Origin of the sequence: Microcystis sp. M049S2, assembly GCF_020245625.1 — a bacterium.
GTDB classification, from domain to species: Bacteria; Cyanobacteriota; Cyanobacteriia; order Cyanobacteriales; family Microcystaceae; genus Microcystis; species Microcystis ichthyoblabe_A.
Genome location: NZ_JADBUN010000168.1, coordinates 1 through 47,796, shown reverse-complemented (window position 1 = coordinate 47,796; position 47,796 = coordinate 1). Strand labels below are relative to the sequence as shown.

The following is a 47,796-nucleotide window of genomic DNA, read 5'->3' as shown; positions in this document are numbered from 1 at the left end:
TGAGGTGGCCAATTACCTAATTTTTAGGGAAAAAGTCCCGGAATTTTCCCCCTGATCACTCCCATACCTGGTACTTTTTGATTGACAAAAAGTCTAAAAGTCTTACCCAACAAGGTTTTTAGATTTATTCAGCAAACCCTATCTAGGGAAAATACCGGGATAGAGGCGTTTTTTTTACGTCTCTATTGCTGTTTTTAGGCAATTTTAGCGATAAAAAAACTCTCGATCGAGCGATCGAGGGTTAACCATGAACAGAAAATTTACCTAGACTACAGTAGCAGCTTTACGGGCAGCGGCGGCCTCATCGGGATGAATACCGAGACGGGTGAGATTGAGACGACCTTTACTATCGATCTCGCGTACCTTGACTAACACCTCATCCCCCACGGCCACTTCATCTTCGACCTTACCGACGCGTCCCTCGGCCAATTGGGAAATATGGATCATTCCCTCTTTCCCCGGCAAAACTTCCACAAAAGCACCGATTTGGATAATGCGAGTCACGCGACCGAGATAAACCTCCCCCTCATTGAGTTTGCGGGTCATATTGTAAATCAGTCGTTTAGCTTTTTCGGCCTGTTCCCCATCGGTAGAGGAAATGGTGACAGTCCCATCGTCATCGATATCGATTTTCGTGCCGGTCTGTTCAGTAATCCCTTTAACCGTCTTACCACCCGGCCCGATGACTAACCCGATCAGATCCGGATCGATCTTGATCGTCAATAACCGGGGTGCGTGGGGAGATAATTCTGTGCGGGGTTTTTCTAGGGTTGCTAACATCTTCTCTAGGATATGTTTGCGGGCCGGTAAAGCTTGTTCGATCGCCTTGGCCACCACTTCCATGCTTAAACCGGGGATTTTCATATCCATCTGGAGAGCGGTGATGCCGGAATCAGTGCCAGCCACCTTAAAGTCCATATCTCCCAGAAAATCCTCGATACCTTGGATATCGGTCAAAATACGCACTTCTTCCCCTTCTTTAATTAAACCCATGGCCGCACCGCTAACGGGTTTTTTCAGGGGAACACCGGCATCCATCAGCGCTAGGGTAGAACCGCACACGGAACCCATGGAGGTGGAACCATTAGAAGAGAGGACTTCCGACACCACCCGCAGCACATAGGGAAATTCCTCCTGGGGGGGGAGGACAGGCACGATCGCCCTTTCCGCTAAAGCACCGTGACCGATTTCTCGACGGCCGGGAGAGCGCATGGGACGGGTTTCACCGACGGAAAAGGGTGGGAAATTGTAGTGATGAAGATAGCGTTTTTCATCTTCGGGATGGAGATCGTCCCCTAAATCCTGAGCATCCCCGGGGGTGCCAAGGGTGGCGATCGAAAGCACTTGGGTTAAACCGCGATTAAACAAACCGCTACCGTGAACCCGACGGGGTAAAACTCCTACCCGGCAAGAAATCGGCCGTACTTCGTCCAGTTGGCGACCATCAACCCGCACCCCATCCTCGATAATTTGGGCGCGCATCAGTTTTTTGGTCAGATCCTTAAAGAGATTACCGATTAACTTCGGTTCTTCCAGCGTTGGAGATTTTAAGGGATCTTCATCGGGGAGAGCGGTTATAGTTTCCTTGATCCGATTTTCGATCGCCTCTAATTTCTCATCCCGTTCGGTTTTGCTGAGGGTAAACTGGCAGAGAATCTGTTTAATTTCCTCTTTAGCTTGCTCTTTCAGGAAATTCTGCACGGTTTCGTTTACTACCGGCGCTTCTCGGGTGACGAGGGGAATACCCAACTGATCGATCAATTCCCGTTGAGCGGTGATCAGGTCGCGCACTGCTTCATAACCAAAATCGATCGCCTCAATAATATCCCGTTCCGGTAACTGATTGGCTCCCGCTTCGATCATCACCACCCCTTCAGGACTACCCGCCACCACTAAATCCAATTCTCCGTTATGGATTTCCTTGTAGGTGGGATTGATGATAAATTCATCCCCCAGTAAACCGACGCGCACCGCTGCCATCGGTCCTTGGAAGGGAATACCTGCCAACAAAACCGCCACAGAAGCCCCGGTAACGGCCAAAACATCCGGGGGTACCTCCTCATCCATTGAGAGGGTCGTAGCGACCACCTGAATATCATCCCGCATCCAATTGGGGAAGAGGGGCCGCAGGGGGCGATCAATCAAACGACCGGTCAGAATTGCTTTTTCCGGGGGACGACCTTCACGACGCAAAAATCCTCCCGGGATGCGCCCGGCGGCGTATAATCTTTCTTCGTAATCAACGGTTAAGGGCAGGAAATCTACTCCTTCTCTGGCTTTGGCTGTGGTTGCTGTCACTAAAACCGCCGTTTCTCCCGATTGGATCAGAACACTACCGCCAGCTTGGGGGGCTAAAAGCCCTATTTTTAGTCGAATATCCCTGCCATCAAAGGATATTGACTTGTCAAACTCTTCCATGTAAAGCTATATTCCTTTCTTTCACTTTTCTCTGTGCTGTCGCCATCCTAGCATTTTTTGTCCCCCTTTCCGACAGGTTTAGTATTCAGTGATCAGTTATCAGTGATCAGTTATCAGTGATCAGTGATCAGTTATCAGCTATCAGCTTTTTTCTCCCTGCTTCCATCTCCGATCTCCCCACTTCCCCAATTTCCCACACCCCACACCCCACTACCCCACTTCCCCAATTTCCCACACCCCACACCCCTGCTTTTAAACAGGATTTAACATGACTTGCTCAAACCAGCCAAAAAATGATAGCTTCAGATATAGGAATAATCTGGTTAAGAAAAAAATGTCTTCCCTTGCCGCTTGCTGGCCCAAAAATATTTCTAAGTATTAGCAAAACTGACTTACTGTCAGCAGTTGAGCGGGATTTTTCCTAGCTCGCAGAACTCCAGACAAAGAAAATTAAGAAAATTAAAAGGATTGCGTCTCTATTATCTGTTAGACGCTTCTAATCCAGAGAATTTGCGGGTTATCTTCCAATTAACCCCGTTTAACCCTATTTATTATCGATCATGGCTGAAAGTTATTTACTAGACAAACTGCAATCTGTTGAACAGACCTACAAAGAATTAACCCGTCGTCTAGCGGATCCCGATGTCACCAGTAATCCGGGTGAATTGCATCGTCTGGCCAAATCCCGCGCTTCCCTAGAGGAAACGGTCAACACCTACGAAATTTGGCAAAAAAGTCAAGAGGATTTAATCGGTGCGAAACAAATCTTCAAAGAATCCGCCAGCGATCCCGAACTACGGGAAATCGCCGCCCTAGAAGTGGCAGAATTAGAGGCAAAAATCGCCTCTTTGGAAGACCAATTAACCATTCTGCTGCTGCCCCGGGATCCCCTCGATGAAAAGAATATCATGCTGGAAATTCGCGCCGGGACCGGAGGTGATGAGGCCAGTATTTGGGCGGGGGATTTAGTGCGTTTGTACTCAAAATATGCCGAAACTCAAAACTGGAAAGTTAGCCTTTTGAGTGAATCTCCGGCGGATATGGGGGGATTTAAAGAGGCAATTTTAGAGATTAAAGGCGATAACGTCTATAGTAAGCTGAAATTTGAGGCGGGAGTCCATCGGGTGCAGCGGGTTCCTCTGACGGAAGCGAGTGGTCGCGTCCACACTTCCACCGCTACCGTGGCGATTATGCCGGAAGTGGACGATGTGGAAGTGCATATCGATCCCAAGGATATTGAGTTAACCACGGCTAGATCTGGGGGAGCAGGCGGTCAAAATGTCAATAAAGTGGAAACTGCCGTCGATTTAATCCATAAACCCACGGGAATCCGGGTTTTCTGCACCGAGGAGCGATCGCAATTGCAAAACCGGGAACGAGCTATGCAGATTCTCCGGGCGAAACTGTACGATATGAAGTTACAGGAACAACAGGAAGCGGTCAGTTCCATGCGACGCTCTCAGGTGGGAACCGGTTCGCGTTCGGAAAAAATTCGCACCTATAACTATAAGGATAATCGTCTCACCGATCATCGCTTAAATCAGAATTTTTCCCTCGATCGCATTTTAGACGGCGCCATCGAAGAGGTGATCCAATCCTGTATCGCCAAGGATCAACAGGGAAAACTGGCCGAATTAGCCGCTGCCCAAGAGACAGCTTAATCAGGAGACAGGAGGCAGGGGATAGGGTTATAGGGTTATAGGGTTATAGGGTTTTGGGGTGATAGGGTGATGGGACAGCTTCCCCACTTCCCCACTCCCCCACACCCCACTTCCCCACTGGTGGGGGTGAGTGCGGGTGGGGACTGATGCTGGTTAGTTCAACGCACGACTAATTCTATGCTTCCACTAAACGAAAAGCCGCACCCAAACCGACAGCGATCTCATCGGGAGAAATTTTACCATCATGGTTAATATCGATCGCATCGAATACCGCATCGGTTCCCGCCCATTCTTCCCGGGTGATGAAACCATCCCCATCATGATCATAGACTCGGAAAATATCTTCGGCGGCGTGTTCTAGGGTTGACTGACCTTCCAACTGGGTTAAACGTTGAATCAGCAATTGTTCCAATAATTCTAAAGCTTTGGTAAAACCTTGAATACCTTCCGCTAGTTTTTCAGAAGCCATGGCATCTTCGGCGTGCATTTTCTCAAAAGTCACTTGATCCATGGCAATTTTGACAATATCAAGGGTTGCGGCCTGATCTGGATCGAGCTTACGGGGTAAATCGGCTTCTGTCTCTTGCAATTGTTCGAGAAGTTTCGGAGAAATGGTTAAAAGATCACAGCCGGCTAACTCGCAAATTTCGCCGATATTGCGGAAACTTGCCCCCATAACTTCGGTTTTATAGCCAAACTTTTTATAGTAGTTATAGATCTGGGTAACGGATTGGACACCGGGATCTTCAGCGCCAACGTAGTCTTTACCAGTTTCTTTTTTATACCAATCGAGAATGCGACCGACAAAGGGAGAAATTAAGGTGACTCCCGCCTCCGCACAGGCGATCGCCTGATGGAAACCGAATAATAGGGTTAAATTACAGTGAATTCCCTCTTTTTCGAGGACTTCTGCGGCTTTAATCCCTTCCCACGTCGAGGCAATTTTAATTAAGACTCTTTCTCTAGAGATACCCGCTTGTTCATACTGGGAAATGAGATAACGGGCCTTGTCGATGGTAGCTTGGGTATCGTAGGAAAGACGGGCATCTACTTCGGTGGAGACGCGGCCGGGGACGATTTGCAGGATTTGTAGGCCAAAACCGATCGCTAGGCGATCAAAAGCTAATGTGGCCACATCTTCTGGGGTGGCCTGCTGCCCTAATTCTTTTCTGGCCGCTTGCAGGGTTTGATCGACAATCGGCTGATATTGGGGCATTTGGGCCGCAGCCGTAATCAGGGAGGGGTTAGTGGTGGTATCTTGGGGGGTAAAAGCTTCGATCGCTTGGATATCGCCGGTATCGGCAACAACCACTGTAAATTGGCGTAATTGTTCTAGTAGGGTTTTAGCCATAACTTCTCCAGATGCGTGTTAACGCAAGACTTTATCTGGATCTTAGCGATTCGATCGAGAGGAAGGGGAAAATTCCCGATTGATTTAATTCCCAAGCACAGACCTGGCCAAAGTAAGGATGAGCCGGGGAATCTTTTGGCGACTCCTTGCCCAAAGTCCTTTATTTGTGATAGTATTAGTGATTGTGTCGATTTAATAAAACGGAGTTTATGCCCAAGCTAAAAACGCGAAAGGCGGCGGCCAAACGATTCGAGGCCACGGGAAGCGGCAAAAAAATCAAACGTCGCAAAGCCTTCAAAAATCACCTACTCGATCATAAAAGTGCCGAACGCAAACGCCGTCGTTTGTCCCAGATTACCCTGGTACACGAGCGCGACGAGAAGGAAGTGCGCTTAATGTTGCCCTATTTGTAAATTTTCCAGAAAAATCGTCTAAAGGATTATCATGTCTAGAGTAAAACGGGGGAATGTCGCCCGCAAGCGACGCAAAAAAATTCTCAAATTAGCCAAAGGTTTTCGCGGTTCTCACTCGCGCTTATTCCGTACAGCTAACCAACAGGTAATGAAGGCGTTGCGGAATGCCTATAGAGACCGTCGCAAACGGAAACGCGATTTTCGTCGTCTTTGGATTACCCGCATTAACGCCGCTGCTCGTCAACAGGGCATCAGTTATAGCCAACTGACCGGACAATTAAAGAAAGCTAATATCCTCCTCAATCGGAAAATGTTGGCCCAATTAGCCGTCCTCGATCCCGTCGCTTTTGCTAAAGTGGTAGAAACAGCCAAAGGATAATTTAGCCCCAAGCATGACGGAAACTTGGCAAACGATTCAATTCCCCAGTTCAGAAAGTGCGATCGCTTTAGCGGGTCATCAAGAAGCTAACCTCAAATTGATAGCCAGGCAAACTGGGGCGAATTTAGTCCTCAGAGGCATGGAATTGCGGATTGCGGGGCAACCGACCCCGGTGGAGCGTGCCACAGCGATTGTGCGCTCCTTAAGTATTTTATGGCAAGAGGCCAAGTTAATCGCCGAAGCCGATATTATGACCGCTATCCATGCCCTCGATACGGGGCGTTCTAGCGAGTATAAAGAACTACAGCAGGATATTCTCGCTCGTACCCGTCGCGGGGAGCTAATTCGGGCGAAAACCTTCCGTCAGCGTCAATATATCCAAGCGATTCAAAGTCACGATATCACCTTTTGTATTGGACCTGCTGGCACGGGGAAAACCTTTTTAGCCGCCGTTTTAGCAGTACAAGCTCTATTAGAAGATAAAGTAGAACGGATTATCCTCACCCGGCCGGCCGTGGAAGCGGGGGAAAAATTAGGCTTTCTCCCGGGGGATTTACAGCAAAAAGTCGATCCTTTTTTGCGTCCCCTCTACGATGCTTTATACGAATTTATCGAAGCGGCCAAAATTCCCGACCTGATGGAACGGGGTAAAATCGAAATCGCTCCCTTAGCTTATATGCGGGGACGAACCCTAGCTAATGCTTTTGTTATCGTTGATGAGGCCCAAAATACCACCCCAGCACAGTTAAAAATGGTCTTAACTCGCTTGGGATTCGGTTCGCGCATGGTAGTAACCGGAGATGTCACCCAAACCGATTTACCGCAACAACAGGAATCGGGGTTAATTGCCGCTCAAAAAATCCTCAAATCAGTAGAAGGGATTGCTTTTTGTTACCTATCCCGGGCCGATGTGGTGCGTCATCCCTTAGTACAAAAAATCGTCTCAGCCTACGAACAGCACGAAAAATAACAGATTGTTGAGATAGTCCCACATCTACCATTGGGTTAGAAGTCATTATTGAGGAGACAGAATTCAGGAGTCAGCTTTTTTCTCCCCTCTCCCCACTACCCCACCCCCTGCTCATAGACAGTCTTAACAAGTAATTTAGATACACCAACAGCCGCTCAGTTATTAGTATTCTCCCCCATCATTTTTTTTCTGGTCTAAAAGATGATTATAGATCACACTTTTGAGAGATTGCCAAAAAGGAACTAATAAAATACTCAGAAGTAAGAAAATAGTAATCAGACCATAGGAAAACATCGCCATTTGTCGGAAAAAAAGAGGATTTTCCGTGAGCGTTTGCCAGTCCTCCGAAGAATTGAACCAAAAGGGAATTGAAGCCAAAGCTACTGACAGAATATAAGCTGGAATAATTAATAAACTGGCAATAAATATCACTCCCACAATTCTCCAAGCCGAGTTTTTAGTTAAATGCCAACCTCTCTTGATTGCTTGCCAACTGCCTAAATTATCTTCAATTATTAAGGGCAATTCGGCAATGCAAATGCGAGCAGATAACCAAAGGAAGAAAACAGGAAGACAGAAAGAAGCCAGTAAAATAAGCAATACACCAAGGATGGGGATAAAACTGACTAGCACCAGAGACAGCGTTATCGGCAAGATTATTGCCGCTCCCAACAAACCGATCAAAACCTGCATCCACCACAAGCGCCACATTTTCGGCTTAACTTTTTTTTCCGCTTGTCCGGCAGTTTCCGGCTGATAAATAATGTCTTGAAAAGCTAATCGTGAGATAACCGCACTATTGAAAAGATACTTAGCGGCCGAGAAAATTTGTACTGGGAAAAGAAATAAACGTAAACCGATATCGCTGCCTTGTTCGGGGGTAATTGTTTGATAAAGTAATTGACTGAGAATTAATTGCAAAACTAAGGGGAGAAGCGACCACAAACAGGCGCGGACAGCAAAGAATACATAAGTTTGGAAGCGATCACGATAAAGACGGAAGGCAGTATTAATCGTATTGCCAATATTCAAAGGCTCGATGGAATTGTTAGTCACGGCGGGACTCCTTACAGAACGCCACCACTATATTAGGTTAAGTAACTAATAACAGCTAAAAACTTCCAATTTAATCAATATTTCCAGCTAAGACAACAATTTTGCTAAAGTGGTAGAAATTGGCCAACGATTCAATTCCCCAGTGGAGAAAGTGCGATCGCATTGATGATCTTAACTCCCTTCGGATTCAGTTCGCGCATGGTAGTAACCGGAGATGTCACCCAAACCGATTTAACGCAACCACAGGAATCGGGGTTAATTGCCGCTCAAAAAATCCTAAAATCAGTAGAAGGGATCGCTTTTTCTTACCTATCGCGGGCCGATGTGGTACGTCATCCCTTAGTACAAAAAATCGTCTCAGCCTACGAACAGCACGAAAAATAACAGATTATGGATATTAAAAATGGTTTCGTCGATGCGGTGGGTAATACTCCCCTAATTCGTCTCAATAGTTTTAGCGAGGAAACCGGCTGCGAGATTCTCGGTAAGGCCGAATTTCTTAACCCCGGTGGTTCGGTCAAGGATCGGGCCGCTTTATATATTATTCAAGAAGCGGAAAAAGCTGGTACTCTCCAACCGGGGGGGACCGTTGTCGAAGGAACCGCCGGCAATACTGGCATCGGTTTGGCCCATATCTGCAATGCTAAGGGTTATAAATGCCTGATTATCATTCCCGATACCCAATCCCAAGAGAAAATCGACCTATTGAGAACCCTTGGCGCGGAAGTGCGTACTGTTCCCGCCGTTCCCTACCGAGATGCCAATAATTACGTTAAATTATCGGGGAGATTGGCTGGCGAGATGGAAAATGCTATCTGGGCTAATCAATTCGATAATCTGGCTAATCGTCGCGCTCACTACGAAACCACTGGCCGGGAAATCTGGGAACAAACCGACGGTAAAATTGATGCTTGGGTGGCTGCCACGGGAACCGGGGGAACCTACGCGGGGGTGGCGATGTTTTTAAAAGACCAAAATCCCCAGGTGCGTTGCGTGGTGGCGGATCCGATGGGTAGCGGTTTATATAGTTATGTGAAAACCGGGACAATTACCCTGGAAGGTAGTTCAATTACGGAAGGGATTGGTAATAGTCGTATTACCGCTAATATGGAAGGCGCACCCATAGATGATGCCATTCAAATTGATGATCCCACTGCCATTAAAGTTGTTTATCAACTATTACAAAAAGATGGTTTATTTATGGGGGGTTCTGTGGGTATTAATGTCGGTGCTGCGGTAGCTTTAGCTAAACAAATGGGACCAGGCCACACCATAGTTACTGTTCTTTGTGATGGTGGGTCCCGTTATCAATCTCGTTTATATAATCCTCAATGGTTGGCTGAGAAAGGATTGGCTTAATCAGGAATTATCGGCTCATAAATTAGTGGAGATAATGGGAGGGGGAGGGCAACAATGAGGGAAGGCAGCAAGGGAAAATGAGGCGCTTCGGTTGGGCAAACACTTAAGATAAGATAGATAACAATGCTGATAACTATCATTATTAAGTAGGTAGGCACAATTATTTGTAGGATGGGTTAGCGGTAGCGTAACATAATCGGGCGTTGGGTTTCATGCTTCAACCCAACCTACGTTCATTTTATATTTAATTCCACCCACCTACTTATGAGAATCATCAGATGTCAGTTACTATTGAACAGGATCTCAAAGAAATTTTAGGTTCAATTTATCAGAAGTTTGATAATCTACAAAAAGATTTTATGGATATTAAAATAGTACAGGCAAGATTAGAGGAAAAAGTCGATAGTTTAGAAAAAGATATTGAAGGGGTAAAAGAAGATACAAAAGAATTAAAAGGCTCTCAGAAAGCCCAGATTTGGACGTTAATCGGCATCTTGGGAACAGCTTTACTAGGAACAGTGATTCGCTATATTATTCTCCCTTTTCCTCAATCATAATTAAGACAATGAATTTTGAACCGCCTTCTGCAACAGTGATTCCTCAAATTGCAGAAAATCACTGTAGGGGTGAAGCATTTGGGCAATAACTTATCGCTGAAATCCTAGATTTTTTATCCCAATGCTTCGCCCCTACCCCGACCAATGTTTAGGCCATGCTAGAATGGTGATAAAAGCATAGAATCCTATGTAGTTTAATTAATGGATGAAGATTCTACAGCGTTCAAAAGGCTTTAGATAATCCGGCTTGTTTCAAAACTGCATTGGCAGTATGGCGTGATTTAATAGTATTATCAACTACAAATCTTCTTTCTGTCAGAGGACTATACCAAATTTCATGATCTCCTTTACCTTGACGTTCAAAATAACATCCAGCTGCTGAGAGCAGTTTTTTTAATGCAGGTGTTAAAGAAGTAGCCATCTAAACAGCGCACTCAATTGATTCTTGACGATGACTAATTAGTTCAAAAGTTATCGGTGCTTGAGGTTCAAGAGTAATTAGATGATTGAGTTGTAATAATTCTGGAATCATCTGTCGTAATTTAGCTGTTAAAGCTTCGATGGTATCAGCTTCGGTGACTAATCCCGGAATATCTTCACTCTCTGCTACCCAAACTTGCGCCTCTCGATCCCAAAATGCTTCTACTTGGTACGGTTTTTGATTCATGATGATTTAGTTCAAGTGAGTAGAATTAGCTTATCTATCAATCAAGATTATACAGTGCGATCGCTTTTCTGACAATCTTACCACCAATCCCCAACTCTTGATGATTGCCGATGAATCGCTTATCACTGAATTTACCACGCTATGAATGAACAACGCACCCAATACCGTCTAAACTATGATTTTTTTTGATTGTTTGATTGACTAGGATTTTTTTCGGCTATCGTCCCTGTGATAGAATTCTGATAATCTCCCCATTCAATCCCCTACCCCGACCAATGCTTGGGCTATGCTAGAATGGTGATAAAAGCATATAATCCTATGTAGTTTAATTAGTTGAAACTGAATCGAAGAAAGTTATGTTAACAGAGATCAATATTGGCACTTTCATAAAAAGCGATCCCAAAATTCATGGAGGTTGTCCTATTATCACGGGAACTGCTGTTACTGTACGAAGAATAGTGATCTGGTATAAGTTAGGATATAGTCCTGAAGAAATTGCCGATGAAATCCCTCATCTTTCTTTGGCACAAGTTTATGCCGCTCTAACTTACTATCATACTAACAAAGAAACAATAGAAGCAGAAATTATAGCCGAAGCCGCCGAAGCAGATCGCATTGAAGCATTACATTATTCTTCTTCTTATGAGTAGAATTAGCTTATATATGGATGAGGATTCTACATTGCGATCACTTGCTTTTATTTTGAAAAGTAGAGGTGTTGATGTGATTACTGCTTTAGAAGCTAATAGATTGGGATACTCTGATGAAGAACAATTAATCTGGGCAACTTCTCAGGGGTGTAGTCTTTATAGTTCTAATGTTAGAGATTTTTATTATTTACATACACTTTTCTTACAACAAAAAAGAAATCATGCAGGAATCATTCTAGTCCAACAACAAAGATATTCAATGGGGGAAATTATGCGAGGGATTTTACAGCTAATTGCCACTAAATCAGCCGAAGAAATGATCGATCAGGTTGAATTTCTGAGTGCTTGGATTACTCGATGATTGTTATGAGGATTTGATAGACTGTTTTAAAAATTCTAACCACGACCTATTATCATAGCCCCTCATTATTCAGCCTTGATTCAGTGCGATCGCTTTTCTGACAATCTTACCACCAATCCCCAACTCTTGATGATTGCCGATCAATCGCTTATAACTGAATTAACCGCCACCATCCGCCACGCTATGAATGAACAACGCACCCAAACATACCTAAACCTGATTAATCAATTATCATCGTCCTCATTCAATTATGTCCAATTTTTTACGGAATGGCGAATCAAGGTGTTGTAGTTCTGATAAGTTTCGTGGTTTAGAAGTGATAAGGAGTCTAAATTATGTTTGAACGGTTTACAGAGAAAGCGATTAAGGTAATTATGTTAGCGCAGGAGGAAGCGCGTCGCTTGGGGCATAATTTTGTAGGAGCGGAATTTATATTTTTAGGGTTAATCGGTGAAGCGACAGGAATTGCGTCGCAAGTTTTAAGACAGCAGGGAATAACGCTAAAAAATGCTCGGATTGAAGTTGAAAAAATTCTAGGAAGGGGTTCAGGAATTAGTCCAGAAATGAATCCTGTAGATATTCCTTTTACAGAGTCGGCAAAACTCGTTTTAAACAGTGCATTATCATTTGCTGATAAATTAGGGAGTGAATCTATTGATACAGAGCATTTACTGATTGGGATTTTTCAACAAGGGGAAAGTACAGGGATAATTTTACAAAATTTACAGGTTAATCTAAAAGATTTAACTGTTTCTTTGAGTCAGTATTTTCAGCAGCAACCCTCTAATCAGTTACCTCAAACTGTTTATGTTCTGCTTTACAATGTGGGAGCAGATGATGAGGGTATTCATACTATAAGTGTAGATGATAATCACAAAATATTACTGTTTGAGTCTCAAGAAGATGCGGCTACTTTCGCACGACGATTAGGGGAGCAGAATTTTCCTGTACCGAGTGTTGAAGCAATAGAAGCTGAGGAGATTTTATTGTTTTGTAAGAACTCAGGTGATGATTGGGAATTTGTAGCGCAAGGATTAAATATAACTCCTCCTGTTGATAATAAAGATATAGATCAAGAAGATACCGCACAGCAAAAGCGTACTCAAGCCTACCTAAACCTGATTAATCAGCTATTATCCTGCAATGATGGCGATGAACCCCGAATATTACAGGAAAATCAGGAATTGTTGGATCAGGGTTTGGTAACAGAATTATTAAAAGTAGCGGATAATCTAAGGCTACAAAGCGATCTCAATAATGCGAATCAGTTAATGAATATTGCGGGAAATTTGCTACAAAGCTATTCTTCTTCCTCTATAAAGACAGAAACTAACTATCTCAATTTCTTAATCGAGACATTACAAAAAATTTCTGAAAATCCTAATCCTCAAGTTATTTATCCCTTCTGGGCGCAAAATCTGGATAAATTGGATGATAATTTAGCACAAATTCTAGATAGTCGGGAGACAAAAAAATTAACACAAGTCACACGGGAACAACCCTATTTTATCGCTGGTGTTATTGTCAATTTCAGTAACTTAATCTGTCAATTTCCCCTCGGTGACGTCGCCGTCAATAAAGAAATTGCTATCACGGGTTATGAAATAGCCTTAACTATCTTCACTTTTGACGCATCTCCCCAACAATGGGCAAGAACACAGTGTAATCTCGCTGCTGCTTACCGTAATAGAATCAAAGGGGAGAAAGCTGAGAATTTAGAAAGCGAGATCGCCGCTTGCCATGAAGCCTTGAAAGTGTTCACTTTTGACGCATTTCCCCAGGATTGGGCAGGTACACATAATAATCTCGCTGCTGCTTACTTTAACAGAATCAGAGGGGAGAAAGCTGAGAATTTAGAACTGGCGATCGCCGCTTACCAAGAAGCCTTGAAAGTTTATACTTTTGAAACATCTTCCGAAAAATGGGCCAATATTAAAACCTCTCTGGCTAATGCTTACTCCGAGAGAATCAAAGGCGATAAAGCTGAAAACTTAGAAATGATAGTCAAGCATTATACAGAAGTCTCCTCAGTTATAACTTTTGAGGCATTTCCCCAAGAATGGGCAAAGCTACAACTGAATATTGCAATGGCTTATTTACAAAGAATCAGAGGAGATAAAGCTGAAAATATGGAAATAGCTATATCCTCTTGTCAAAAAGTCTTGAAAGCAAGATTTTTTAATGATTTGTCTCAAGATTGGGCAACAATACAATTAATTCTTGGTCATGCTTACTTTCAAAGAATTAGAGGAGACAAAGCTGACAATTTGGAACTCGCGATTACCTATTACCAAGAAACTCTAAAAGTAAGAACTTTTGACACATTTCCAAGCGATTGGGCCGCAACAAATATTTGTCTGTCTATTGTTTATTCAGAGAGAATAAAAGGTGATAAAGCCGAAAATTTAGAACGAGCGATCTTTTGTGGACGAGAGGCCTTAAGAGTTTATACTCGTGAGATTTTTCTTCAAGATTGGGCATATAGCCGAACAGTTCTCGCTGCTGCTTACGTTGACAGAATCAGAGGGGAGAAAGCTGAGAATTTAGAAAGGGCGATCACCTATTATCAAGAAGCTCTGAAAGTTTTCACTTTTGAAGCATCTCCTAAACAATGGGCAATAACGCAAAACAATCTAGCTAATGCTTACCATAAGAGAATCAGAGGAAATAAAGCTGAGAATTTAGAAGCCGCGATCACCCATTGTCAAGAAGCTCTAAAAGTGACCACATTTGAAGCATTTCCTGAAGAATGGGCGAACACACAAAGTGAGCTTGCTAATGCTTATTCTGAAAGAATCAGAGGTAATCAATCTGAGAATTTAGAACTAGCGATTGTTCATAATCAAGAAACGCTAAAAGTTTTTACTTTTCAAGCATCTCCTAAACAATGGGCAATAACGCAAAACAATCTAGCTAATGCTTACCGTGAAAGAATCAGAGGTAATCAAGCTGAGAATTTAGAAACAGCGATCACCTATTATCAAGAAGCCCTAAAAGTGACAACTTTTGAAGCATTTCCTGAATATTGGGCAAGGACAAAAAGTAATATTGCTCGTGTTTACCTTCTTAGGGAGATCATGGGTTATGAGACTGAAAATTTAGAACTAGCGATTACCCATTGTCAACAGGCTCTGAAAGTTTTTACTTTTGAAGCATTTCCTGAAGATTGGATATTGATACACAATTTGCTCGGTTCTATTTACCATAGAATCGGAGGGGATAAAGCTGAGAATTTAGAAAAAGCGATCGCCGCTTACCAGGAAGCCTTGAAAGTGAGGACTTTTGAGGCATTTCCCGAAGATTGGGCAATGACACAGAATAATCTCGCTATTGCTTACAGTGACAGAATCAGAGGGGATAAAGCTGACAATTTAGAAAGAGCGATCAAGTCTTATCACAATGCCTTAACAATCTACACAAAAAAAAATTATCCCCTTCAATGTTCACGAACTGCCGGTTATTTAGCAAACCTACACTACGATGAAAAACAATGGGAACCTGCAACAGAAGCCTATAATACTGCCATTGAAGCGGTAGAGAATGCCCGCTTAGAAGCCCTTAACCCCCAAAGTCGCCAAGAGGTTTTATCCAATGCTATTGATGTTTTTTATCGCATCGTACAAGCCCATCTTAACCTCAATCAGCCTGAGAAGGCATTAGAATATATCGAACGCAGTAAAGGGCGTAATCTGGTGGAATTAATCACCCAGAAAAACCTACACCCCCAAGGCGTTAGTCAAGAAATTATCGCCCAATTAAATGAATTAAAGCAAAGAGTTGTTAATGAACAAATCCGCTTACAACATCAAAGCATTAACCAGAATTTAATGAGTCGTGATAACTTAACTCCCTACGTTCAAGATCATAGTTATCTGAAAGAATATCAACAAGACTTAGATAATTTTATTGCAAGAGAAATTAAAGATCCTCTCTTTAGCCTCACTCAAAAAGTTGAGCCGATCGTATTTACAGAGATTCAGGCTTTAACTGATGCCGAAACTTGTCTGCTGCAATGGTACATTACAAGGGAGAAAATACTCACTTTTGTCGTGTCTGCTGAGGGAGAGGTTAAAGTTTGGCAATCTTCCGAAGATGATATAAATCAATTATTTGATACAATCAACAATTATCTACAGCTTTACTACTCCGAAAATGGCAAGCAAGAATGGAAAAATCAACTATCTAACCTCTTACAGACTTTTGCTGATATTCTGCATATTAATGATATTCTTGCCCTCATTCCCGATACTTGTCAACGCTTAATTATTATCCCCCATTGGTTTCTGCATATTTTACCCTTACACGCCTTACCTGTTGATCCCCCCCAACCCTCCTTAAAAAGGGGGGAGTCGGCAACGGGGGGATCAGAATTACAAGATTTATTTCCGAAGGGTGTACAATATGCCCCCAGTTGTCAAATCTTGCAAAAAATCACCCAAACTTTTCACCATTCCGACTTTAATAAACTGTTCGCCATTCAAAACCCCACCAAAGACTTATTTTACACTGACTTAGAAGTTAATATCCTCTCAACTTTCTTTACTGAACCTCAAGTTATCGCCCAAGATAACGCCACTAAAAACGCTGTTCTTCCCCATCTCAAATCCTCAGATAACCACTGTTATCATTTCTCCTGTCATGGAAGCTTTAACCCAGCTAATCCCCTTCAATCCGCCTTATTATTAGCCAATAAAGAACCCTTAACATTAGGCGAAATCTTTGAACTGCGCTTGAATAAATGCCGCCTTATCACCCTTTCCGCTTGCGAAACTGGCTTAATTGATTTAAACTCTATCAGCGATGAATATATCGGTTTACCCAGTGGTTTTCTGTTTGCAGGAAGTCCCAGTGTTGTCAGTAGTTTATGGACAGTTGATGACCTATCAACCTCCTTCTTGATGATTAAATTATATGAGATTTTATTTGATGAGAATCAGCAAGTTTCTGTACCAGTTGCTTTAAAACAAGCTCAAAACTGGTTACAGAATTTAACTATTGAGTCATTAGACAAATTTCTGGAGCAATATCAGCCGCAAATAGACAAACATCTTGCCCAACTGCGACCAGGACAACGCCTACGATATGAACAATCATTGAAACAAATAAAACAACGCCAACCCCATCCTTTTATAAGTCCTTATTACTGGGCAGGTTTTATCGCTACAGGGATTTAAGTTTCAGAATTAGCACAAACCTTTTTCATACCCAACTTAAAAGCACAAATACCGATAGCTGTCGCTACACCAACAGGAATACCAGCACTCACAGAAATCGGTTCTATAAAAGGTGCAATCATACCCGATTGTAAGCCTTCTCTAACTTCTTCTTGACAGATAAATTGGCGGCATTTTTTCAGTAAATCACCGATAGATCTATCTGGTTCTGTACCAGTTTCTCGCATTAGCAGTAAAGGTACAGCATCCTCAAGATAACCTTCGCATTCTTCAATCGCATCCAAAGCAGCGATCACACTTAGATTATCTGCCAATTCAGCGCGAAACTGGGCAATTTCTTCAGGAGTAACTTTAGTTGATTCAATATCCATAGGTTATTCTTATTTACAGACAATACTAATTGTATAGTTTCTATTTTGCTATCTATCGATAGTTTTTAATAGAAAGTGTTAATCTAACTGGTTACTGATAACTGAAAAGGTTCTTAATTTCCTACCATTGTGATAATTGCTGTCATTTAAACCACGACAAAATTAACTAATTTGCCTGGGACAACAATCACTTTTTTGATTTCCTTGCCCTCTAAATAACGTTGGGCGATTTCTGATTCCAGGGCGAGGGTTTCTAGGGTGCTTTTATCGGCACTAGCGGGAACTTGTATCGTGCCTCTGGTTTTTCCCAAAATTTGGATGACAAGGGTAATCTCGTCCACAATCAGGGCAGTGGGATCAACTTTTGGCCAGGGTTGCAGGTGAATTGATTGGCTATGGCCTAAAGCTTGCCATAATTCTTCGCTAAGATGGGGAGCAAAAAGGGAAAGTAAGATTAATAGGGTTTCGATTCCTTCCCGATAAATGGGGGATGCAAAACACTTATTATCCCCTAAAGCGTTACTGAGTTTCATCAATTCGGAAATGGCGGTATTAAATTGATAATCTCCTTCTAAATCCTCGGAGATTTCTTTAATAGCGGTGTGAATTGCCCGTCTTAAATCCTTGTCAGTTTTCGAGAAAGTCTCTATTTTTTTGACTTGCTTGGGTTTATTTTCAATATATTCGCTGACTAAACGCCACACCCGATTAAGAAAGCGAAATTGTCCTTCTACCCCCGCATCTTCCCACTGTAAATCTTTTTCTGGGGGTGCAGTAAAAAGTATAAACATTCGGGCAGTATCGGCCCCATATTTTTCGAGGACTTTCAGAGGATCAACGCCGTTATATTTCGACTTAGACATTTTTTCAAAGAAGAAAGATAGAACTTCTCCCGTGTCTTTATCGCAATATTTATCCTCTTTATAGATAACATTTTCTGCGGGGACATATTTGCCAGTTTCGGGATTTTTGTAGGTCAATCCCTGTACCATTCCCTGGGTTAACAGACGGTTAAAAGGTTCATCGACATTAACTAAACCTCGGTCCCTTAAAACTTTGGTAAAGAAACGAGAATAGAGTAAATGTAGGATAGCGTGTTCGATTCCTCCGACGTATTGATCCACGGGCATCCAATCATTAACCTTCTCGAATTGAAAGGGTATATCTTCATTTTTAGCATCGGTATAACGGAGGAAATACCAACTAGAATCGATGAAAGTATCCATAGTGTCCGTTTCCCGTTTTGCGGGAGTTCCACAGCGAGGACAATCCACATTTACCCAGTCTTCTAATTTGGCTAAAGGGGAAGCACCTCGACCGCTAAATTCGACATTTTCCGGTAAAGTAACGGGTAAATTATCGATAGGTACTGGCACGGTTCCACAGTTAGGACAGTGGATAACTGGAATCGGACAACCCCAATATCTTTGACGGGAAATTAACCAATCCCGGAGACGATATTGTATTCTAGCTTTGCCGTAACCTTGGGCAGTGGCATAATCAATAATAGCGGTTTTTCCTGCTGTAGAATGCAGCCCATTAAATTGAGCGGAATTAATCATAATTCCCGCTTCTGTGTAAGCCTCTTTTAACTCAATTTCGCCACTTTCTGGAGTAATAACTATCTTAATTGGCAGGTTATTTTCCCGAGCAAATTTAAAATCGCGACTGTCGTGAGCCGGGACTCCCATCACTGCCCCCGTCCCGTATTCGTAGAGGACATAATCAGCAATTAAAATCGGAATTTCTTCACCAGTAAAAGGATTAATTGCCATTCCTCCGGTTTTAATACCGCGTTTGGGTTTATCTTCGGCAGTTCTTTCTAATTCGCTTTCGCTGGCTATCTCTTGAATAAAAGTTTCTACGGCCGATTTTTGTTCGGGAGTGGTAACTTGTAAAGTTAAGGGATGTTCGGGAGCAAGTACCACATAAGTGACTCCATAAACCGTATCGGGACGAGTGGTAAAAACAGCAATTTTTTCTGTGGAGTTAACAAGAGGAAATTCTAAATAAGCACCTACCGATTTACCAATCCAGTTGGCCTGCATGGTTTTAACCCGTTCCGGCCAACCGGTAAGTTTATCTAAATCAGTGAGTAATTGTTCGGCATAATCGGTGATTTTTAGGAACCATTGCCGGAGTAATTTTCTTTCTACTTTAGCACCCGATCGCCAAGATTTTCCTTCACTATCTACCTGTTCATTGGCCAAGACAGTTTGATCGATAGGATCCCAATTCACTGCCGCTTCTTTTTGGTAGGCTAATCCCGATTCAAAAAACTGTAAAAATAGCCATTGGGTCCAACGATAATATTCCGGGGAACAGGTGGCAACTTCTCTTTCCCAATCGATAGATAATCCTAACTGTTGTAATTGCCGTTTCATCTGGGCAATATTTTGATCAGTCCATTTTGCCGGAGGAACTCCCCTTTCAATAGCGGCATTTTCTGCGGGTAATCCGAAAGCATCCCACCCCATGGGATGCAGGACGCGATAACCCTGCATTCTTTTCAGACGGGCAATCACATCGGTGATAGTATAGTTACGAACGTGACCCATGTGCAGGTTGCCTGATGGATAGGGGAACATGGAGAGGGCGTAAAATTTCGGTTTATCGGCGTTTTCTGGGGTTTTGTCCAATCCCATTTGCTGCCAAATCTTCTGCCATTTCTGTTCGATTTCTGCGGGGTTGTACGGCACTGGGGTCTTTTCTCCTGAGTTTTATCTATCCTTCCTATTTTACAGCAGCCGGCTGGGGGCGATTGCCAGTCTTGGGGTTATCTACCCTAGCAAAAACCCTCTGGGTTTTAAGTAAGTGGTTCTAATTAAATATGAAGATAGATTTTGGGTTCGATCCCCCCTATCGATTAGTCAGATCTTTCTTAACAAAAAGAGAAGAAACTTAAAAAAAGGGGAAACGATTGATAGGTATAGTTTTGAAAGAAGGAATCAAGGTCGAGGTCAGCAAAAAAATGGAGAAATGGGCAGCCCAAGAATTACAGTATGGTGGAAAACTTGGCTGGATAATTTAGTACAAGTGTTCCGTAAGCTTCGGAAAATCTAGCCGCGATGAATGGCAATCTTTGTGTGACACTATTTATAAAAAGGTTCCGCTCAATTTATTCTTGATCAATATGCTATTAAAATTACCTCAAAAGCTAAAAATTCAGCGACTAATATTATTAGTATTCTGCCTAGTGATAGGGATATTTGTCTGGTGGTTATCGTGGCAATCCACCGGGATGAGCCAAATTCAACGCCCCGAAACAGTTGCTCAACAAATTTACCAAGCAATGCCAGATTTACCGAAAGAAAACAACTATACCCGTCGAGAGACAGGAGCGATCGATCCGAATAATACTTTAATCAGTCGCTTCCTTCGTTATCATCAAGATACCAAAAAAAGATTTACTCTCATCCGTTTTGATTGGCAATTAACCCTAGGGGATTACCTAGGAGTGAACGAGAAAATCAGCGAAGAAAACTATCCCGGACAAGCAACCCTTACCGTTAATCCTATGGCTGCCGATATCAAAGCGATGAACAGTCTTAATCGTCGTCAACGGCAGCAGTTAGTAACTCTTTTAGTCGAAATTTATAACCCCGCTATTCTCCCCCAAGAAACCCCCACTCCTAACCCTTCTCCTAGTCCCTCTCCCCCTCGTCCCTCCTTATCAAAACCGGGAGATGCTGACCTATTAAAATTCTAGAAAATTATGGAAAAAATTCTCAAATATGGTTCGGGTTGGCGACTGGGTTGGAATCCTACGGCAGCCGTTTATAAAGGATTAATTGGTGGTGATGATTGGGCGATGGAATTAACCGAGGCCGAGTGGCAAGATTTGCGTCGGTTACTATCACAATTGACCGCAACTATGGCGGCCATGGCCACAGAATTAATGGATGAAGAAAGTATTGCTTGTGAAGCGGAAAGCGAGCTTTTATGGTTAGAAGCGACAGGATTTCCCGATAATTATTCCCTGCGATTTATTCTCTATCAAGGTCGCGGTTGTGAGGGCAATTGGTCGGCCACTGCCCTGCCAGAGTTGCTCGCTGCTTGGGACAATTTGCTTTACAATTTTTAAGAAAGCGGTGGACATAAGTTAATTTTTGTTTCCCTCTCTTGACTTTTTGATTCCCCTGTGCTGCCATGATTGCCCATCCGAGGACGAAGACCGATAATCTCACCTACACCCCGCCCCCATTGCTGAAAAACGGTTTTGCCATGACTCTCTATGTGTCCCTAAAAGCGCGAGAAACCTGGCAAAATACGATCGCTATTCCCGAACCAGTCTATCAAGAAACCATTTTCACCGGGGCCAATGCCGTCCCCATCTACGGGATTGTTTCCATTCCCCCGCAAGCGAAAGGAACAATTATCGGGACCTACGGCATCACGGGAGACTTAGATAATCAATGGTTTTTAAGGATTTTAGGCAGAAAAGCCGTAGCGAGAAACTACGCAGTCGTCCTCTTCGATTGGCGGGCCCACGGTAAGACAGCCGAATTATCCCCGACTCTCACCTCCGATGGCATCTATGAAGGGCTAGATTTCATTCATATTGCCGCCCAAGCTCAAAAAATGGGCTGTCCCGCTCCTTTTTGGTTCACAGGTTACTCTCTGGGGGGACAATTAGCCCTCTGGGGAATTAAATCGGCAGAGAATCAGGAAGATATGGGGATCGATCCCGCCCATATCGGTGGTGGGGCGGTAATTTGTCCTAATTTAGACTCTAATCGTTCCTTATCCTATCTCGTCCGGGATACCTGGGGGAAACATTTGGAAAAAGCGATCGCCAGGGAATTACGCAAGTTAGCCAAACGCATCCATAAAGCTCATCCCGATCATATCGATCCCGAAGCAATTACTCGCGCCACCACGATTGCCGGATTCGATCGAGAATTAGTGATTAAAAAGCTAGGATTTGAGACAGTTTTTGACTATTATGCCGCTAGTAGTCCCTTGCCCTTTCAACCCTATTTAACTAAACCCACTTTTATCCTCTACGCGGCCGATGATCCCCTCTTTTCCCCCGCAGTTATTCCCGATCTGCAAGCAGCGATCGCTGATAATCCCCACGTGGATCTACTCTTAACCAACCATGGCGGTCATGTGGGTTATATCAGCAGTTTATCCTGTCAGCGTCAGTGGGGCGATAGCGATCGCTGGTGGGCATGGAATCGGGTTTTAGACTGGTTTGACCAAAAAACTGGCAAATAAGGGCTAATTTCTAGGATTCAAAGGCCGCTAGAAACTCCTCCAGCTGCTGCCGAGTCGGTTGGGATGCGATCGCTCCTGCCCCCCTTGTCACCATTGCCCCCACCGCACAGGCATAAATCACCGCCTTACGCGCTAAATCGGCATTTTCCCCGATTTTATCGCCTCCAAGACCGGCAAGAGCCAAAAAACCAGCCACAAAGCCATCTCCTGCCCCGGTTGTATCCACCGCCTCCCCAGGAAAAGCCTCGACATTGCCGCTATTTTCGCCTAAATGATATTTACAACCTTTTGCGCCGCCAGTAACCAGAATTGCCCCTAAATTGGGGTATTTTGACGATATTTCTCTGGGGGTATCAGTGCCAAATAACCATGCTGCTTCTTCCTCGCTACATTTGAGCAAATCGGCCTGAGCGATAAAATCTCGAATGATATCAGGGGCAGCCTCAAGATTAGTCCAAAAAACCGGCCGCCAGTTGATATCGATCAATACTTTCACCCCGTAAATTTTAGCTAATTGCAGGGACCGCATCATCGCCGCTCTCGCCGGGGGATAGGCTAACCCTAGGGTTCCCATCACTAGATAATCGGCATTTTTCCAGAGATTTTCGGGCAATAGGTCAGCATTAAGGGCAGTATCGGCAAAATCAGTCGTTTTTCTGCCGCCAAAACCCGCAAAATGTCTTTCTCCCCCAGCATCGCGGGTGACATAAACTTGTCGGGTGGGTAGGGTGGCATGATACTGTACACCAGTGGTATCGACTCCGAGAGCGTCTAGCAAGGCGATTAACTGTTCTCCGGGTTGATCTTTGCCCACACAACCGATAAAAGCCGAATTTATGCCCAATTTTCGCAATCCACAGGCCACGTTTGCCGGCGCCCCCCCGGCGTAGGTTGTCCAAGAAGTTACTTGCTCTATAGCGCGATCGCTTTGATCGGCAATTAGATCATAGAGGATTTCCCCTAAACAAATGACAGACACCGGCGAATATCTTTGATTGTTAAGCATTGGTGTGGGGTGTGGGGAAGTGGGGTGTGGGGTGTGGGGTAATGGGTGTGGGGTGTGGGGTGTGGGGTGTGGGGTGTGGGGTGTGGGAAGTGGGGTGTGGGGTGTGGGAAGTGGGGTGTGGGGTGTGGGGTGTGGGGTGTGGGAAGAATAAATAAAAATAATCTCCTGACGACCGACTCCTATCTCCTCCTATCTCCTGACGACCGACTCCTGATCACTGATCAATAACTTGTCAAGAAATCACGATAAATCAACTAGAGATTATCTTAGACATTTAGTATAATCAAACACATAGATTAGGGGAAATTGCTCATAAATCAGCCCGATCGAGCGTGAATCCTCTTTTATTTTTTAGTCTTAGACTAAGGAAATATCATGGTTGATTGTAGTCGGATTCAGTTTGACGAGGATAAAAGCAAGATAGATCTATTGCAACTACGAGAATTATTTAATTTAACCGCATTTTGGGCAATTGATCGCCGTTTAGAAGATTTAGAAACCGCAATTGACTATAGTAATCCGGTGGTGACGGTGTGGAATGAGCGGCAATTAATTGGTTTTGCTCGCGCCATTTCTGACGGCATTTATCGGGCAACTATTTGGGATGTGATTGTTCATCCCGATTATCAGGGAGCGGGTTTAGGGCGTAAATTAGTAGAAACAGTCTTGGCCCATCCCCGAATAAATCGAGTGGAAAGAGTCTATTTGATGACTACTAATCAAGAGAAATTTTACCGGCGCATTGGTTTCCAAAGCAACGCCACCACGACGATGGTATTATTTAATCGTTATCCCGAGGATTTTTCCTGTCCGGCGATCGAGGTAAAGAAAAAACGATCCGTGTGAGCTTGTCCTGACTATTGTTATCGATTTGATCTAAGCTCATTTCCCCCCCCGAGACTTCGATAATCCCCTTCGCTAACTGAAATTTAAGACTGGGAGAAAAGCCAAGAGCTTGAGTAAATTGTTTTACTTCTTCCTGGTTTGATTCTAAACTCAAAGGGGAAATTTCTGGCATTTGCCAGAGAGCGATTTCCCCGGGAAATTCTAGGACAATAGTGACTTTTTTCTCGCCAAGGGCGCTTACCGATATACAAATAGAGCCGCTCGTTAAGTTAGCGATCGCTGTATCGACGAGAAGGACAAGAGCGGAAAATAAACGCTGATAATCGGCAATAATAGCAATATCATCGGTTAAAGGGCTAAATTTAAGCTTAATATTGCGATTAGCTGCCTGTAAATAGGTTATACTTGCCCAATCTTGCCAAAGTTTAGTGAAAGAAAAAATTTCTTGATCGAGAGGTATAGTACCCGACTCTAGTTTAGAGAGATTAATCATCTCATCGAGCATTGCCATCAGTTTACGGCCCGCCAGTTGTCCCTGGGCGATAAATTCCCTTTCTTCGGCCGGACTTTCGCAAAGATCGGCGAGAATCATTTGATGGAGACTGATCATACTGCTCAATGGCGATCGCAATTCGTGGGCAACCCGTCCTAAAAAACTGCTTTTGAGGTGATTAATTGCCACAGCCATCTGATAAGCGAGGCGAGTTTGCTGTAATTCCCGTTTTAAAGCGTCAATATCGTCCATATTTACAGAAAAACTGCCCCTTGTCGTAAGATATCCCATCTTTGACATTGCCAACGCGCAACGGTGGAGGGTTGTCCACTATTGATTATTCCCCATGCTTGCCTTTCTGTGGGCGCTAACACCGTCACCGAGGGAAAAGTAGTCATAATCGCTTCTGGAGTTAATAAAGGCTCTTGTCCTGACAGATTAGCACTTGTGGTCGCTAAAACACCAGTTCGACCGAGAATTTCTCTTGCGATCGCATGAGCGGGAACTCGGATACCAATCGTGCTAGGATCCTTAGGGTTAAGAACTTTTGGTACTTTTTCAGAAGCGGGTAAAACCAAAGTTAGGGGGCCGGGCCAGTGTTTTTCGGTCATTTGTCGCCAAATTTCCCTTTCTTCCTGACTTCCCTTGACATAATCCCATAAATCTGCTGCTGAGGCCGCCATGAGAATTAAGGGTTTATCAAAAGTCCGTTTTTTAGCGGCAAAAATTAAGGCAGCATAGGGGGGAGAAACCGCTAAAGCGGGGACTGTATCCGTGGGAAAAGAAACCACTTGACCACTTAAGGCCGCGTGAACAATTTCGTTAAGAGAAGCAGTAGGCATTGAGAATTGATCATTTTTGGGGACTAATTTAGCCTAAGACTTTTTGGTACAATTTTAAAGGGCAAGCAGTTGATCAAGATTAATTTTACTAACAGTTGCTCCTAGTGCCTCTTGTCAAAAATGGTCAACTTCTTAACCTTTCAGAATCAGAAAACGATCACACCGTCCCATTAACCTTTAGTTCACTCCCCGGCAGCTAAACTGTCAGTCTAACGGTTGAACTCACCACCGTGAGTGATTTGTTAGTTGGCTATATTTTTCCACCGCTTCTCAAAAAATCAAGAAACTGTTTAGCTTCATTTTCAGTAAGTTGATAGCGGGAAACTTTGCCAAATTTTTCTTTTAAATATTCCTTTCCTTGTTCTCTACTCCAAGATAATCTCTCCATTTCCGTAGCGATGAGTTGAATTTCAGGCAAAAGTTCAACCACTCCCGCGATCAAACGATAGCATGATAGGGGAAGATTGACATCGGACTGCCAGGGCTGTCCGAGACTGAGGCAGATTAAACAGTGAGGGTTTATTTCTTCCTCTCGATCGAGTTTCTCTAGAATTATCGGATCGGTGATGCTAAGATCAAAATCGGCGAAATCATACTGAGCATCGGCAATAATCCCCCGCCATTTCCCCCTGCTGTTTTTAAGGCAGCAGAATGATTTTACCTCAATCAATTGGAGAGTGCGTACTGGAGCTTGGGATTTCAGATATTCATAAGGTATCGACTTTCCGTAATCGGGATATAATAAATCGCCCTCGCAAAACTGTAAAAGATTGGCTACCTCTGCTTTGCCAATAATTGCCCAAGGTAAGTTTTTATAGCCAATATTCTCAATCTCATGGCCAGATTTTCTCTCGCTGTCGATAGGAATACTGAGGATATCCAAAATACTAATTTCCCCAGTCTGAATACAATTATTATCTAGAGGGATTCTGCCGTCTTCTAACTCGGAAATTGGTCTGAACCACTGACCCGATTCTCGGTCTATCCCCGCAATACATCTTCCCTGATGCTTGTAAGAATTAGCTAGACAAATTATCTCCATATAGCTACAGATGAATAATTTCTATATTATTAAAATGGGACTGAAGATATTCTGCGGCAAGTCGCCGGTGGCAAAAGTGAGGTTTGTCTTCGCTACAAAGAAAACAGGAATTCTGTAAGCTATCCGGTTTGAGCGTTGATTCAATATGTCTTTGACGCAGAATCTCAAGGTATTTTTTAGAGTAATCTTCCCACGATATTTGTTTCTTTTTGTAGGCATCTAAAATTTCTTGAGTGGGCGCAAGTGATAGTTCATGGGAGTAATCGATGCCGCCAATCTCAGAGAGAAAGTACTTTAAGTCGTTTTGTTTGGCAAAGCCGGATAACTGGGAGGTATTATGCAAGCGAGTATCGATGATTTTAGTAACGCCCGCTTTTCTTAGGCCCTCAAAAAAACTAGAGGCAGATTTTCGGGTAAACCCGATGGTGAAAAGTTTAATCATGATCTTTCTCCACATAGGCTATGCGATCGCCCTGCAGCTGATAGGCTTGACTAATTCTCTCGCTTCGTGGCAACTGAGGTTGACTGACTGTAGGGAAAAGAGATAGTTGTATATTCTCCTGTTTGTCTTGCAAGTCATGAATTTGCAAGAGTCGTTCTTCGAGATTTTCCTGGTACTCCAAGTCACCGTTGCTGTGAATGTGGGCAATTTCAAGGTTAAAAGACAGGAGATGCCGGCACACCAGAATGGCTCTATGGCAAGTGATCGGGTCTTTCTCGGCACACATCAGGGCAATGCGATGATTTTGCGATCCTTTGATGATGCGCTTCAGTCCCTGTTGGAATGAGTCAAGGACGGCAATTTTTTCGTAAAGGGCCCTGCCTTCCACATAACAGCTACTATCTGCAGGCCGCGCCCCTAACTCCGCCCCTAAAAAAACATAGCGAATCTCTGCTTTGGGTAGGTAGGACTGGAGGGCCTGTTTGTTGAAGTGGGGAAGATAGCGGCTGTAAGGAGCGGAACGCACATCTGCTAAAGCATTGATATTATGAATGGAGAGGAGTTCGAGGAACTTTTCTGGGGTGTGGTTAGAATGCCCGATCGTAAATATAGCCAGCATTGTATCTAACTTGATAGTTTAGTAACCTACCCTATTATATCTCAGTACGTCTGGGGTTATCGAGTCAGATAACTGTTAGTTTACCCTCTTGGGTTAGCCACAGCCCGGAATATAAAATTCAAACTTAGGTATAATTTATCTATAGCGTTTCCTAAGCTAGTGAGCTACACATATTTTTCTTCCCTTTTGACTTTTGCCTTTTGCCTAAAACCCATAACTTTTGTACCTCAGCAGACTGAAAAACGCTATATCTCCAACCAATTATCGACAGTTAATTATGAATGAGCCTGATACTTTTGCTAATCTCCAACAATTAGAATATATTCCTTACCTAGATACCACGGGTAATATATCTGCTGATTTCCAGGGAAAAATCGGGGTTTATGCCATTTTTAATCGAGAGCAAGTCCTAGAGTTTGCCGGCTATTCTCGTGATATTTATCTCAGTTTAAAACAACATCTTGCCCGACAGCCCCAAGCTTGTTATTGGCTAAAAATACAAGTGATTGAGCGTCCTAATCGAACTATTCTCGAATCGATTAAACAAGCTTGGCTAAGAGAAAGTCAGGCAGTAATCGGCGATGAAAAACTCTGGACAGAACCAATTGATGCTAAATTAGTCATGACTGAGACAGAAAAAGAAATTTATCAAAGTGCTGACGAAGTAGGGCAAATCAAGTTATTAAAACAGGTATCCAGACGAGTAGAAAATGATATTTTATCAACCCTAGAAAAACGGGGAGTACAGATGGAAATTCGTTTTAATCCTAAGTTAAAAGAACAGGGTTTGCTCGATTTAAAGTAAAAATTCCGGCTCTCTTATTCTTTGTGTAATAAGTTTAACTTATATAGTAGCGATCAGTCTTTGTGTCCTTTGTGTCTTTGTGGTTCGTCCCACTCACTCGGCCGCAAAACTGTATTTTAGAATACATTTTACCCACCAAACCTAAGAGAGCCAAATTACTAGGAGCGATCGATTCTCCAGACAAACCGCTATGATATTATATCGCCCCCTCCCCACAGCAATGGAACAGCGATGACCACTCCAGACTGGCCAAACCTACTGCAGCAACTACTCGATCGAAAATCCCTTTCCCTTAACCAAGCTGAAGAATTAATGACCGGATGGTTAAACGGTCAGATTCCAGAAGTTTTATCGGGGGCGATTTTAGCGGCTTTGCAAGCAAAAGGAGTCTCGGCCGCGGAATTAGCGGGAATGGCCAGAGTTTTACGGCAACAATCTCGCTTAGAAGACCCTAAACCCCATACTACTCCCGTTATCGATACCTGTGGCACCGGCGGTGACGGGGCCTCAACCTTTAATATTTCCACTGCCGTGGCTTTTGTAGCGGCCGCCGGGGGCGTAAAAGTGGCTAAACACGGCAATCGCTCCGCCTCCAGCAAGGTCGGTTCGGCCGATGTTTTAGAATATCTTGGGGTTAATTTGAGCGCCCCTAGCGAGAAAGTAGCGGCGGCCTTAGATGGGGTGGGAGTTACCTTTCTTTTTGCCCCCGGTTGGCATCCAGCCCTGAAAAGTGTGGCTAATCTCCGCAAAACCCTGAAAGTTCGCACGGTTTTTAATCTTCTGGGCCCTCTAGTTAATCCTCTCCGTCCCACAGGTCAAGTTATCGGGGTTTATGACCAGCAATTTCTCACCCCCATGGCCACAGCTTTGGCACAAATGGGAACCCCAAAGGCGATTATTGTTCACGGCCGGGAAAAACTCGACGAGGTGGGGTTAGGAGATCTGACCGATATGGCTTTATTAAATAATGGCGAGGTGATTTCTGCGGCGATCGATCCCTTGTCAATTTCTATCCCCAGAGCCAGTTTAAATGCCCTTAAAGGCGGGGAAGTGCCAGAAAATGCCGAAATTCTCAAAAATGTCCTGCAAGGGGGGGGAATGCCGGCTCAACGGGATGCTGTGGCGATTAATGCCTCTCTTGCCCTACAGGTGGCAGAAAAGGTCACTTTTGGCGATCATGCTGCCGGTTTCGCCCTCGCTTGCGAGATTTTAGCCAGTGGGTTAGCTTGGCAAAAATTAGAGGAGTTGGTTAAGTTTCTCGCTTAGGAAAATTCACAGGAGACAGAAAGCAGAAGGCGGTCGGCAGAAGGCAGGAGATTATTTTTATTTATTCTCCTCGCTCCCATCTCCCCACACCCCACACCCCACTTCCCCACACCCCACCTCAATGCACTTACTGCATGATAGAAATCCTTAAACACGATGGTTAAAGGATTTCTGTTACAAACAATACAAAATTATCCAAGTTAAAAAGAATTAAATAACAAATAGAGACTAGGTAAATTACTAAATTTTTGCTAATGACGACAGTATTTTACAGAATACTTATTGTTAAATCCCGATTTCTTCATTTCTAACCCGCACCAACTAGAACAATTACACCCACAAACCAGAAGGAGATAGATTCGTGGTACAAGCACCTGAAAAAGATGGAACAACTCTCAATAAATTCGAGAAATTTAAAGCCGAGAAAGACGGACTAGCCATTAAAGATGAACTGGATCATTTTGCCCAAATCGGTTGGGAAGCAATGGATAAAACCGATTTAGAACATCGCTTAAAATGGGTGGGGGTTTTTTATCGTCCTGTCACCCCGGGCAAATTTATGATGCGTTTGCGGGTTCCTAACGGCATTATTAGCAGTGAGCAAATGCGCGTTTTAGGGGAAATTGTGCAGCGTTACGGCGATGATGGCAATGCCGACATTACTACTCGTCAAAACCTACAATTACGCGGTATTCGTATCGAAGATATTCCTGATATTTTCCAACGACTAAAATCCGTGGGTATGACTTCGGTACAATCGGGCATGGATAATGTTAGAAACATTACCGGTTCACCCATGGCGGGACTAGACGCGGATGAATTAATTGACACCAGGGAATTAGTCCAAAAAGTCCAAGATATGATTACCAACTACGGTCAAGGTAATTATCAATTTACCAATCTGCCCCGCAAATTTAATATTGCCATCGAAGGGGGCCGGGATAACTCTGTTCATGCGGAAATTAACGATATTGCCTTTGTTCCTGCCTATAAAGAGGGAGAATTAGGCTTTAATGTCGTAGTAGGTGGCTTTTTCTCGGCTAAACGCTGTGAAGCGGCAATTCCCATGAATGTTTGGGTGAGACCGAATCAGGAAGTGGTGGATTTATGCCGAGGAATTTTGGAGGTTTACCGCGATAACGGATTGCGGGCCAATCGTCAAAAATCCCGTTTAATGTGGTTAATTGATGAGTGGGGAATTGAGGAATTCCGCACCCGGGTGGCCAATCAGTTAGGTTATCCCTTGGCAACGGCGGCGGAAAAAGACGCTATTGACTGGGAAAAACGGGATCATTTGGGAGTTTTTCCGCAAAAACAGGAGGGATTGAGCTATATCGGTCTTTGTGTTCCCGTTGGTCGTCTATTTGCCGATGATATGTTCGATTTGGCCCGGATTGCCGAAGTGTATGGCAGCGGAGAATTGCGTTTAACTGTGGAACAAAACGTGATTATTCCCAATATAGCGGCTGAAAATATGCCGACTCTTTTAACCGAGCCTTTACTGGCTAAGTTTACCCCCAATCCCACTCCTTTACAACGAGCGCTCGTTTCCTGTACGGGGGCGCAATTCTGCAATTTTGCCCTGATTGAAACCAAAAATAAGGCTGTGGACTTGATTAGTCAGTTAGATGCCGAATTAAATATCCCCCGGGGTGTGCGGATCCATTGGACTGGTTGCCCTAACTCCTGCGGACAACCCCAAGTGGCCGATATCGGTTTGATGGGGACAAAAGCTCGCAAAGACGGCAAAACCGTGGAGGGAGTTGACCTCTATATGGGGGGTAAAGTGGGTAAAGATGCCCACCTGGGCAGCTGTGTACAAAAAGGGATTCCCTGTGAAGATCTAAAATCGGTGTTAACTTCTATCCTCATCGAACAATTTGGGGCGACACCGAAGGGTTAATTAAGTAGGGTTTGCTGAAAAAGTTTTTCCTGGGGGCAGGGTGTAGGGTGTAGGGTGTAGGGTGTAGGGTTCTACCCATTTTGAGGGGGTCAATTACCTAATTTTCAGGGAAAAAGTCCCTGAGTTCTCCCCCCGCTCACTCCCAGAGCCGGTACTTTTTGATTGACAAAAAGTCTAAAAGTCTTACCAAACAAGGTTTTTAGATTTATTCAGCCAACCCTACTTCGCTTCAAATTGGGCTTGTTTGCGAAGTAATTCCCCGATGGTTAAATTGGGTTGAGGTCGGCCCTCAAAAACCGTTCCTACCTCAAATTTTTGCAACTGTACCCGTGCCAAATGATAGGCCTCATCGGGCAAGGGAATATAACCAATACTATCTAATAAATTGGGAACTCGATCAAGATAATATTCGACAAATTTCTCTAAAGCGGGATTCTCTTGGGCTTTTTGGGCATTAACATAAATAAACAAAGGACGAGATAAAGGCTGATATTTACTATCCTCGACATTGCTGCGAGTTGGTTCAATACCGTTAACTTTCAACGCTTTTAATTTATCCCGATTTTGTTCATAGTAAGCATGGCCAAAATAGCCTAAAGCGTTGGCATCTTGACTGACGGCATTAACTAAAGCTTCATCATCTTCACTAAAATTAAAATCCCCACGACTGGCATCTTTACTGTTAATTACATCACTAAAAAAATCGTAGGTTCCGGAGTCTTTACCTGGTCCGTGAAGGGTAATCGGTTGGTCGGGCCAAGCGGGATTAATTTGATTCCAACGTTTGATTTTATTCTCGGCCGCTGGTTCCCAAATAGTTCTTAATTCTGTGGTGGAAATATCATCAACCCAGTTATTTTGGGGATTGACTACCACGGTTAAAGCATCAAAAGCGATCGGTAGTTCAATAAATCTTACCTTATTAACATCACATTCTTTTAATTCTTCCACAGAAATCGGCCGAGAAGCATTATTAATATCGGTTTCTCCCGCACAAAATTTTCTAAAACCGCCGCCAGTTCCTGAAATATTAGCGTCAATTTTAACATCAGCCAAAACTTTGTTAGGGGTATTAGCTTTAAAATCTTCGAGAACTTTATCGGTAATTGGTGCTACGGTACTCGAACCATCGATTTTAATTGGTTTTAGGTCTTGAGGATTAATATTGGCACAGGCGGGTAAAATTAGGGCAGTACCCAGGACAATTGCCACTACTTTGGTGGGACGAGATAGCTGAGTAAAGATTTCTAGCATAGGTGTCAAAAGGAGAAAGTAAAAACGGGTATTGGGGAGACTTTTCAGTTATCAGTGGGGAAGTGGGGTAGTGGGGTAGTGGGGAAGTGGGGAAGTGGGGAAGTGGGGAGAAAAAAGCTGAGGGATGATGACTAAAAACCTTAATCTTTTCTTTGTTGTTTTTACGTCACTACAATGATAAGGAAAGAGAAAAACCTAATCTAAACTGGAAAAGTCAGCGGCTTTACCCGCGGCTTAAAACTAATGTTTAGTCAAAATAAATAGTAAAAGAAGAACGTAGGTTGGGTTGAAGCATGAAACCCAACGCCCGATTATGTTACGCTACCGCTAACCCATCCTACAAATAATTGTGCCTCCCTACTTAAAACTAATGTTTAGTCAAAATAAATAGTAAAAGAAGTTGAGATTTTTGTCTAGTTATCGAGAAAATTTTTCTTGACAATACATTATATTTTTTTATTCGCTTCTTAACCTATTCTTTACCAAGCAGTGGTAACTTTTAGCGTAAGATTTAAGGCAGTTTACGGATCAAAATTAATCCTATGCTCAACAAAAACAGAACCCATTTACTAACAGCCTTATCCCTAGCGACTTTAACAGCGACTTTAACCGCTTGTGGTGGCGGCGATACGGCAGGAACTAGCGGAGAGGGAAGCAATAGAATCGCCCAGGTTCCTCTGCAAGGAGAGGTCGCCCTCAATGGTGCGGGCGCTTCTTTTCCTGCACCCCTATATCAAAACTGGTTTGTCACCATCAATCAACTATTTTCTAAACTGCTAATTAACTATCAATCCACCGGTAGCGGGGCAGGAGTAGAACAATTTATCCAAGGTACGATCGATTTTGGCGCTTCCGATGTGGCCATGAGTGACGAGGATATGGCCAGAGTTAGCCGCGGGGTTTTACTGCTACCGATGACGGCGGGAAGCATCGTTATGGCTTATAATTTGCCCGGAGTAGAAGGGCTGAAACTAAGTAGGGAAGCCTATGTAGGCATCTTTTTAGGCACGATTACCCGTTGGAACGATACCAAAATTGCCGCCGATAACCCCGATTTAAAACTACCCGATCAAGAAATTACCGTAGTTCACCGGGCAGACGGTAGCGGAACAACGGGAGTTTTTACCAAGTTTTTAAGCGCCGTTAGTCCCGAATGGAAAAAAAGTATCGGTGAAGGAAAAGCCGTACAATGGCCGACCAAAAAAGGTAAATTTCTCGGCGGTAGGGGAAATGAAGGTGTAACTGCCCTAATTCAACAAAATCAAGGCTCGATCGGCTATATCGAGTACGGTTTCGCTAAAAATAATAACCTGCCCATGGCCGCCCTACAAAACCAGGCGGGTAAATTTGTCATTCCCGATGAAACCAACGCCGCTGCTACCCTCGCTAACGTTGAACTGCCTGAAAATTTACGCGCTTTTATCGTCGATCCGCCGGGGGAAAATTCCTACCCCATTGTCACCTATAGTTGGATGTTAGTTTACAAAAAATACAACGATCCCCAAAAAGCTTTAGCTATGGAGGCGATGATTGAATTTGGACTCAATCAGGGACAGGAACAGTCCGCCGCCCTTGGTTATATTCCCCTACCGAAAAACGTTCGGGAACGAGTAGCCGCCGCTGCCGATGTCATCTATCCCGATTACACGATCAAGGTGGATTAGTCGCCGAAAAAATGTATTCAAAGTTACAATAGTAGTGGAGAAAGGCCAATTTCTCCCTTAGCTACCGCAAACTAGCTGGATTTAAACCCTAATCATGAGTGCGCCCACAGTTCCACCCGACTCAAATTTTAAAGAACGTCCAGAATCGGAAAAAATCCTTGATAAAGGCTTTGTTGGGTTAACCACCGCCTTTGCCATCGCTATTGGGCTGATTTTGCTCCTGATTGCTCTAGTTATTTTTATTCGGGCCCTACCAGCGATTCAAACCTTTGGTCTGGGATTTTTGACCAGTAGTGCTTGGAATCCCGTGCGCGGTCGGGAAGAATTCGGAGTTCTTCCCGTTATCTACGGAACTCTCGTTAGTTCTCTGATTGCCCTCCTGATTGCTGTTCCCCTCGGCATCGGTTCAGCCATTTTTTTAAGCGAAGATTTTATTCCCTTAAATGCGCGGACAATTTTGGTTTTTCTCGTACAACTTTTGGCCGCTATTCCCAGTGTTGTTTACGGATTATGGGGTATCTTTGTATTGATTCCTATCCTCAGACCCCTTGGTAACTGGTTAAATGCTAATTTTAGTTGGATTCCTCTGTTTAGTACTCCTTTAGGGGGTCCTGGAATGTTACCGGCGGGGGTTATTTTAGCAATTATGATCCTGCCGATTATTATCGCTATCTCTCGCGACTCTTTGGCCGCTTTACCGCCGGATTTGCGACAAGCTTCCCTAGGTTTGGGGGCCACCCGTTGGGAAACGATTTTTCGGGTCTTAATTCCTGCCGCTTTTTCTGGGATTGTCGGGGGGATTATGTTAGCTTTAGGGCGCGCTTTAGGGGAAACCATGGCAGTAACGATGATTATCGGCAATTCTAACCGCATTAGTGCCTCTATTCTCGCCCCTGCTAACACGATCGCTTCCTTATTGGCTAACCAATTCGCCGAAGCATCGGGAATGCAAATATCGGCTTTAATGTATGCGGGTTTTGTTCTCTTGGTTTTGACCCTAGTAGTCAATATCTTCGCCGAATTAATCGTTAATCGCGTTAAAGCTAAGTATTAAGCCATCTTTCGTCAGTTATCAGTTTTGAGTTTTGAGTATTAAGTGTTCATCATCAAATGGCAGTTTACTGCTGTCTTTTCACTGTTCACTGTTCACTGTTCACTGATTACTGATTACTGTTCACTCTTCACTGATAACTGATAACTGATAACTGATATGGATAGTGCGAATTTAGGCAATAATCTCAAAAAGAAACCGGGTAGTCCTCGATCGCTATTGGGGACAATTATGACCGTGATTTCGGGTTTATGTTTAGCAGTGACGATTATTCCCCTTTTTGCCGTCCTAGGCTTCGTTTTTGTGCAAGGGGTGGGTCGTTTAAACGCCAATCTCTTTACCAAATTACCGCCGCCGCCGGGGTTAGGAGGGGGAGGCATCGCTAATGCCATTTTAGGCACAATTATCGTCGTTGCCCTCGCTACAGCGATCGCAGTTCCCATCGGCGTTTTAGCGGCGGTTTATCTCTCGGAATTTAGCGGTGATAACAAACTTGCCCAGGGTGTGCGGTTTGCTACCAACGTTTTAGCGGGTGTCCCTTCGATTATTGTCGGGGTTTTCGCCTACGGTTTGCTAGTTGCGCCCTTATTTGGCGAAGGAACAGCCCTTTTAGGCTTTTCTGCCCTTGCCGGTTCGATCGGTTTAGCGGTGTTAATGTTACCCACTATTATTAGAACCACCGATGAGGCTTTAAAAATCGTTCCCCAAGACATCCGCTGGGCAGCCATGGGTTTAGGGGCCTATAACTACCAAACCGTCCTAAAAATCGTCCTTCCTGCGGCAGTTCCCGCTATTTTAACCGGTGTGACTTTAGCAATTGCTAGGGCTGCTGGAGAAACGGCCTCTTTAATTTTTACGGCATTATTCTCTAACTTTTGGCCCCGGGGTGTCTTTGAACCGATTGCCACCCTTTCGGTCCTAGTTTTCAACTTTGCTACTGCCCCTTTTGCCCCCCAACAGCAATTAGCTTGGGCAGGTGCTTTAATTCTGGTGCTTTTGGTGTTGGTAACTAACATTTTATCCCGTTTAGCCACGCGCCAGAAAACCTATTAAGTCAAGGAAAAAGAACGTAGGTTGGGTTGAAGCATGAAACCCAACGCCCGCATGGGTTACGCTATCGCTAACCCATCCTACAAATAATTGTGCCTCCCTACTTAAGTCAAGGAAAAAGTAAAAAGGGATATTTAAGTAAAAATCTACCTATCTTTCCAATTCCTCAATTAGCCAAATTCAAGGTAAATAATTTATGCTAACTAACTCTAACCCCCATTCTACAGGAACCGTTTTAAAGGTGGATAAGGCTAATATTTACTATGGAAATTATCGAGCAGTACGAGACGTTTCGATCGATATTCCCAAAAATAGAGTCACCGCTTTTATCGGACCCTCTGGCTGTGGAAAAAGTACCATTCTCAGGTGTTTTAATCGTCTCAATGATTTAATTCACGGTTTTCGTATTGACGGCAAAGTTTTTTATCATAACCAGGATATTTACTCTCAAGAGGTGGATCCTGTCGAAGTAAGAAAATACATTGGTATGGTGTTCCAGCGCCCTAATCCTTTTCCCAAATCCATTTATGATAATGTGGTTTACGGAGCGCGCTTAAATGGTTATAAAGGCGATTTGGATGAATTAGTAGAAACTTCCCTGCGTCGGGCTGCTCTCTGGGAAGAAGTAAAAGATAAACTGAAAGAAAGCGGTTTTTCCCTATCGGGGGGACAACAACAAAGATTATGTATTGCTCGTACTATTGCCGCTCAACCAGAAGTATTATTAATGGATGAACCCTGCTCGGCACTCGATCCAATTTCAACTTTAAAGGTTGAGGAATTAATGCACGAATTAAAAGAACGTTATACAATTATTATTGTTACTCACAATATGCAACAAGCTACTAGAGTAGCAGATTTAACGGCTTTTTATAACGCTGAACCCACCGATAAAGGTGGCAAAATTGGTTATTTAGTCGAGTTTGATCATACGAACAAAATCTTCGGTGATCCTCAAGAACAAGCAACTAAAGATTATGTTAGTGGACGTTTTGGCTAAATCAGTTATCAGTTATCAGTTATCAGATGTGAGTTTTCAGTGAACAGTATGAAGTGGCAAGTTGGGAGTTTTCTTTTCACTGATTACCGATTACTGTTTACCAGTCACTAAAAAAACACCCATCTCCTTTTTTTTTAAAGATTATGTATAGTACCGATGTTGTTACCGATGCAGTTTTGAGAACCAAAAACTTAAATGTTTACTACGGTTCTAATCTCGCCGTTCGTGATGTTAACCTTGATATTCCTGAGAAAAAAGCGATCGCTTTTATTGGTCCCTCTGGCTGCGGAAAAAGTACAGTTTTGCGCTGTTTTAATCGCATGAATGATCTGGTTAAAAGTGCCAAAATTGAGGGAAAAGTCACCTTTCGCGGTCAAGATATTTATGGTAATTCCGTTAATCCTATCGGGTTACGCAGTCGCATCGGTATGGTGTTTCAAAAACCGAATCCTTTCCCTAAATCTATCTATGAAAATATCGCTTTTGGGGCGCGCTTAAATGGTTACATCGGCGATATGGATCAATTAGTGGAAGAATCTTTAAAAAAAGCCGTTCTCTGGGATGATGTTAAAGATAAACTCAAAGAAAGTGGTTTAGCTTTATCGGGGGGACAACAACAAAGGTTATGTATTGCTCGCGCTATTGCGGTTAAACCGGAAGTTGTTTTAATGGATGAACCCTGTGCGGCACTCGATCCAATTTCTACCCTAAAAATTGAGGAATTAATTCACGAATTAAAAACCCAATATACTATAGTTATTGTTACTCATAATATGCAACAAGCGTCGCGGGTTTCTGATTTAACGGCTTTTTATAATGCTGAACCGACACCAAAAGGGGGTAAAGTAGGTTATTTAGTGGAATATGATCGCACCGAGGTTATCTTTCAAAATCCCGCTCAAGAGTCCACTAGAGATTATGTTAGCGGTCGTTTTGGTTAAGATCACAGCAATAATAGCTAAAATAAAATTTTATAGGGCGAGTTAATCTCACCCTATTTTAAGTTTCTAAAACTTGGCTTTCTGGCGCAGTAATTCGGCTAAAGTCACATCGAATTTTGAGTGTCCCCCGAAAACTGTTCCCGCTTCCCCGTTAAAGAAAGTGACCTTGGCTAAATGATAATGCTCACCGCTCAGGGGAATATAACCGACCTCTTGAACGATATTTTGAGCTTGACTGAGATAATACTCGACAAAACGCTGTAAATCTTTATTAGACTGAGCTTTTTGGGCGTTAACGTAGATAAATAAAGGACGGGCTAAGGGTTGATAGGTGGATTGTAGCACCGTTTCCCGGGAGGGCAAAACAGCCCCTTTACCGCTGTCTATTGCTAAAGCTTTTAAGTTCGCCGCTTGTTTTTCGTAGTAAGCTAGACCAAAATATCCCAGGGCGTTGGCATCTTGACTAACTCCTTGGATTAAAGTGTCATCATCTTCACTGGCAACGTAATCGCTGCGGCTAACATCTTCTTCTCCTACCACCGCTTTCGTAAAATAATCGAAAGTTCCCGAATCTTTGCCCGCACCAAAGAGATTGAGAGGTTTATCCGGTAATCCCGATCGCACCTGACTCCACTTGGTAATTTTACCCTGGGCCGCAGGTTCCCAGATTTTTTTTAATTCCTCTAAAGTGATGCTGTCAATCCAATTGTTTTCTTTATTGACTGCGATGGTGAGTGCGTCAAAGGCGATCGGCAATTCGATAAATCTAATGTTATTCCGATTACAGGCTTCGATCTCATCGCTGCGAATCGGTCGCGAAGCATTGCTAATATCGGTTTTTCCAGCGCAAAACTGCCGAAATCCGCCAGTAGTACCCGAAAATTTGACGCTTATATCCGCAGACGGCTGTTTTTGTTTTTTGTATTCATCGGCGACAGCTTTGGTGATCGGGTAAACGGTGCTAGACCCATCAATAATAATTGATTTGTTTGATTGGGAGTCAACGGGAGCGCAAGCAACTAAAACACCAGCACTAACAAAAACAAGAGCCTTTTTGAGCAATTTATCGAGATTTATCAGCATTTATCCATCCCCTTGCTTTTCTGGGAGTCAGAAAAATCTATCTCCATCATTTCAAAAAAAATTGATTTGATGTAAAAATTCTACCAAAAAGATAACAAACTTAACAGTAGCGAAAAGCAGCGGTGGCCCTGTTTGCCTTGACACACCTAGATAGGGTCTGCTGAAAAAGTTTTTCGTGGGGGCAGGGTGTGGGGTGTGGGGTGTGGGGTGTGGGGCGTAAAGTCTAAAAGCCTTATCCAACAAGATTTGGCTCTTCTAGGTTCTGTGTGATAAGTTTAACTCACATAGGATCGATCGATCTTTGTGTCCTTTGTGTCTTTGTGGTTCGTTCCACCCCCTCGCTAGGAGAAATGTATCTTAGAATACATTTTACCCACCAAAGCTGGGAGAGCCAAGATTTTTAGATTTATTCAGCAAGCCCTAGATAAAAAGCTTTGTCCGGGCAATTTCTCCCCAACAGATGGTTTAAATTAAGATTTCATCCTTGAATAGATACAATGGATTTTTGTCTTTATCGATCTAAATTATTGCCAAAAGCTGTGAACTTTTTAAATTAAACTTAACCGAAATTTTACCCAATCTTAACCAAAAAAATCCCCAATATTTCTAGATTTAAAAGTAATATTTGTGCCTTAAACTATATCTTGAAGAAAGTTCAACTTTCTCCAATTGTGCAGGATTCTTCAACCGGAAAACTTATGATATTCTCAACTGCTACCCTAACTCGTGTGTGTGCTGTCTCCTTCGCCACGGCAGCGGCCTTAGCAGGGACGATGGGAGAAACCCTCGCCCAAACCCTGAACGGTGCAGGAGCCTCCTTTCCCGCGCCCCTATACCAGCGTTATTTTGCCGACTATAAAAACGCCACCGGTGTCACCGTTAACTATAATTCCGTCGGTAGCGGTGCTGGTGTCCGGCAATTTATCGCTGGAACGGTCGATTTTGGGGCTTCCGATGCCGCTCCTTCCTCCTCGGAAAAAAGCCAGATGAAAAACGGTTTACTGCTAGTTCCCACCGCCGGAGGAGCCGTCGCCGTGGTTTATAATCTGCCGGGGGTAAATAACCTGCAAATTTCCCGGGCTAACCTGGGTAAAATCTTCAGTGGCGAGATCACTAACTGGAGACAAGTGGATCCGAAACTGCCCAACCGACCCATTAAAGTGGTGGTTAGGGCTGATGGTAGCGGTACTACCGAGATTTTTACCTCTCACCTGAGTGCTATTAGTCCTTCTTTCAAAAGTAAAGTGGGAACCAGCAAAGAACCTAACTGGGGTTTTACTGTTCTCAAGGGACCGAAAAATGATGGTGTGGCGGCCCTGGTTAAACAAACAGAAGGCTCGATCGGTTACGTTCAAGATACCTTTGCCCGCAAAAATGAAGGGGCAACCATGAGAACTGCCAAAGTTCAAAACAAAGCCGGTCAATTTGTCGAACCCAGTCTCGCTCAAGCTAACAAGGCGATGGAAGGGATCAAATTTAACGCCGATTTTACCGCTAATGTAGATGATCCGAGCAGTGGTTATCCGATCGTCGGGATTACTTGGTTATTAGTACCGAAAGACTATGCTGATAACAAAAAAGCAGCAGAAATTAAAAGACTGTTAACTTGGATTCTCACCACCGGTCAAGGTATTAACAATCAATTGGAATTTACTCGGATTCCCCAATCGGTGACTCAAAGAGTTTTAGCCGAAGTTAACAAAATTAAATAAATACTTTTGTATTAGTTTGAACTTGATTGTCACCGCTTTCCAGTAAGATGGAAAAAAGTTACCAGTTAACCCCATAACTAATAACTGCAAGTATTTCTTTTCTCTGGGCTGAACATTGTTCAGCCCCTACAGTTGCGTTTTCAACAACTGATAACTGGTAATCGCTCTCTACTTTATGGCCAATTTTTCTGAACCTGTTGAGTCTTTTGATCTTTCAGCAGCCAATCTTAACGAAAACCCCGGCACTGCGGGTTTATTTGATCGCATTTTTACGCTCCTAGTCTGGATTTGTGCCGCCTCCGGTTTAATTTTTCTGCTCTGGATGGCCTGGATTGTTTTTCAGGATGCGCGGCCGGCGATCAATGAATTCGGTTGGGGATTTCTCTGGGGAACCACTTGGGATGTGAACGTCCTCAAATTTGGTGGTTTACCCTTTATTTTCGGTTCCATTGTTTCCTCGATTCTGGCTCTTTTATTAGCTATTCCCCTCAGTGTCGCCGTTGCTTTAACCACTAGCGAGAATTATTTACCAGCAAGTATCCGTTATCCCATCGGTTTTCTAGTGGAATTAATCGCCTCGATTCCTAGTGTAATTATCGGGTTATGGGGGATTTTTGTGCTAATTCCCGTGCTTAAACCCCTGCAAGAATGGTTATTTCAAAATTTTGCTTGGTTCCCTTTGTTTAATACCCAACCTTTGGGACCAAGTATGCTGATCGCTGGTGTGATCCTGGCCATTATGATCGTGCCGACTATTTCCGCTATCAGTCGCGATGTGCTGCTTACCGTCCCCCCCGAATTACGCAGCGCCTCCATGGCCCTAGGGGCGACTCGTTGGGAAACCATCTGGCGCGTGTTGTTGCCGGCGGCCAGTTCCGGTATTATCGGGGCGATTATCCTCGGTTTAGGTCGCGCTTTAGGGGAAACTATGGCGGTGGCCATGGTAATCGGTAACTCCTCGATTATTAGTCCCTCCCTCTTGGCCCCCGGTTATACTATTCCTGCTGTACTAGCCAATACCTTCCCAGAAGCTTTTGAAAAAATCCACATCGGAGCTTTGATGTATTTAGCTTTGATTCTATTTGTTATTACCTTAGCCGTCAATAGTGTAGCGGCTTTATTAGTACAATTTATCAACCGCAATCGTTAATTTTATGAATCAAGGAGCTTTTCCCGAAGAAGATTTACAGCAACCCCTGTCACCGTGGCGACATTTTTTTACCAACGGTCTCACGGGTTTAGCGATCGCTCTTAGTGCCATCGCCATTCTGCCTTTATTCGCTATCCTCTTTCAAATTGTCAAAGAAGGTTTACCCGGATTCAATTGGCAAGTTTTCACCTCTTTACCCGCCCCAGTTGGCTCCGATCCTAGTGTTCCCAACGGTTTCGCTAATGCGATCGTGGGTACTTTAACCATGGTCGGTTTAGCGGCCTTAGGCAGCATACCTCTGGGGATTCTCACCGGGGTTTTCCTCTCGGAATTCGCTCGGGGTTCCAAAATTGGCGGTATTCTGCGCTTTGCGATCGTGGTATTGAGTAGTACCCCTTCCGTTATCGTCGGGGTGTTTTCCTTCGGGGTTTTGGTGTTAACTACCAAACAATTTTCCGCCGTGGCGGGGGCCTTTGCTTTGGGGGTGATTATGTTGCCGATCATCGCTTTAACCACGGAAGAGGCACTAAAACTAATACCCATGTCCTACCGTCTCGGTTCCTCCGCTTTGGGGGGTTCCCGTTTCGATACGGTATTTCGCATTGTCCTGCCAGCAGCGATCGCACCGATTATGACCGGGATATTATTAGCGGTGGCCCGGGCCGCTGGAGAAACCGCCCCCTTAATGTTTACGGCTTTATTTAGTCAATTTTGGCAAGAAAGTCTTTGGTCGCCCACACCGGCTTTAACGGTGTTGATTTATAACTACGCTAGTTCCCCCTTTCCTGAACAAAATTCCTTGGCTTGGACAGCTTCTTTAGTCCTGATTATCTTAGTTTTAATTACTAGCCTTCTTTCCCGTTTTGTCACTCGTAAACGCTCAAATTAAGCATTTTTCTTATGATCGATTCCTCTCTCATGAACAATCCTACGTCTCTAGCTAATTCGGCGATCGAAGTCGAAAATCTTAGCTTTTTCTACGGTAGCAAAAAAGCCCTGGAATGTGTTTCTTTAGAAATCCCCCAAAGGCAAGTAACCGCCATGATCGGCCCCTCTGGTTGTGGTAAATCCACTCTCTTAAAAGCCCTCAATCGCATCGGGGAATTAGAGGGACAGGTGACAGTTAAAGGCAAAGTTAGGTTTTTTGGCCAAGATATCTACGCCCCCAAAGTTAACCTTCATACCTTACGGCGACAGGTGGGTATGGTCTTTCAGCGCCCTAACCCTTTTCCCGCTAGTATTTACGATAATATTGCCTATGGTATTAGAATTTATCGTTCCGCTAGTCGCAGTGAATTAGATGGGATTGTGGAATCAGCTTTAAAAGGGGCTGCTCTTTGGAATGAAGTTAAAGATCTGTTGAATAAATCCGCTTTAGGATTATCGGGGGGACAACAACAAAGATTGTGTATTGCTCGCGCTTTGGCGGTAAAACCAAAAGTATTATTAATGGATGAACCTTGTTCGGCTTTAGACCCCCTTTCTACCCTCAAAGTCGAGGAATTAATCCATGAATTGAAGCAACAATACACGATCGTGATTGTCACCCATAATATGCAACAGGCCTCTAGAGTATCCGATCGCACGGCCTTTTTTAATGCCGATGAAACCCGTGTCGGTCGTTTGGTAGAATTTGACACCACCCAGAAAATTTTCACCGATGCAGTTAATCAACAAACTCGCGATTATGTAGCCGGTAGATTCGGTTAATTGGTCTTGTCAGGGGGCAGTCCCGATGCCAAAGTTGGCACCGCCAAGCCTGAAATTAAGGCTAAGACAAAAAGGTTGTTTCCTCAATAGAGCTTTCTAGCCTGAGAGTCAGTCGAATCAGGATACCCAGAGGCATCGCCAATTGTCGCTACCAATCCCTTTCAAGGTCAAGGTAAGCACGCAAGTCAGAATCTACCAGTAGAGGTATCCATATTCAGCAGACCCTAAATAAAAATAATCTCCTGACGACCGACTCCTGAACACAGTCTCCCGTCTCCCGCCCATTGCCCTTGCCTAGCGGTTCAGGGGGGATTGTGTAAAAATAAGAGAAGATCGGTTTTTTTTTACTAAACCTATGGCCACTTCTTCCATTGCCGTTAGAGAATTACCTCTCTTTCCCCTACCCGAAGTTGTTTTATTCCCGGGTCGTCCTCTGCCCCTGCACATCTTCGAGTTTCGCTATCGGATTATGATGAATACGATATTGGAAGAAGATCGCCGTTTTGGGGTCTTAATGGTAGATCCGGCCACGGGAGAAATTGCTAAAGTGGGCAGTTGTGCGGAAGTTGTCCGTTGTCAACGTCTCCCAGATGATCGCCTAAAAATTCTCACCATCGGTCAACAGCGCTTCCGTGTCCTAGAATACGTCCGGGAAAAACCTTATCTCGTCGGTTTAGTGGAGTGGATTGAAGATGTCCCCACCACCCAAGATCTGCGACCTCTGGCCACAGAAGTGGATCGACTGCTGCGGGATGTGGTTCATCTCTCAGCCAAATTAACCGCTCAAAAAATTGAACTCCCTGACGATTTGCCCAGTCTTCCCCTGGAATTATCCTACTGGGTGGCGGGTAATCTCTACGGTGTGGCCGGGGAACAACAAGCTTTATTGGAAATGCTCGATACAGTCAGTCGTCTGCAACGAGAATCGGAAATTCTCACCTCAACCCGCAATCATCTGGCCGCTCGCACGGCTCTTAAAGATGCTTTAAATTAATAATCTTGAGGTTTTTCAGCTGCGGGAGAGGGAAATGGGGAAGTTATTTCAGTGAACAGTGAACAGTAATCAGTAATCAGTGAACTGATAACTCATACTAAATCCGTTGAGTATAGGCTACTTATGAGGACAGGCAAAAGGCAATAGGCAAAAGGAGCAATAGATAATCAGTTTTTAATAACCAGATTTAGTATCACATCTGAAAACTGATGACTTACCCACTGATAACTGATAACTGATAACTGATAACTGTTAATCTGGGGATTACCTAATGTTTACCTTGATACAGTAAAGTGGGGTTAAAATTGCTATCCCCTCACCCAGGAGAACTTTGATCATGTTGCTGACCTATAATCCCAGCGTCTCACCCTTCGGAGAAGACTATAGCGAGAGTCGTCGGCTCCATTTTTATGATCGCGGGGAAAATATTCCTCTGGTGGCCGATGGAGTCTGGCAAGTTTATCGGGGTATGGCGCAACTAAGTCAAGTATCTGAGAGTGGAGAGGAAATTTTACTAGGCTGGGTTCATTCATCCCACTTTTTTGGCTTAAATTTGACCCATCTGGAATCCTATCACGCCAGAGCCTTGTCGGAACTTTACCTAAAATGGTACACGATCGCCGAAGTGGAAAACTCGGTGGAATTAACTAGGATGATGTTAAATCAAATGATCCGTCGTCAACAACAAACGGAATCCCTACTGGCGATCGCAGGACTCAAACGAGTGGAGGAACGTCTTCAGCAGTTACTACAGTTATTAAAGCGGGAAATGGGAGAACCAATCGCCCAAGGCAGTCGTTTAAAGATCCGTTTAACCCATCAAAATCTCGCCAATGCTATCGGTACCACGAGGGTAACGGTGACGCGTTTATTAGGGGAATTTCAGCGTCAGGGATGGGTGAGTATCGATGGCGATCGCCATTTAATTATTCACGATTAAGTCAGTCCCCCCCATAATAAGTACCTAAGCAAAATTAATTACACATATCTAACCACCTCTTGCCTCTTGCCTTTTGCCTTTTGCCTTTTGCCTATCTTCACTAGGAAATTAATTTTGCATGACTACTTAGACTCCCCGCGCAAGTCCACTAATTGCCAAGCCAATTTGGCAGCTCCCACCATCCCGGCGCGATTACCTAACTCGGCCGTTAATACCTCTAATCCTTCTCTGGAACTAGGTAAAACCCGTCTTTCGATTTCTGTGAGGAGAGAGGGAAAGAAAAACTTAGCACTGGCACTAATACCGCCGCCGATAATTACCGCCTCTGGGGTGAGAACATAGAGTAAACTGGCGATACCAGCCCCCAGTAAACAACCGTAACCCTGCCAGAATTCTAAAGCCTCTCGATCGCCTTTTTCGGCCAATTCCGCCAATTGCTTCGGTTCTTTGCCAGTCATCCGGCGAATAGCTTGCAGGGAGGTGTACTGTTCCAAGGAACCCTGATTACCGCTATTGCACAATGGACCGTCAAAATTGAGGGTTATTAAGCCTAATTCTGCGGCCGTTCCCTTGCTGCCCACAAATAAGTTACCATCGAGGATAATTGCCCCTCCTACTCCCGTCCCCAAAGTTAACAGGATCAAGTTTTGAAACCGTTTGCCCGCTCCTAACCAAGCTTCCCCCAAACCGGCACAATTGGCATCATTGGCTAAAATTGTCGGCATTCCCGTGCTTTCTTCTAACCAATCGGCCAGGGGAATATCCCGCCATCCTGCCAAATTAATCGCTATTTTGGCAATTCTTCCCTGAGCATCCGTCGGCCCCGGCGTTCCCACACCGATGGCTTGACAACTTTTATCTAAATTTACTTGACAAATGCCTTGATGTATGGTAAGGGCGACTTCTTTGGGTGTAGCGGGTTGGGGAGTGGGCAAGGTGAGAGATTCGAGACAATTGCCCTCTTGGTCAAATTTACCAATTTTAATAGCAGTTCCACCTAAATCGACACCTATTACTGTTTTCACCATCGGGCTTTCCTTGTTACTCTGGGAATAGCTAGGTTTATTATCACTCTTTTTGGCGGTTTTTTCGCGGTTAGATGTGATTGAGGATAATTCGGCTAAACCGGCAAAACTGGCTAATTGATTAGCCCAAATTTCTCCTATACTTTGGACACCGGCAGCTTAACTCCTGATTTTTCCCCATTTTTAAGTAGGTAGGCGTTAAAAATTATCCGATGCCCCCCTTATTAAGCTATCCCTTATAGGGATCTTTCTTAACAATTTTTGCAGTAAGCACTCCAACCCTTATCCTGACTTGATTTCAGTTTTTTCTTTGTCAGTAAGGGTGTCAACAAGGAATATTACAAATTGTTA

At 43.8% G+C, this 47,796-nt stretch carries 44 protein-coding genes and 1 pseudogene; 29 read left to right on the top strand and 16 right to left on the bottom strand.

Annotation, left to right across the window (positions count from 1 at the left end; all coding sequences use genetic code 11):
* Window positions 1-264: 264 nt before the first annotated feature.
* Window positions 265-2,418 carry a polyribonucleotide nucleotidyltransferase gene (locus tag IM496_RS14890; RefSeq protein ID WP_194018380.1) on the bottom strand — a complete coding sequence of 718 codons (2,154 nt, stop codon included), beginning with the start codon at window positions 2,416-2,418 and terminating at the stop codon, window positions 265-267.
* 560 nt (window positions 2,419-2,978) lie between these two features.
* Between IM496_RS14890 and prfA the strand changes: the two genes are divergently transcribed.
* Entirely contained in the window at window positions 2,979-4,079 is a 1,101-nt protein-coding gene (prfA, locus tag IM496_RS14885) for a peptide chain release factor 1 (RefSeq protein ID WP_194018438.1), read from the top strand.
* Window positions 4,080-4,254: 175 nt separating this feature from the next.
* Here prfA and IM496_RS14880 read toward each other — a convergent pair whose 3' ends face one another.
* Window positions 4,255-5,430, bottom strand: coding sequence for a transaldolase (locus IM496_RS14880; protein ID WP_287662398.1), 1,176 nt, complete (start codon window positions 5,428-5,430; stop codon window positions 4,255-4,257).
* Window positions 5,431-5,639: 209 nt separating this feature from the next.
* Here IM496_RS14880 and rpmI point away from each other — a divergent pair, with 209 nt between their 5' ends.
* The 3 genes from rpmI to IM496_RS14865 are packed head-to-tail and all read left to right on the top strand — an operon-like array spanning window position 5,640 to window position 7,192.
* Window positions 5,640-5,843, top strand: a complete 204-nt coding sequence (gene rpmI, locus IM496_RS14875) for a 50S ribosomal protein L35 (RefSeq protein WP_002781071.1) — start codon at window positions 5,640-5,642, stop codon at window positions 5,841-5,843.
* Between the two features lie 31 nt (window positions 5,844-5,874).
* Window positions 5,875-6,222 carry a 50S ribosomal protein L20 gene (rplT, locus tag IM496_RS14870; protein ID WP_046661759.1) on the top strand — a complete coding sequence of 116 codons (348 nt, stop codon included), beginning with the start codon at window positions 5,875-5,877 and terminating at the stop codon, window positions 6,220-6,222.
* Between the two features lie 13 nt (window positions 6,223-6,235).
* Window positions 6,236-7,192, top strand: a complete 957-nt coding sequence (locus IM496_RS14865) for a PhoH family protein (RefSeq protein ID WP_002772048.1) — start codon at window positions 6,236-6,238, stop codon at window positions 7,190-7,192.
* Window positions 7,193-7,354: 162 nt separating this feature from the next.
* On the opposite strand, the gene IM496_RS14860 is transcribed toward IM496_RS14865, so the two are convergent.
* Window positions 7,355-8,248: a hypothetical protein gene (locus IM496_RS14860; protein ID WP_287662397.1), complete on the bottom strand. Its 894-nt coding sequence runs from the start codon at window positions 8,246-8,248 to the stop codon at window positions 7,355-7,357.
* A gap of 165 nt (window positions 8,249-8,413) precedes the next feature.
* Between IM496_RS14860 and IM496_RS14855 the strand changes: the two are divergent.
* The 3 genes and pseudogenes from IM496_RS14855 to IM496_RS14845 all read left to right on the top strand — a co-directional run.
* Window positions 8,414-8,632 (top strand): annotated as a pseudogene (locus tag IM496_RS14855) (PhoH family protein); the annotation flags it as partial.
* A 6-nt stretch (window positions 8,633-8,638) separates the two neighbouring features.
* Window positions 8,639-9,607 (top strand): cysteine synthase A, encoded by a 969-nt coding sequence (locus IM496_RS14850; protein ID WP_287662395.1) that lies wholly within the window; start codon window positions 8,639-8,641, stop codon window positions 9,605-9,607.
* Window positions 9,608-9,885: 278 nt separating this feature from the next.
* Window positions 9,886-10,164 (top strand): hypothetical protein, encoded by a 279-nt coding sequence (locus tag IM496_RS14845; protein ID WP_287662394.1) that lies wholly within the window; start codon window positions 9,886-9,888, stop codon window positions 10,162-10,164.
* A gap of 223 nt (window positions 10,165-10,387) precedes the next feature.
* On the opposite strand, the gene IM496_RS14840 is transcribed toward IM496_RS14845, so the two are convergent.
* Complete coding sequence (locus IM496_RS14840; protein WP_002761284.1) at window positions 10,388-10,585, bottom strand: type II toxin-antitoxin system HicA family toxin; 198 nt, start codon at window positions 10,583-10,585, stop codon at window positions 10,388-10,390.
* Window positions 10,586-10,831, bottom strand: a complete 246-nt coding sequence (locus tag IM496_RS14835) for a DUF1902 domain-containing protein (protein WP_008203482.1) — start codon at window positions 10,829-10,831, stop codon at window positions 10,586-10,588.
* A gap of 356 nt (window positions 10,832-11,187) precedes the next feature.
* Between IM496_RS14835 and IM496_RS14830 the strand changes: the two genes are divergently transcribed.
* The 4 genes from IM496_RS14830 (at window position 11,188) to IM496_RS14815 (ending at window position 17,016) form a co-directional block, all read left to right on the top strand.
* Entirely contained in the window at window positions 11,188-11,481 is a 294-nt protein-coding gene (locus IM496_RS14830; RefSeq protein WP_149978192.1) for a DUF433 domain-containing protein, read from the top strand.
* Window positions 11,474-11,842, top strand: coding sequence for a DUF5615 family PIN-like protein (locus tag IM496_RS14825; protein WP_004162358.1), 369 nt, complete (start codon window positions 11,474-11,476; stop codon window positions 11,840-11,842). Before IM496_RS14830 ends, IM496_RS14825 begins: the two co-directional genes overlap by 8 nt.
* A gap of 75 nt (window positions 11,843-11,917) precedes the next feature.
* Window positions 11,918-12,133 (top strand): hypothetical protein, encoded by a 216-nt coding sequence (locus IM496_RS14820; protein ID WP_287662393.1) that lies wholly within the window; start codon window positions 11,918-11,920, stop codon window positions 12,131-12,133.
* A 44-nt stretch (window positions 12,134-12,177) separates the two neighbouring features.
* Window positions 12,178-17,016: a DUF3110 domain-containing protein gene (locus tag IM496_RS14815; RefSeq protein WP_287662392.1), complete on the top strand. Its 4,839-nt coding sequence runs from the start codon at window positions 12,178-12,180 to the stop codon at window positions 17,014-17,016.
* Here the strand turns inward: IM496_RS14815 and IM496_RS14810 are convergent.
* Together IM496_RS14810 and leuS are read right to left on the bottom strand one after the other, a co-directional pair.
* Window positions 17,013-17,387 (bottom strand): hypothetical protein, encoded by a 375-nt coding sequence (locus IM496_RS14810; protein ID WP_287662391.1) that lies wholly within the window; start codon window positions 17,385-17,387, stop codon window positions 17,013-17,015. The two genes, IM496_RS14815 and IM496_RS14810, sit on opposite strands and share 4 nt — an antisense overlap.
* Window positions 17,388-17,533: 146 nt before the next feature.
* Window positions 17,534-20,086: a leucine--tRNA ligase gene (leuS, locus tag IM496_RS14805; RefSeq protein WP_287662389.1), complete on the bottom strand. Its 2,553-nt coding sequence runs from the start codon at window positions 20,084-20,086 to the stop codon at window positions 17,534-17,536.
* Window positions 20,087-20,520: 434 nt separating this feature from the next.
* Between leuS and IM496_RS14800 the strand changes: the two genes are divergently transcribed.
* The 3 genes from IM496_RS14800 to IM496_RS14790 all read left to right on the top strand — a co-directional run bounded on the left by IM496_RS14800 (window position 20,521) and on the right by IM496_RS14790 (window position 22,607).
* Window positions 20,521-21,096 (top strand): hypothetical protein, encoded by a 576-nt coding sequence (locus IM496_RS14800; protein WP_194015466.1) that lies wholly within the window; start codon window positions 20,521-20,523, stop codon window positions 21,094-21,096.
* Between the two features lie 6 nt (window positions 21,097-21,102).
* On the top strand, window positions 21,103-21,471 hold the full coding sequence (locus IM496_RS14795; RefSeq protein ID WP_194015468.1) for a DUF1818 family protein: 369 nt from the start codon (window positions 21,103-21,105) through the stop codon (window positions 21,469-21,471).
* 65 nt (window positions 21,472-21,536) lie between these two features.
* Complete coding sequence (locus IM496_RS14790) at window positions 21,537-22,607, top strand: YheT family hydrolase (RefSeq protein WP_194015470.1); 1,071 nt, start codon at window positions 21,537-21,539, stop codon at window positions 22,605-22,607.
* A gap of 10 nt (window positions 22,608-22,617) precedes the next feature.
* On the opposite strand, the gene IM496_RS14785 is transcribed toward IM496_RS14790, so the two are convergent.
* Window positions 22,618-23,613: a carbohydrate kinase family protein gene (locus tag IM496_RS14785; protein WP_287662383.1), complete on the bottom strand. Its 996-nt coding sequence runs from the start codon at window positions 23,611-23,613 to the stop codon at window positions 22,618-22,620.
* 375 nt (window positions 23,614-23,988) lie between these two features.
* On the opposite strand from IM496_RS14785, the gene IM496_RS14780 reads away from it, so the two are divergent.
* A complete protein-coding gene (locus IM496_RS14780; protein ID WP_194017670.1) occupies window positions 23,989-24,459 on the top strand; it encodes a GNAT family N-acetyltransferase in 471 nt (156 codons plus the stop codon).
* On the opposite strand, the gene IM496_RS14775 is transcribed toward IM496_RS14780, so the two are convergent.
* From IM496_RS14775 to IM496_RS14755, 5 genes are all read right to left on the bottom strand, one after another.
* On the bottom strand, window positions 24,395-25,252 hold the full coding sequence (locus IM496_RS14775; protein ID WP_287662381.1) for a sensor histidine kinase: 858 nt from the start codon (window positions 25,250-25,252) through the stop codon (window positions 24,395-24,397). The two genes, IM496_RS14780 and IM496_RS14775, sit on opposite strands and share 65 nt — an antisense overlap.
* Window positions 25,207-25,794 carry an L-threonylcarbamoyladenylate synthase gene (locus tag IM496_RS14770; RefSeq protein ID WP_104396352.1) on the bottom strand — a complete coding sequence of 196 codons (588 nt, stop codon included), beginning with the start codon at window positions 25,792-25,794 and terminating at the stop codon, window positions 25,207-25,209. The genes IM496_RS14775 and IM496_RS14770 overlap by 46 nt, the downstream gene beginning before the upstream one ends.
* Before the next feature lie 250 nt (window positions 25,795-26,044).
* Window positions 26,045-26,836, bottom strand: a complete 792-nt coding sequence (locus IM496_RS14765; RefSeq protein ID WP_194017674.1) for a dual OB domain-containing protein — start codon at window positions 26,834-26,836, stop codon at window positions 26,045-26,047.
* 4 nt (window positions 26,837-26,840) lie between these two features.
* On the bottom strand, window positions 26,841-27,278 hold the full coding sequence (locus IM496_RS14760; RefSeq protein ID WP_002782504.1) for a DUF488 domain-containing protein: 438 nt from the start codon (window positions 27,276-27,278) through the stop codon (window positions 26,841-26,843).
* Complete coding sequence (locus IM496_RS14755; RefSeq protein WP_194017676.1) at window positions 27,271-27,897, bottom strand: DUF488 domain-containing protein; 627 nt, start codon at window positions 27,895-27,897, stop codon at window positions 27,271-27,273. Before IM496_RS14755 ends, IM496_RS14760 begins: the two co-directional genes overlap by 8 nt.
* Before the next feature lie 277 nt (window positions 27,898-28,174).
* On the opposite strand from IM496_RS14755, the gene IM496_RS14750 reads away from it, so the two are divergent.
* The 3 genes from IM496_RS14750 (at window position 28,175) to IM496_RS14740 (ending at window position 31,871) form a co-directional block, all read left to right on the top strand.
* A complete protein-coding gene (locus IM496_RS14750) occupies window positions 28,175-28,702 on the top strand; it encodes a GIY-YIG nuclease family protein (RefSeq protein WP_194017678.1) in 528 nt (175 codons plus the stop codon).
* A gap of 231 nt (window positions 28,703-28,933) precedes the next feature.
* Complete coding sequence (trpD, locus tag IM496_RS14745) at window positions 28,934-29,968, top strand: anthranilate phosphoribosyltransferase (RefSeq protein WP_287662376.1); 1,035 nt, start codon at window positions 28,934-28,936, stop codon at window positions 29,966-29,968.
* A 361-nt stretch (window positions 29,969-30,329) separates the two neighbouring features.
* Entirely contained in the window at window positions 30,330-31,871 is a 1,542-nt protein-coding gene (locus IM496_RS14740; protein ID WP_159249067.1) for a ferredoxin--nitrite reductase, read from the top strand.
* Window positions 31,872-32,090: 219 nt separating this feature from the next.
* Here IM496_RS14740 and IM496_RS14735 read toward each other — a convergent pair whose 3' ends face one another.
* Complete coding sequence (locus tag IM496_RS14735; protein ID WP_194018343.1) at window positions 32,091-33,125, bottom strand: PstS family phosphate ABC transporter substrate-binding protein; 1,035 nt, start codon at window positions 33,123-33,125, stop codon at window positions 32,091-32,093.
* 542 nt (window positions 33,126-33,667) lie between these two features.
* Between IM496_RS14735 and pstS (IM496_RS14730) the strand changes: the two genes are divergently transcribed.
* The 5 genes from pstS (IM496_RS14730) (at window position 33,668) to pstB (IM496_RS14710) (ending at window position 38,831) form a co-directional block, all read left to right on the top strand.
* On the top strand, window positions 33,668-34,789 hold the full coding sequence (gene pstS / locus IM496_RS14730; protein ID WP_287662374.1) for a phosphate ABC transporter substrate-binding protein PstS: 1,122 nt from the start codon (window positions 33,668-33,670) through the stop codon (window positions 34,787-34,789).
* 94 nt (window positions 34,790-34,883) lie between these two features.
* The gene (pstC, locus tag IM496_RS14725) at window positions 34,884-35,843 is read left to right on the top strand and encodes a phosphate ABC transporter permease subunit PstC (protein ID WP_194017547.1); all 960 of its coding nucleotides are present in this window, start codon (window positions 34,884-34,886) and stop codon (window positions 35,841-35,843) included.
* A 156-nt stretch (window positions 35,844-35,999) separates the two neighbouring features.
* Window positions 36,000-36,893, top strand: coding sequence for a phosphate ABC transporter permease PstA (gene pstA / locus IM496_RS14720; protein WP_004268305.1), 894 nt, complete (start codon window positions 36,000-36,002; stop codon window positions 36,891-36,893).
* Between the two features lie 193 nt (window positions 36,894-37,086).
* Window positions 37,087-37,890, top strand: coding sequence for a phosphate ABC transporter ATP-binding protein PstB (pstB, locus tag IM496_RS14715; RefSeq protein ID WP_194017552.1), 804 nt, complete (start codon window positions 37,087-37,089; stop codon window positions 37,888-37,890).
* A 143-nt stretch (window positions 37,891-38,033) separates the two neighbouring features.
* Window positions 38,034-38,831: a phosphate ABC transporter ATP-binding protein PstB gene (gene pstB, locus IM496_RS14710; RefSeq protein ID WP_008196127.1), complete on the top strand. Its 798-nt coding sequence runs from the start codon at window positions 38,034-38,036 to the stop codon at window positions 38,829-38,831.
* Between the two features lie 66 nt (window positions 38,832-38,897).
* Here pstB (IM496_RS14710) and IM496_RS14705 read toward each other — a convergent pair whose 3' ends face one another.
* Window positions 38,898-39,914, bottom strand: coding sequence for a PstS family phosphate ABC transporter substrate-binding protein (locus IM496_RS14705; protein WP_194017554.1), 1,017 nt, complete (start codon window positions 39,912-39,914; stop codon window positions 38,898-38,900).
* 698 nt (window positions 39,915-40,612) lie between these two features.
* Between IM496_RS14705 and pstS (IM496_RS14700) the strand changes: the two genes are divergently transcribed.
* The 6 genes from pstS (IM496_RS14700) (at window position 40,613) to IM496_RS14675 (ending at window position 46,420) form a co-directional block, all read left to right on the top strand.
* Window positions 40,613-41,626 (top strand): phosphate ABC transporter substrate-binding protein PstS, encoded by a 1,014-nt coding sequence (gene pstS, locus IM496_RS14700; protein WP_287662372.1) that lies wholly within the window; start codon window positions 40,613-40,615, stop codon window positions 41,624-41,626.
* A gap of 175 nt (window positions 41,627-41,801) precedes the next feature.
* On the top strand, window positions 41,802-42,776 hold the full coding sequence (gene pstC, locus IM496_RS14695) for a phosphate ABC transporter permease subunit PstC (protein WP_194015661.1): 975 nt from the start codon (window positions 41,802-41,804) through the stop codon (window positions 42,774-42,776).
* Between the two features lie 4 nt (window positions 42,777-42,780).
* Window positions 42,781-43,665 (top strand): phosphate ABC transporter permease PstA, encoded by an 885-nt coding sequence (gene pstA, locus IM496_RS14690; protein ID WP_287662371.1) that lies wholly within the window; start codon window positions 42,781-42,783, stop codon window positions 43,663-43,665.
* An 11-nt stretch (window positions 43,666-43,676) separates the two neighbouring features.
* Window positions 43,677-44,486 carry a phosphate ABC transporter ATP-binding protein PstB gene (pstB, locus tag IM496_RS14685; RefSeq protein WP_287662369.1) on the top strand — a complete coding sequence of 270 codons (810 nt, stop codon included), beginning with the start codon at window positions 43,677-43,679 and terminating at the stop codon, window positions 44,484-44,486.
* Between the two features lie 355 nt (window positions 44,487-44,841).
* Window positions 44,842-45,480, top strand: a complete 639-nt coding sequence (locus IM496_RS14680) for an LON peptidase substrate-binding domain-containing protein (RefSeq protein WP_194015667.1) — start codon at window positions 44,842-44,844, stop codon at window positions 45,478-45,480.
* Between the two features lie 337 nt (window positions 45,481-45,817).
* Complete coding sequence (locus IM496_RS14675; protein ID WP_287662368.1) at window positions 45,818-46,420, top strand: Crp/Fnr family transcriptional regulator; 603 nt, start codon at window positions 45,818-45,820, stop codon at window positions 46,418-46,420.
* A gap of 122 nt (window positions 46,421-46,542) precedes the next feature.
* Here the strand turns inward: IM496_RS14675 and IM496_RS14670 are convergent, their stop codons facing one another.
* A complete protein-coding gene (locus IM496_RS14670; protein WP_194015671.1) occupies window positions 46,543-47,448 on the bottom strand; it encodes an ROK family protein in 906 nt (301 codons plus the stop codon).
* Window positions 47,449-47,796 lie beyond the last annotated feature (348 nt).

Bases quoted from the DNA above. Each gene is read 5' to 3' on its own strand.
- IM496_RS14790 (WP_194015470.1), top strand. From the start codon at position 21,537: ATGATTGCCCATCCGAGGACGAAGACCGATAATCTCACCTACACCCCG.
- IM496_RS14755 (WP_194017676.1), bottom strand. From the start codon at position 27,897: ATGCTGGCTATATTTACGATCGGGCATTCTAACCACACCCCAGAAAAG.
- IM496_RS14750 (WP_194017678.1), top strand. From the start codon at position 28,175: ATGAATGAGCCTGATACTTTTGCTAATCTCCAACAATTAGAATATATT.
- pstC (WP_194015661.1), top strand. From the start codon at position 41,802: ATGGCCAATTTTTCTGAACCTGTTGAGTCTTTTGATCTTTCAGCAGCC.
- IM496_RS14890 (WP_194018380.1), bottom strand. From the start codon at position 2,418: ATGGAAGAGTTTGACAAGTCAATATCCTTTGATGGCAGGGATATTCGA.
- IM496_RS14675 (WP_287662368.1), top strand. From the start codon at position 45,818: ATGTTGCTGACCTATAATCCCAGCGTCTCACCCTTCGGAGAAGACTAT.
- trpD (WP_287662376.1), top strand. From the start codon at position 28,934: ATGACCACTCCAGACTGGCCAAACCTACTGCAGCAACTACTCGATCGA.
- rpmI (WP_002781071.1), top strand. From the start codon at position 5,640: ATGCCCAAGCTAAAAACGCGAAAGGCGGCGGCCAAACGATTCGAGGCC.
- pstA (WP_004268305.1), top strand. From the start codon at position 36,000: ATGGATAGTGCGAATTTAGGCAATAATCTCAAAAAGAAACCGGGTAGT.
- IM496_RS14780 (WP_194017670.1), top strand. From the start codon at position 23,989: ATGGTTGATTGTAGTCGGATTCAGTTTGACGAGGATAAAAGCAAGATA.
- IM496_RS14770 (WP_104396352.1), bottom strand. From the start codon at position 25,794: ATGCCTACTGCTTCTCTTAACGAAATTGTTCACGCGGCCTTAAGTGGT.
- pstB (WP_194017552.1), top strand. From the start codon at position 37,087: ATGCTAACTAACTCTAACCCCCATTCTACAGGAACCGTTTTAAAGGTG.
- IM496_RS14865 (WP_002772048.1), top strand. From the start codon at position 6,236: ATGACGGAAACTTGGCAAACGATTCAATTCCCCAGTTCAGAAAGTGCG.
- IM496_RS14880 (WP_287662398.1), bottom strand. From the start codon at position 5,430: ATGGCTAAAACCCTACTAGAACAATTACGCCAATTTACAGTGGTTGTT.
- pstA (WP_287662371.1), top strand. From the start codon at position 42,781: ATGAATCAAGGAGCTTTTCCCGAAGAAGATTTACAGCAACCCCTGTCA.
- pstS (WP_287662374.1), top strand. From the start codon at position 33,668: ATGCTCAACAAAAACAGAACCCATTTACTAACAGCCTTATCCCTAGCG.
- prfA (WP_194018438.1), top strand. From the start codon at position 2,979: ATGGCTGAAAGTTATTTACTAGACAAACTGCAATCTGTTGAACAGACC.
- IM496_RS14760 (WP_002782504.1), bottom strand. From the start codon at position 27,278: ATGATTAAACTTTTCACCATCGGGTTTACCCGAAAATCTGCCTCTAGT.
- rplT (WP_046661759.1), top strand. From the start codon at position 5,875: ATGTCTAGAGTAAAACGGGGGAATGTCGCCCGCAAGCGACGCAAAAAA.
- IM496_RS14850 (WP_287662395.1), top strand. From the start codon at position 8,639: ATGGATATTAAAAATGGTTTCGTCGATGCGGTGGGTAATACTCCCCTA.
- IM496_RS14835 (WP_008203482.1), bottom strand. From the start codon at position 10,831: ATGAATCAAAAACCGTACCAAGTAGAAGCATTTTGGGATCGAGAGGCG.
- IM496_RS14785 (WP_287662383.1), bottom strand. From the start codon at position 23,613: ATGCTTAACAATCAAAGATATTCGCCGGTGTCTGTCATTTGTTTAGGG.
- IM496_RS14845 (WP_287662394.1), top strand. From the start codon at position 9,886: ATGTCAGTTACTATTGAACAGGATCTCAAAGAAATTTTAGGTTCAATT.
- IM496_RS14765 (WP_194017674.1), bottom strand. From the start codon at position 26,836: ATGGAGATAATTTGTCTAGCTAATTCTTACAAGCATCAGGGAAGATGT.
- pstC (WP_194017547.1), top strand. From the start codon at position 34,884: ATGAGTGCGCCCACAGTTCCACCCGACTCAAATTTTAAAGAACGTCCA.
- IM496_RS14800 (WP_194015466.1), top strand. From the start codon at position 20,521: ATGCTATTAAAATTACCTCAAAAGCTAAAAATTCAGCGACTAATATTA.
- pstS (WP_287662372.1), top strand. From the start codon at position 40,613: ATGATATTCTCAACTGCTACCCTAACTCGTGTGTGTGCTGTCTCCTTC.
- IM496_RS14815 (WP_287662392.1), top strand. From the start codon at position 12,178: ATGTTTGAACGGTTTACAGAGAAAGCGATTAAGGTAATTATGTTAGCG.
- IM496_RS14795 (WP_194015468.1), top strand. From the start codon at position 21,103: ATGGAAAAAATTCTCAAATATGGTTCGGGTTGGCGACTGGGTTGGAAT.
- IM496_RS14670 (WP_194015671.1), bottom strand. From the start codon at position 47,448: ATGGTGAAAACAGTAATAGGTGTCGATTTAGGTGGAACTGCTATTAAA.
- IM496_RS14830 (WP_149978192.1), top strand. From the start codon at position 11,188: ATGTTAACAGAGATCAATATTGGCACTTTCATAAAAAGCGATCCCAAA.
- IM496_RS14825 (WP_004162358.1), top strand. From the start codon at position 11,474: ATGAGTAGAATTAGCTTATATATGGATGAGGATTCTACATTGCGATCA.
- IM496_RS14810 (WP_287662391.1), bottom strand. From the start codon at position 17,387: ATGGATATTGAATCAACTAAAGTTACTCCTGAAGAAATTGCCCAGTTT.
- pstB (WP_008196127.1), top strand. From the start codon at position 38,034: ATGTATAGTACCGATGTTGTTACCGATGCAGTTTTGAGAACCAAAAAC.
- IM496_RS14775 (WP_287662381.1), bottom strand. From the start codon at position 25,252: ATGTCAAAGATGGGATATCTTACGACAAGGGGCAGTTTTTCTGTAAAT.
- IM496_RS14705 (WP_194017554.1), bottom strand. From the start codon at position 39,914: ATGCTGATAAATCTCGATAAATTGCTCAAAAAGGCTCTTGTTTTTGTT.
- IM496_RS14735 (WP_194018343.1), bottom strand. From the start codon at position 33,125: ATGCTAGAAATCTTTACTCAGCTATCTCGTCCCACCAAAGTAGTGGCA.
- IM496_RS14680 (WP_194015667.1), top strand. From the start codon at position 44,842: ATGGCCACTTCTTCCATTGCCGTTAGAGAATTACCTCTCTTTCCCCTA.
- IM496_RS14840 (WP_002761284.1), bottom strand. From the start codon at position 10,585: ATGGCTACTTCTTTAACACCTGCATTAAAAAAACTGCTCTCAGCAGCT.
- pstB (WP_287662369.1), top strand. From the start codon at position 43,677: ATGATCGATTCCTCTCTCATGAACAATCCTACGTCTCTAGCTAATTCG.